This window comes from Aeromonas allosaccharophila, from assembly GCF_000819685.1.
Classification (GTDB): Bacteria; Pseudomonadota; Gammaproteobacteria; order Enterobacterales; family Aeromonadaceae; genus Aeromonas; species Aeromonas allosaccharophila.
The window spans coordinates 1-43,621 of record NZ_CDBR01000002.1 but is presented as its reverse complement, the minus strand read 5'-3'; the positions used below and the strand labels follow the sequence as shown (position 1 = coordinate 43,621).

Here is a 43,621-nt window from a genome sequence, read left to right as displayed (position 1 = left end):
TTGCGGATAAAAGACCCGGCCTATCAGGAGAAAATGGCGGATATCGACGCGGCGCTGGCCCGCTGTGATGCCGATAATCCGGTGTTTTATGAGGATGAAGTCGATATAGACCTCAATCCCAAATTGTTCAGAGCGCAACAAAAGCGGGTTGTCACACCGGGACAGAACGCGAAACATTACCTGGCAGGCGTTCTCCATGCAGGCAACGGCAGAGTGCTTTACGTCAGTGGGATAAAGAAAAACTCATCCCTGTTTATCGCCATGCTGGAAAAGCTGCGTCGCCACTACCGACGAGCCAAAACCATCACGCTGATCCTCGATAACTACATCATTCACAAAAGCAAACAGACCGAGCGATGGTTGAAGAATAACCCCAAGTTCTGCCTGGTATTCCAGCCAGTTTACAGCCCTTGGGTTAATCACATAGAACGGCTGTGGCACAAGTTACATGAAACCATCACGCGAAATCATCAATGTAGAGGAATGGCCAGCCTGCTGGCCCGAGTGAAACACTTCATGGATACCGTGTCTCCTTTCCCGGGGAATGGCTATGGCACAGCGAAGGTGTAGCACTATTGGGATCAGTTATTTAGATGGCCGTTTTGAAGCTTGATGCATGCCAACACATCACATATCACTGCGCTACTTCGGAGCCATAATTTTTGAAAAACTCAAACAAGCTGTAGCCTTTCTGGAATCTTGGCCATGCTCTCGCACCTCAATGACTGTACGTAAGATCTGGATAGTTCGTGGTGACTGCTAATCATGGATAATCAGAAACACTTTAAGGAAGACGCATTTTACTTAAAAATCTTGCGCATTCCCGCGTTGAGCTGGCGATCACCGTCCTCAGCATCACGGTCTTGCATCAATTTGATCGAGACCTCGTTGGTACCGATGGTATAGGTTGCGCTGTAATCACCACACATGCTGTCGGTTACACATTCAAAAAACGGCACCGACTTATCTTTTATTGTGCGGACGATCACCGGTTTGACTTTCAAGATCTTGGTCGCCTGACTGACTAACTCTTCGAAGTCTGCCTTGGCCTGTTTGACAGAAGCAACGGAGTCGTCTTGGTACAATGCCATGGTACCGCCGAAGGAGAGCACTTTATGTTGGTAGACCGCATAGTAATACTCACCCGTAGTTGGTCGTCCTAGGAATCCCTCGCCCGCCTTCGGTTTGCCGCGAAAGTCTTCATCAATGTCACTGCGCCAGTCATAGCGTATCAGACCATCGTTGACCACTTGGAGCGTGGTGATGGGCAGGTCGACTGTCAGGGTTTTGAAGCCCGTATTTGCGGCAATGGCCGGTGAGGCAATGAGACTGACCGCATAGCAGAGTGCAGAGAGCTGCAGGGTTTTATTGGTCAAGGTGACACCTCATGTAGATAATTGGTTTATGTGGAGTGTTGATACTCATCCGCCCACTGGATAGGTTTACTCTGGCTATTGAATATATCTCGTTCAGCCTCGTCCTGTGTAGTTCCCCAACTGGGAGGCGATAATGCCTCATTCGTAATTACACCAGTTAGGCGAACCTTAAAATTGATTTTTGCCACCTGATTAGATGATACTATCAGTTTATATACTAACAAGTTGCATGATTAGGCAAAAAATCTAATCGTTTAATTTAGACTAATTTGTTATGGGTAATAAAAACTACTGGCCCAACATGTTTTTCATCAAGTTAGTAGCCATTTTTTGCTGGGCTGCGATTGCATTTTTACATTCATCTGAATTGGCGTCTTTACCTTGTGCAATTTTCAAGGTGCACTCTTGCAGGGCTTCATTCAGTAATTTCGGATCTTTCATAAAATCCTCAACTGAGGTAGGTCCACAAGCAGTAAGTAACATAGTGAATGGAATAGCTAACAGTAACTTATTCATTTCTATTTTCTCCAAATAAAAAATGCAGATACAAATACTAGGACCTAAAAGATACAGATGGTTTTACAAGAAGTTATAAAATATGTGGTAATGACATTTCAGATTTCTTGATCAGAACTTGAGCATCTTCAATATCGTCAGGGTCTGTTACAAGCTCAAAATCAGACTGACTAAAGAGAAGCCCCATACGAATATAGTGGTAGATATAATATGTTTTGCCTGACTCGGTATTTAGGGACATACTATTGTTTGAAAATTCACTTTCAGTTTCAAAGGTGTAGTTTTTACCTGCATCAAGTTTCAGAAGATAGAAGTGTTTATTTTCTGATTCACCTAGAAATTTTTTATCGATAAAAAGATCCATATTGCTATTGCGAGCAAGCCATCCGTGACGGTAGATATAAACATGAGCCTTGCCCTCGGCGGGAGGTGAGAAGCTTTTGGCCTCATTGACGACAGCCTCATCGGTGACGGTTGGCACTGAAGAACAGCCACCAAGCATCATGGCGCAGAGCGCCAAGAAGATCATTACAAACGTATTACGCATTTTTTTACCCATCGTGCTGAAAGTTTATTGATGCTTGTGATTATTATTTTTTGAACATCTGATACGGATGTTTATTTTGCTACAGGATTGTCTGTGAGTGCGATGACGTTTTCAATAGAGTCTTTGAAAAATTTTTTGTAACTATTCGCCGGTTAATTATTTTGCACCAATTAATGAAAAAATACCAAGCTATATCAATTGCTTATGTATCCGTGTTTTATCGTGGAGGTAATGTGACTTTTGTCACATTACCTGTTTGTCAAGATATGTGGTTAGCGAAAGATGGAGAGAGCTTGATGCTCTCATGCTTTGTCCGATGGGCTTTAAAGCCAGAACTATCAGGCGTAATGCCCCCACAAAATGCGTGAAACCAGGCATTTCATGTAAACTTGAAGCCCTTATAAATCAATCATATAAATTTTCCGTCAACTCACTCTTGGCTTTTAAAATCCCTCTACGTTCGCGTCGTGCCGGTTCGATTCCGGCCTCGGCGCAATTAAACTCAAAGAGTTACGAAAGGCCACTAGCAATAGTGGCCTTTTTTTGTTTTTCCGAAATGTGGTGATTTCAAACGACAACCTTTTTCGCCAGCGTACTGGGCGCTTTGTCGGAAATAGATGCTGTTAAATAGATGTCAGAAAGAGAAAGCCCCGCGAGCGGGGCCTGGTCAGTGACGGGGGGCCCTCACTTCTTGAGGTGTTTTCTGATCGCCTTGCCAGAGGTGCCGACTGCCTTGACCGCTCGTTTCAGCTGGACTTCGGTGCACTCGAACATTTTGATCCACTGCTTCATCTCATAGGGATCGTTGACATTGATCTTCTTGGCATCGAACGGGTGAGCGACCGCATTGCTGTCAGGCATACAAACCTCAACTTGTTGAAATAGCTGGCGAGAAAGACGTTTCTGCCTGAGCGCCATCATCCTCTCAATTGGCAAGGGGCGAGGTGACGGGGTTCACACAACCTTGTGTCCTGATGCCGGCCAGCAGGTTTGCTTTGCTGATCTGTGAGCGACCACCACTTATTCGTTCGCGCCTGATGCGGTGTGAACCGGGTGGCGCGAACGACGGGGGCATGATGATGGGAGGCAGATCGCTTGGTGATACAAGCGAACTGGCGGGCTATCAAGCCTCTGCCAGCGCCCGCATTTCCAGCCGCTGCTCGCCGGGGCGGCAGATCAGCACCGAGCCTTGCTCGAACCAGTCCCCCAGCACGATGCGGCGGGCGGGGTGGCCGTCGAGGGTGAAGTCGTGGATGGCGGGTCTGTGGGTGTGGCCGTGGATCATCATCCGGCAGTCGTGGGCGCGTAGGGTCTCGTCCACCGCCGCAGGCGTCACATCCATGATGATCTGGCTCTTGTGGGCGTTCTCCATCTGGCTTTGGCCGCGCATCTTGCAGGCGATGGCCTGACGGCGGGCCAGTGGCAGCCGCAAAAAGAGCCAGCGCAACCATTTCAGCTGGGTGATGCGGCGAAACTTCTGATACCCCTCATCCAGGGTGCAGAGCAGATCGCCGTGGCTGAGCAGCACCCGCTCCCCATAGAGTTCGATGACGCAGGGGTCCCCCAGCAGGGTCATCCCCGCGCGCTTGGCAAACTGCTGGCCCAGCAGAAAGTCGCGGTTGCCGTGAATAAAGTAGATGGGCACGTTCTGCTGGCTCAGGGCCAAAAAGGCATCGGCCATCTGTTGATGGAGCGGATTGGGGTCATCATCGCCAATCCAGAATTCGAAGAGATCCCCCAGCACATAGAGGGCATCGGCGCCGGGGGCGTCGTGCTCGAGAAAGCGCACCAGTGCCGCGGTCATATCGGGCCGCTGGGCAGAGAGGTGAATGTCACTGATAAAGAGGGTGCTCATGATGTGGGGGTCGGGCTCTCGGTCGAAACAGGGCAAACAGGGGTGGCAGAGGTAGTAGAAACAACAGGAGACGAACAGTGCGCTGCGGGCGCCATCGCCATCGCCGTTGCGTCAGTGGGTGTATGCATACCGTCACGGGATGGCGGCTGCCATGACAGCTCGGCCAGATTGCGCCCCTCCAGCGTCAGCAGGGCGGCGTAAGGATCGCCCGCCAGACCCAGCAACTGGCACATGGCCGCTTCCCCTTTCAATCCCTCTTCAAGGCGCAGGCGCAGCACTTCGCGGTAGAAGGCATCACCAAACCGCTCGAGCAACGCGGCCATCAGGGTGAGGTGGCGCCAGCCGTTGAGCGTCTCGATGGGGGTGGGGGTCACGTACAGCTCCAGCGGCCAGCTGGCGCCAGCGCCATCGCGCTGATCGCAACAGACATCGCTACAGGAAAAGGTGCGCTCCAGCAGCCAGACGTTTTCGCCCTTGGCGCTTGCCTGCCAACCTCTGGTGGACAGGCTTGCAGCAAACGCCGCCGGATCAGGATGTTGGCAGAGGATATCGAGATCGCTGCCTGGCCGATCGAGGCCGATGGCAAGCGTGCTCACCAGCGCCATATCGGCGCACTGCGCTACCAGCTCATCCCACACACCGGCTGTGAGCAGGGCATGGGCCGAACGCTGGCGCGGGTTGCCGTAGGCCAGATAGTCGAGGCGGCGCCAGTTCGCTCTGGCGCTGGCGGACGCAGATGGAAAAACTGCGGCCGGAGCCGCAGTTTCATCCGTGCCGAGTTGGCAAAGATCAGTCAGCAAGGGTCACCTTGGTGATCACCACATCTTCGGTCGGCACGTCTTGATGCATGCGGCCGTAGTTACCGGTTTTGACACCCTTGATCTTGTTGACCACGTCCATCCCGGCAGTCACTTCACCGAATACGCAGTAGCCGAAGCCCTGGGTGGTGGCGGATTTGAAGTCGAGGAAGTCGTTGTTGTTCACGTTGATGAAGAACTGGGCGCTGGCAGAGTGCGGCTCGCTGGTGCGGGCCATGGCGATGGTGCCGACCTTGTTGGACAGACCGTTGGCCGCTTCGTTCTTGATGGGAGCGCGGGTATCTTTCTCTTCAAAGCCCGGAGCATAGCCGCCGCCCTGAATCATGAAGCCGTCGATAACACGGTGGAAAATGGTGTTGTCGTAGTGACCGTCACGGCAGTATTGCAGGAAGTTGGCCACGGTTTCCGGGGCTTTTTCAGCGTTCAGGGTGAGGGTGATGTCGCCGTGATTGGTGTGCAGAGTGACCATGATATGTCCTTTCATACTTTTGAACGAAAAGTGAGCAAGCGACAGGGTGCTTGCGGGGTGTAGCATAAAGTGGTGGCAATTCTAGCCCATCAAGGGGCTGCGGCATAGTGTTGCAGAAAGTGCTGCAAAGGGCGCATCCAGTGCCAGAACATAGGCGGCAGGCGGGATTGGCCACATTTTCCGCCTCGTTTTCTGCCCTTGAACGGGGTATTATGACCAACCATTTTACTCACAGGCAGTGGTTATAAGATGCTGAAGATATACAACACACTCACTCGTCAAAAAGAAGAATTCAAACCTATCCACCCGGGCAAGGTGGGCATGTATGTGTGTGGTGTCACCATCTACGATCACTGTCATATCGGCCACGGCCGCACCTTCGTCGCCTTTGATGTGGTGGCTCGCTACCTGCGTTACGCCGGTTACGACCTGACCTACGTGCGCAACATCACCGACGTGGATGACAAGATCATCAAGCGCGCCGCTGAAACCCGCGTCACCTGTGACGACTTGACCGAGCGTCTGATTGGCGACATGCACGCCGACTTCGACGCCCTCGGCATGGTGCGCCCGGATATCGAACCGCGCGCTACCCAGCACATCAGCGAAATCATCGAGCTGGTGCAATCCCTGCTCGCCAAGGATCACGCCTACGTGGCCGATAACGGCGACGTGATGTTTATCGTCGAATCCTACGCTGACTACGGCAAGCTCTCCGGGCAGGATCTGGAGCAGCTGCAAGCCGGTGCCCGCGTTGACGTGGTCGATGCCAAGCGCAACCCGCTCGACTTCGTGCTGTGGAAGATGTCCAAGCCGGGCGAACCGACCTGGGAAAGCCCCTGGGGCCCGGGCCGTCCTGGCTGGCACATCGAGTGCTCCGCCATGAACTCCAAGCACCTTGGCAACCACTTCGACATCCACGGCGGCGGCTCCGATCTGCAGTTCCCGCACCACGAGAACGAGATCGCCCAGTCCTGCTGCGCCCACGGTGGCGACTACGTCAACACCTGGATGCACAGCGGCATGGTGATGGTGGACAAAGAGAAGATGTCCAAGTCCCTTGGCAACTTCTTCACCATCCGTGACGTGCTGGCCCACTACGACGCCGAAACCGTCCGTTACTTCCTGATGTCTGGCCACTACCGCAGCCAGCTCAACTACTCGGAAGATAACCTGAAGCAAGCCCGCGCCGCGCTGGAGCGCATGTACACCGCCCTGCGCGATCTGCCGGTGGCTGCTGCTGCCGGTGGCGACGAGCAGGTGGCTCGCTTCAAAGAGGCGATGGACGACGACTTCAACACCCCGGAAGCCTACTCCGCCCTGTTCGATCTGGTGCGCGAGATCAATCGCCAGAAAGCGGAAGACATCAATGTTGCCGCTGGCCTCGGTGCCCGTCTGCGCGAACTGGGCGCGGTGCTCGGCATCCTGCAGCAAGACCCCGAGGCTTTCTTGAAGGGTGATGAAGCGGATGAAGAGGTTGCCGAAATCGAACGCCTGATCGCCGAGCGTAATCAGGCCCGTGCCGACAAGAACTGGGCCGCGGCGGATGCCGCCCGCAACCGTCTCACCGAGATGGGTATCGTGCTGGAAGACAGCGCCGGCAAAACCAGCTGGCGCCGTGCCTAAGGCCGGTGGGCCTGTTGCTGCCAACAGGTTGAGCCAATAAAAAACCGCAGCCCTAGGGCTGCGGTTTTTTTGTGGTCTGCCGGAGGGCAGACACCTTCCCTCTCTCCTGATTGGCATGGCTTCGCCATGCAGGGCGCGAGGGCCTTGCCCTCGAAGGTGTTTCGCCCGCCCTTCGGGCTGGGGCGAGTGACTTTTGAAAGACCAAAAGTCACCAAAAGTCTTTTCCCCCGGCAAACCACCCGCTTCGCGGGTTCCCTCGTCTCGTTCAACGGGTCGGACGGAGCGCCGCAGACGGCACATCCATGTGCCGACTGCGGCTGCGCCATCATCCCTGATGGCGCTCCTGACCCGTTGAACTCGACTCGGCGGTTTGCAGGGGGAACCAATACCGTGCCCGTCTGTGGCTGCGGTAGTTGCTATGGATGCCTTGCCTGAGTTGGTTTTATTGGTTAGCTAAATGAAAAACCGCTGCTCAAGAGTTGTGTTTTTTTATTTATGTAGATAAGTATAAATAAACTTCAATATTACAATGGTGACTCTATTTAACTTTGTATTTTGCTAGTTTTTTTTCAGCAATAAAATACAAATTACCTTTGGCCCTAGTGCAAGCAACATAAAGTTTATTTTTTGTCGTAGGGCTAAGATTTTCTAATGTGTTTTCTTCGTAGGATTTTAAGGTTGTTGGGTTTAACACTACACAAACATCCTGGAAGTGATCTAATCCCTTTGTGTTACCCCAATTTGCAGTGTTTCCATGATATGTATTGCTGCCTTTAAAAAATAGTTTAACAATAGATTTATCTTTGAATATATCATCTATTTCATTATCGTCTTCAATGAATTTTACTGCCGTTAAATCTTCCCTGTGGGATTCAATAGCAACCCCTAAATGTTTATGCACGAATAAACACACGCTGGGGCTACAGCGATAACTATTAGATAAAGATGTTAAGTCTATGATGAAACCAGATTTTTCCAACTTATTACAATATTGGGGAAAAGAGTCGTGTAGAGAGTTTTGGGTATTCCCATCTCGGCTTGTATCGAAAGTATGTTGATAGAAATCACCGACTAGACGGATGTTTACGTTAGCTTCTACCAAGGCACATAACAAGTTGAAGTCGTTGGCTGCGAAATCTTGTATCTCATCAATACAAACTAGGTCAAAAAACTTCTCTATTCTTTGAAGGATTTCAGGTATGGCATTAAACTCAATCAGTAACTTTGCAATGCGATTGGAGAATAATCTTTTATTTCTGTCTACGTAATGCGCTAATAGTTTTTTACTTGTGCGCTGTGCATACTGTGGTAATGGGTAATCAAAATTAATTCCTTTGGTTTTTATTTCGTGGCCACAAATCGGTCTAAAGCAAAAGGAATATAAAAAATTGAAATAACTATATATTTTAATGCCATCTGGAATACACCCAAACTTCCGAATAACGCTATGTTTAAGATGATGAGTGTTATTTTCTGTATATGTAATAAGTAAACATCGACTGTCAGCTGCAAGGAGATCAATGATACTTGATGTTTTACCAGAACCAGCGACAGCGAAGACTACTCGTTTATCCATGTTATGGCCCTCTTTATATAATCTGGTACTGTCAATAATTCTGAGTAATTATCTAAAAGTTGGAATGCACTTTCTGCTTTGTGGCTTAACATGAACTCTAAGGGTGTTTTACTTATTCTTCCGCCAGAAAACATTGCATCACAAATAGCTTTGTTATCCTGATATAAGCATACTTCAAATGTATAACGCTCAGTATCTTCATCAGAGAAAACTTTAATTTTATCTGAAACATGCTCGATGTAGTTTTCTACACAATTAACTTGATAGTCTTTATCATTATCACGAATAACAGCTGTTCTAATACCAAGTTCTCTTGCCAGTTCCATATATCTTTTAAAGCTAGTGCCACCAACAGAAATGACATGAACATTTTCATTCTCTAAACTACTCCCTGTTTCTTTTGAGTACATTGCATCGATTAACATATACTCTGCGTCGCCCTCAACCAGTATTACTTTACTTGATAATACAAGCTCAAGAATGTTGTTGTCAGGAGCCTTCATAAAAAACTTTGCTGTGGAATTAGAGAGATTCTTTAGCGTGACAGGTTTTTTGCTGGAACTATTTATGAGTATTGACTTTCGCAAATCCAAGCGAGCACTTATCAGACTGCTGTGTGTTGCAATTATTATTTGATTTTGATGTGTATTTGAAATTTTTGAAACTAGCAGCTTCATATTACTATGGCTCAGATGATTTTCTGGCTCTTCAAGTAGTAGCACATCTATGGTTCTTTTTTCAGAATTTCTAGATAATGCAAATTCTGTTTTTATAAAGCACTGCCTTCCTTTACCTCTCTCATCGATTGGAATGTTATCTTGGGTCAGTGTGATATCGGTTTCTAAATTAAATTTAGAACCTGTTCTGACAGTAAACTCATATTCACCCAATTCATCGTTAATGGTTTTAAAATTTTTTTCCTTGAATTGAAGCTTCTGTTGTCTATATTCATTTTGCAAACCAATTCTGGTCACGAGGTCAACAGTTGAATCATAGATGGTTCTTATATACTCCTTGTTCGCATTCTCACTATTGATTTTTGTACTGTCAATTGTTAGGCACTTTAGAAAACGACGGTATCCTGTGTATGCCTCTCCATTGAAAGTGATGAACTTGACGGTATAAAATTCGAAGGGGAAATTTTCGCTTCCATCAGCCAGTAGTTGGTTTATTTCATTAATAAGATCCTCATTGGGTTGATAAATCATATGCAAGCCACTCGAATTGGTTTTATCAGTATTATGCTTGCCGAAAAGATCTGGATTAGTCTCATCACTAAAATAAGCTTCAATATGTACTTCTGGTAATTTTTCAAAACTCCTATCTGTTTTAAAGAAATCAGATATTGCAGTTTTATTTAGAAGTGACTCCAATCCAACGGATTCGACTTTATGCCTGCTTCCGCTAGAAAGTAATTCTATCGCTTGTAATATTGAGCTTTTCCCTGCTTCATTATCCCCAATAATAATATTCATTTTTGGATCGAATTCAATTTCAAATTCGATGAACCGTTTAAAATTAAGAAGTTTTATTTTCTTTATGCAATTCATAATTATCCCTCTGTTTGATTGATTTGTTGCAGGTATTTGGCTTTGCAAAGAAGAAATTAATTGTGAAAATTAAAGCCAATCCTCATATGACTATCCATGCGGTATACTGAAAAATAGATTTCGGGACAATTACTGCCGCGGATGATGTTTTTTTAATTACCAGCTTTCCGAGCAATATCATATGACAGTTTCAAGGCTGCGGATTGGGTTTTACCCCCTGTTGTTCGCCGAGGTGAGACCGTTTGTCCAGGCCGCGAGGCAGGACGCCGAGCGAGCGGCGCTGGGCCATGGATGGCCCATCGGCGCGTGCCGTCGGACAAACGGGTGAACCGAGGGCACCCGACGAAGGAGGGCGAACAAGCGGGGGTGGCCTTTCTTTTGGTGACTTTTCTTTGGCCACGCAAAGAAAAGTCACTCGCCAAGCCGCGCAGCGGCGGCGAAACCCCGTCGAGGACGGAGTCCTCGTGTCCTGCATGGCGAAGCCATGCCAATACCTTGTTGCAGGGCAAAGACGTTACCGAACCCCTCACCCTAACCCTCTCCCGCAAGGGGAGAGGGGACGGTTACCGTGGACGATTACGCTCCGCTAATCGACCCTACTGGCGAAGCCGTGCCAATACCTTGTTGAAGAGCAAAGACGTTACCTAACCCCTCACCCTAACCCTCTCCCGCAAGGGGAGAGGGGATGGTTACCGTGGACGATTACGCTGCGCTACTCGACCCTACCAATTGATCCCAACGCCTCACTCGCCCGCAAGGGGAGAGGGGATGGTTACCGCGGACGATTACGCTTCGCTAATCGACCCTACTCGACCCGATTCGACTTTACCCATTGCCCCAAGCGTCCACCGTACAAGGGGGCATGGGCACAGCCACAAGGGCTGACGGGCAAGCCGTCGAGGGTGCAACCCTCGGGCCACGGCGCAGGGGCGAGAGCGCGGCTGGATGCCGCCAAAGTCGCTACCGCCCCTGATTGTCGCTACCAGATTGCGCCGTTGACCATTGATCACGAGCAGGGGCCAACAGCCGCCGCTGGATATCTTACGGATTCATTGAGCGCTTAACTATGGCGGCCATCACGCAACTATCAGAAACCAGAAGTTTTTTTTGCGCTGGCGCACACTTTTCGAAATGGGGGTTCAATCAATGGCTGTCGGGGCTGGGTACTGGCAGGGCGATGGGGTAACGCCGCAAGGGGAGGGGCTATCACCTTGATTTAAAACGAGGCTCACAGATTTTTTGCCATCGCCGGGTAGACTGGGGCCACTGCGGCGCTGCGCCGCCTCTGGATCAGCAGACAGGGTATAACTGAGCTGGCTCACCCCTATGTATGACTGATGGAGGCGCCGGTCATGTCCGCTACCCGTATCTGGATTAAAAACCCCCTTGCCACCTTTACCCCCGAGGCCGTCGATGGTCGCGGTGGGCTGGTGATTGAAAATAATCTCATCAGCGAGGTGCTGGCGGCGGGCCAGCAGCCAGCCCGGCCGTGCGATCAGCTGTTCGATGCCCGCGACCATGTGGTGCTGCCGGGCCTTATCAATACCCACCACCACTTCTACCAGACCCTGACCCGCGCCTGGGGGCCGGTGGTCAATCAGCCGCTCTTCCCCTGGCTCAAGACCCTCTATCCGGTGTGGGCCAGATTGACACCGGACGCGTTGGCGCTGGCGAGCAAGGTGGCGATGGCGGAGCTGCTGCTCTCCGGTTGCACCACGGCGGCGGATCACCACTACCTCTTCCCGCGCGGGATGGAGGAGTCCATCGATATTCAGGTCGAGACGGTGCGTGAGTTAGGGATGCGCGCCATGCTGACCCGTGGCTCCATGAGTTTGGGCGAAGATGAGGGGGGCTTGCCGCCGCGCCACACGGTGCAGGGGCAGCAGCAGATCCTCGATGACAGCCTGCGGCTGGTGCGTCAGTACCACCAGCGCGGCGCCGGGGCGCAGATCCAGATTGCGCTGGCCCCTTGCTCCCCCTTCTCGGTGACCGAGGAGATCATGGTCGAGAGCGCCAAGCTCGCGGCCGAGCTCGATGTGCGGCTGCACACCCATCTGGCGGAGACGCTGGATGAGGAGGCGTTCTGCCTTGAACGCTTTGGCCTACGCACCGTCGATTATCTGGAGAAGGTAGGCTGGCTTGGGGATCGCACCTGGCTGGCCCACGGCATCCACTTCAATCCGGACGAGATTGCGCGGCTGGGAGCGGCGGGCACCGGGGTGTGCCACTGTCCGGTCTCCAATATGCGGCTCGCCTCCGGCATCTGCCCAACGCTGGATCTCGAAGCGGCCGGTGCACCGGTGGGGCTCGGGGTGGACGGCTCGGCCTCCAACGATGCCTCGAACCTGATGCAAGAAGCCCGTCAGGCGCTCTATCTGCAGCGGCTGCGCTACGGCGCCGAGCGCATCACCCCGCGCAAGGTGCTGGAGTGGGCGACCCGTGGCTCGGCCAGGCTGCTGGGGCGCGGCGATCTCGGCGAGCTGCTGCCCGGCAAGCAGGCGGATCTGGCGCTGTTCAAGCTCGATGATCTGCGCTTTAGCGGCAGTCACGATCCCGTTGCTGCGCTGATCTTGTGCGGTGCCGAGCGCGCCGATCGGGTGATGGTGGGCGGCAAGTGGCGGGTGGTGGATGGCGTTATCGAGGGGTTGGATATCGAGCAGCTTATCGCCCGCCACAAGGTAGCCGCCGCGGCGCTGGTGCGTGGTTGAATGTAAGGGACTGTGTGAGTCACCAGAAGTGGTCAACCCAAGGTGAATAGCCAAAGGAGAGTGCTCGACAACAACGCACAGGCCGTGCGCGATTGAGTGTGGCGAGCCACAAAACCGGAGGGGCCCATATCGGGCCCCTCTGTATTGGCGGTGTGCGAGCTAGTTGGTTGTCCCGGTTTTGGCCTGTTCAGTGTTGGCGGGTGCCGGTGCCGGGAAATATTTGCTGTGCAGCAGCGGGTATTCACTGCTCGCCAGCACCTGGGTCAAGCCGGTCTGGAACTCTCTGACCAGCGCATCGCTCACCGGATGGCTGAAGGCGAAGCAGAACTGTTCCGAGCTCAGCACCCACTGCTCCTTGAAACGGGCGGGGTCGAGTTTTTGCTCGACGATCAGCTGCTCCATGGTGGTCTTGTTGGTGGAGACCAAATCGACCCGGCCAGAGGTGAGCATCTTCAGCGCCTGTGCCAGCCGGTTGGCGGCCATCAGTTTGGTCTCGTCAAAGCCGTTGTTGAGCAGCAGCTGCTCCCCCACATCGGCCCGCACCGCCCCGATATTGAACGCTTTGGCATCGTCGAGCTTGGTGATGGTGATATTGCGCTCGGCCAGCCCCACCAGCACGATCTCGGCATACCCGATGGGGCAGGCCCACTTGAACAGGGGATCCCGCGCCTGGGTGCGAGCGGTGGAGAAGAGTACCGCATTGGGCTTTTGGGTCAGCAGATAGTAACCGCGCGCCCAGGGCATGATGGTGATGGGCTGCGGCGGGGTGTTGGTCTTTTGCCACACCAGTTGCAGCAGCTCGACCGCGAGGCCGGCAGGGGCGCCGCTGGCGTCGGCGTAGTTGTAGGGTTTGTACTCTTCGGTGAGGTAGTGCAGTTTGCCGAGCTCAGGACTCGCCTGTGCGAGGGTGGCCAGCAGCGCTCCGGCCAATCCAATCCATGCTTTCATTTTTGCCATCCTGATCAAGGGAATATCATGCTCAAGTGTGACCAAGCTGGCCGATTTCGCCAAGGCGACGGGGCATGTTTGGTAATAAAAGTGCCGGCGCTCGCTGCCATCCCGCGCCATCTGTCGGCAGCGATCAGGGCGTTAGCGCAGCGACAGGTATTTGGTTTGCAAGGCCGAGAAATCCGCTGACGCGACGACCCGGGTCAGCGCCTGCTGGAAGAGGGCGACCTCGCTGTCGGGCACCTGACGGCTGAAGGCGTAGCAGAGCGGTGTGGTATCCAGCACGAAGGCAACATGAACGTCATCCGGCTTGAAGCCGAGCTGCTGCAGGGTTTGATAGCCCACCAGTTTGTTGGTCGCAAACAGATCGGCACGGCCGGAGGTGAGCATTTTGGCCGCCTGGGTGAGCCGGTTGGCCTGCATCAGCTGGTGCTCATCGATACCGCGATCGAGCAGCAGTTGCTTGGAGACGGTGGCGCGCACCACCCCGATCTTGTAGTGGTCAAGCTGCGCTGCCGAGTCGAGGGTGATGTTGTCACCCTTGCGCCCCAGCAGCACAAACTCCGAATGGTCGATGGGGCAGGCCCACTTGAATAGGGGCTCCCGCTGCGGGGTGCGGGCGGTGGCAAACAGCACCACATTGGGTTTTTGTTGCAGCAGGTTGTAGCCACGGGCCCAGGGCAGAATGCGGATTGGCTGGGGCGCCATGCCGCGCGCCTGCCAGATCAGTTGCAGCAGCTCGACAGACAGACCGGTGGGCTGGCCCCGTTCGTCACTGAAGTTATAAGGGGAGGAGATTTCGCTGAGGTATTCGAGTTTGGCCGGATCCGCCTGGGCGAAGGTCGTCCACAGGAGCAGCAGGTGAATGAAGTGCCATGTTCGCACGGGAAAATCCTTGCCAATCAAAGATGTTGGTCAGTTTGACTGCTCGCGGCGGGAATAGCTAGCCACCTCTATTGCATCTTTCATCCATAAAATGGGCAGCGCCTTGCTGCCCATCGGGTGAGTGAGTGCTCAGCGCACCGGCAGGTATTTGGCCTGCAATTTGCGAAACTCTTCCGAGGCGAGGGCGCGGGTCAGGGCCTGCTGAAAGAGGGTGATCTCGCTGTCAGGCACCTGACGGCTGAAGGCGTAGCAGAGCTGCTCTGCGCTCAGCACCATGGCCACGTTGAAGTCGTCGCTATTGAGCTTCAGTTCGCGGATGGCGTCATATCCCGCCAGCTTGCTGGTGGCGAGCAGATCGGCGCGACCGGAGAGCAGCATCTTCAACCCCTGCGACAGGCGGTTGGCCGAGATGATGTTGTTGTCATCCATGCCGTTGTTGAGCAGCAGTTGCTCGGCGGCGTCCGAGCGCACCGCGCTGATCTTGTACTGACTCATCTGATCCACCGAGTCGAGCGTGATGTTTTGCACCTTGCGGCCCAGCAGGATGTACTCCGAGTAGCCGATGGGGCACACCCACTTGAAGAGATCCTCCCGCGCCTGGGTGCGGGCGGTGGAGAAGAGCACCACGTTGGGCTTCTGGGTTAGCAAGTAATAACCTCGCGCCCAGGGCAGGATGCGCACCGGCTGGGGCGCCACGCCGCTGTGTTGCCAGATCATCTGCAGCAGATCGACCGCAAGGCCGGTGGGCTGGCCTTGCGGATCGCTGAAGTTGTAGGGGGGATACTCTTCGGTGAGGTACTCGAGCTTGCCCAGATCAGCCCGGGCCGCCGAGGCCCAGCAGAGCAGCAACAGATGACAGATCAGCCATATCCTCATTGGGAACATCCTTAGCGATCAACCTTGTATTGAGTGTGACCATGAACAGCGTAAATAGCCACTCACTGCCATTACCAGCGGGCGCGGGTCTGCCCGATGGGCTGGTAAGCCTCGTCCCGCAGCCCCACCAGCAGGGTCTTGCCATCCGCTTGCAGCCGGAATTCGCCGTAGCGGGCCGCTTGATACTGATCCCCCGTGCCCTCTTCAAAGAAGTAGGCGTCGGGGCCAATCTGCCACTGCCGCTCGCTCTGATGCACCTGCAATAGCCGCTCATCGCTGGCGAGCCGATCCGGCTTGCCAGCGGCCACCAGACTTGCCACCTGATGGGCATCGAGGCGGATCACCAGGGTATCGCGGCCCTTTTCACGGGCATCGCTGCTGGCCAGCTCGCGGGCAATCTCATAGTTCAGCCGCATGTAATCCCCCTGCATCAGGGAGCGGGGATCGACCGGGGCGAGCCGCAGCAGCACCACTTCGCCGCTGCTCATGGCGCGCTCATAGCGCCAGACGGTGGCATTGATGCCCGCCAGGATGGCCAGGCCGCTCAGCAACAGGGCGAGCTGTCGGGTAACGGGTTTCATGAGTCGCTCCTTGCCGCGAAGGTGATGAGCAGCTGGCGGGCACCCAGCAGCAGGAGGCCTGAGCCCAGCAGCAGCCAGGATTTGGTCATCAGGGTGAGCCCCAGATCGTAGTAGTAGAGGGAGCCATAACCGAGCAGCAGCAGGGCTGAAAGGGTCATCAGCCCCAGACTACCGGCATAAAACCCGAGGATCAGCACCAGTGCGCCCGCTCCCATGCCGGGGATGATGGCGCTGATCAGCACCAGCGGCAGGCCAAACAGCAGGGGGAGCCTCAGTTTCACCATCACCGCCAGCAACAGGGCGGCGCAGAGCAGCGGATTGAGCCAGAGCGGCAGGCGCGACAGCCCCAGCTCGTCCAGCATGCTGCCGCCGCTATCCCACAGCGGTTGGTGCAGACGCCCCAGCACCAGCAGCGAGAGGGCCAGCCCCAGGGTGATGGAGTGGTAGAGCTGGTGGCGCTCTGGATCCCTATCTGCCCGCAGCCAGCAGAAGGTAATGGCCGCCATCACCAGCGGCAGTGCCAGCAGTTGCAGCCCGAGGCAGGCGAGGCCAAGGGTGAGCAGCAGGGCTGCCGCCACGCTGTGAAACAGCCGTACCAGCCAGTGATCGAACAGCACGGCGATGGCGAGCGACAGCAGGCACAGACCGAACCAGAGCAGGGCGTGATGGAGATCCAGCTGATCGAGCAGGCCATAGAGCAGCCAGGCATCGGCCGCCAGGGTGAGTGCCAGCACGAACTGATCCCAGAGATCGCCGCGCTGGCTGCGGTTGAGGGCATACGCCCCCCCCAGCAGCACGGCCCCCAGCAGCAGGGCGCTGTTGGCCTCGCGGGTCAGCTGCTCGAAGGTGAGAAACAGGAAAAAGAGCAGGAACAGGGCGGCAATCCAGCCCACCAGCCCCAGCATAAAACGGCTCGACCAGTGGGGCTGGGTGTCACGGGGCATCTCCCCTTCCACCAGATTGGCCTGTTGCAGCGCTTGCCAAAGGGTCAGATCACTCATGAGACCTCCGTTGTTGTTGCAGCCAGCGGGCGGCGGTGACAGAAAGGCCGATGGCAATCAGGCTCAGCAGCAAGAAGCCGTTGATATCGGGTTCCATCCATTTACCAAGGGTGGCGAGGATGACGGCAATCAGACTGAGGCACCCCATGGCGAGTCCGGCGATAAATCTGTGGTGCCACAGGGCATAGGCCGCGGCGAGCCAGCCAAACCAGAGCGGCCACACCAGCGGGGAGGCGGCATCAAACAGCGCCAGCAGGGTGAGCAGGGTAGCCCCCAGACCCGCAGCCAGACCCGCCAGCCAGCTTGGCATCAGGCGCCAGCGGGCCGGTGCCAGCAGAAGCAGACCCCAGAGGGCGGCGTTGAGCAGGGTGAGGCACCAGCCCAGACCCTCTTCATCGAAGGTAAAGAAGAGTGCGAACAGGCCGAGCCGCCAGTAGAGCACCAGCGCCAGCTGGCCGAGCAGCCAGCTTAAGGTCCAGAGCAGAGGGCTTTGGCCAAATAGCGCCAGTGGCACCAGCATCAGCGCCCAGGTAGCGAACAGCTGCCAGGGATCGGCGCCGGTCTGGTAGGTCTGGCCCACCAACGCCAGCAGGGCGCCGATATTGAGGGCGATGGCGAGCAGCAGCGCCTGACGGGAGGTATCCCCCAGCGGTTTGCGCCACAGCAGAAGCAGCATGGCGAGCAGCGGTGCCTCCAGCAGCGCAAGGCGGGAGACCCGGCCCAGCTCTTGCCAGTTGAAGGCGACGAAGAAGATGAGGCCAGCCCCGATACAGAGGGCGCCGAGCCAGAGCAGCAGCCGGTCAAACAGCCACTGCCAGCGCGCCGGATGGGGGGGAAGATCGGCGAGGGTCAGGGCGTCCGCCAGCTTCTCTGGCGCCAGCCGTCCCTGTTTGACCCATTCGAGAAGCGTCTCTCTTGATACGTTGTGCATGGGGGGACTCCGCGAGGTTTGCCCCATTATGGCATGAGGCACCCGCAACCGTGCACTGCCCCTTGGCTCTGCGGCTGGTGGTTGCGACAGCGGATTACGCAATAGACACAGCAGTAAACAAAAAGCCCTCCACAGGGGAGGGCTTGGTCATCGGATACGGGCCATCAGGCAAAGATCAGAGTGCTCACCCCAAGGCCGACGAAGAGGATGGCGCAGGCGATGCGGATCCCCTTGAGCGGCAGCTTGTCTGCCCCCAGCTTGCCGATCAGCACCACCGGCACGTTGGCCAGCATCATGCCGAGGGTGGTACCGGTAATGACCTGCACCAGCGAGTCATACTTGGCGGCCAGCAGCACGGTGGCGATCTGGGTCTTGTCACCAATCTCGGCGATGAAGAAGAGCACGAAGGTGGCCATAAAGGGGCCGTATTTATCCAGCGGGCTCTCCTCGTCATCCATCTTGTCCGGCACCAAAATCCAGATAGCCATGGCAATAAAGGCGATGGCGACCAGCCAGGTCATTATCTTGGGATCGAGCCAGCGGCTGATGAACTCGCCAATCCAGGCGGCGCCCGCATGGTTGAGCAGGGTAGCCGCCAGCATGCCGGCGATGATGGGCCAGGGCTTGCGAAAACGGCAGATGAGCAGCAACGCCAACAGCTGGGTTTTATCGCCGATTTCGGCAATGGCGACGCTGAGGGTTGAGGTTAACAAGGCTTCCATAAAAATGACCGGGGGACGGAATTGTTATAAACCAAAGACAAGCCTGCGCCATCCGTCCCCGGTATTGGCACTGGCCCGTCAAAGGTCTTGTCAAATCCATGACTTGCATGGATCACCCTGACCATGGTGATTTGGCACCAAGTATGTTGATCAGGGTCGCAAACCGGTATTCATGCAATGGATGGCACCGGCGTGCGAGACTACTCCCCCTCGATGGGAGCGGGCATTCTAGGGAAAAACCGCATGAGTGACAAGGGGATCAGCCACCCACCAGCTTGACGCTGAAACCGGCTTTCTCCAGCTCGGTTTTGATCAGGTCCCGTTTATCCCCCTGGATCTCGATCACTCCCTCCTTGATACCGCCTCCGGTGCCGCACTTTTTCTTGAGCAGGGTGGCCAGGGATTTTTGCTGATCGGCGGGTACGCCATGAATGGTGATCACCCCGGCGCCCTTGCGCCCCTTGGTCTCGCGGCGAATGCGCACGGTGCCGTCGGTGGGGAAGGGGGAGGCGGATTGGGGAGCGCTCTGCTCCTTGATCATGTCGCCATCTGTGCTGTAAACGAGGCGGCTGTTGTTGTCGTGACTCATGGCATTACTTTATGGGTTAGCTAAGCGGAGTTTGATTTTACTCAAATAAAAGTTGAAGACACAGCTTATAATGCCCCAAGTAAAAGCGAATTATTATTGTTTAACTTCAGGAGTCAGTCATGGTACTCACGCAGTTGTCACCGGGACAGAGTGCTCGCATCAAGAATATGAATCAGCTCGCCCGGCCGCTGCGCCGCAAACTGATGGTGATGGGCCTGTTGCCCCAGACTGAAGTCATCTATCTGCGCTCCGCCCCCCTGGGGGACCCGCTCCAGATCCAGTGCCAGGGGATCTGTCTCTCCATGCAAAAGAGTCTGGCCCAGCAAATAGAAGTCGAGCCGGTATAACCCCCTGCTCGGCTACCGCTCCGGTCAAGAAAGTCACCGGGAGCGGTTCAGAGACAAGAAGTCGAACCTGCAAAGCGGCTTGCCACACACGCGGCGGGTTCAGAAGAAAATAGAGGTAGAGCTGGTATGAATTATTCCCTGGTAACGGTAGGTAACCCCAATAGCGGCAAGACCTCCCTGTTCAACGCCCTGACCGGCGCCCGCCAGCAGGTAGGCAACTGGAGTGGTGTCACCGTCGACAAGAAGATGGGTGAGTTCAGCGCGGGTGAGCATCACTTCAAGCTGATGGATCTGCCCGGCATCTATAGCCTGGCCAGTCAGGATGGCAGTCTGGACGAGCAGATCGCCAGCCGCTTTGCCCAGGGCCAACAACCCGACCTGCTGCTCAACGTCATCGACGCCGCCAATCTGGAGCGCTCCCTCTACCTCACGCTGCAACTGCGCGAACTGGGCCTGCCCATGGTGGTGGTGCTCAACAAGCTGGATATCCTGCAAAAGCGCCGCATCGTCATCGACGAGAGCAAGCTCGGCAAATCCCTCGGTTGCCCGGTGGTGGCCCTCTCTGCCCACAACAGCAAGCAGGTTGCCGCCTTCAAGCAGCAGATCCGCCAGTTTATCGGTCAGCCGCAAGCCGCCTTGCAGCTCGATTACGGCCACGCGCTTGAAACCGATCTGGCGGAGTTGGAGACCCTGCTCGCCCCGCATCATCTCACTACCCGTGGCCGCGCCCTGCGTCTGCTGGAAGAGGATGCGGTGATGCAGGAGACCCTGCTGCCCGGTCAGCAGGCGGCCGCCGCCAATGTAGTGGCTCGCGCCCATCAGGGACAGGATATCGACCTGCAACTGGCGGATATTCGCTACGGCCATATCCACCAGTGGGTACAACAGGCTCGTCAGCAGAAGGGCAAGCTCACCGAGGCCCAGAGCGAGTGGCTGGATCGGGTGCTGCTCAATCGCTGGATTGGCATCCCCTTCTTCCTGTTTGTCATGTACCTGATGTTCCTGTTTGCCATCAACGTTGGCAGCGCCTTTATCGACTTCTTCGACATCATGGGCGGCGCCCTGTTTGTCGATGGGGTGCACCACCTGCTGGGGCTGGTCAATGCCCCCGAATGGCTGGGCGCCATTCTGGCTGATGGCTTTGGTGTCGGCTTGCAGACCGTGGCCACCTTTATTCCGGTGATTGGCTGTCTCTATCTGTTCCTCGCGGTGCTGGAGAGCTCCGGCTATCTGGCCCGTGCCGCCTTCGTGGTGGATGCCCTGATGCGCCGCCTCGGCCTGCCGGGCAAGGCGTTCGTGCCGATGCTGATGGGCTTTGGCTGTACCGTCCCCTCGGTGATGGCGACCCGTACCCTCAACTCCGAGCGGGAGCGGCTGATGACCTCCGCCATGGCCCCCTTCATGTCGTGCGGTGCCCGTCTGCCGGTTTACGCCCTGTTTGCGGTGGCTTTCTTCCCTGAATCAGGCCAGAACCTGGTGTTCGGTCTCTACCTCATCGGCATTCTGGTGGCGGTCCTCACCGGCCTGTTGCTGCGCAGCACCCTGCTGCCGGGCAAGAGCGACTCCATGCTGATGGAGATGCCGGATTACGAGTGGCCGCGTCCGGTCAACGTTGCCATCAAGACCTGGCAGAAGCTCAAATCCTTCGTCTTTGGCGCCGGTAAAACCATCGTGCTGGTGGTTGCCGTGCTAAGCGTGCTCAACTCGCTTGGCACCGATGGCAGCTTTGGCCATCAGGAGCAGGAGAGCTCGGTCCTGAGCAAGATAAGCCAGGCGGTGACCCCGGTGCTGCACCCCATCGGTGTACGCGATGACAACTGGCAGGCCACGGTCGGTATCGTCACCGGTATCTTCGCCAAAGAGGCGGTGGTCGGGACCCTCAACAGCCTCTACGCCGGTGGTGGTGGTGAAGAGGAGGAGAGCGAGTTCTCGCTGGTGGCCAGTTTCCACGAGGCGATCGATGCCGTGGCGGCCAATCTGGCGGAGATCAACCCGAGCGACCCTATGGGATTGTCTGTCGGTGAGCTGGATGATCAGCAGGCAGCTGCCGAAGCGCAGGAGGTCGATGTCTCCACCTACGGCAACATGCAGACCCACTTCGACGGGGCGGCCGGTGCCTTTGCCTACCTCTTGTTCGTGCTGCTCTACATGCCTTGCGCCGCCGCCATGGGCGCGCTGGTGCGGGAAACCGGTCGTCAGTGGGCGCTGATGACGGCGGTATGGTGCAACTATATGGCCTTTATGTGCGCGACCCTCTTCTATCAGGTCGCGACCTTCGCCGCTCATCCGGAGCAGAGCCTGTTCTGGATCGTCAGCTACGGCCTCTCTCTGGTACTGCTCTGGTGGGCCGGTCGCCGTCACGGTGACATCGTCGCCCGCAAGGTGGTGACCTTATGATCCTGCGCGAGCTGGGGGATTACCTCGCCGCGCAGCAGAAGGTGAGCCGGCGTGATCTGGCTCGCCACTTCCACACCTCGGAAGATGCGGTGGAGGCCATGCTCGGCGTCTGGATGCGCAAGGGGCGGGTCATCAAGCGCGAGAGTCGGGTCTGTGGTGGCAGTTGCTGCGGCAAGAGCGAGGAGGTGATGTTCGAGTGGTGTGACGCGGGCCAGATTGGCATCAAGATCCGCTAAACGACTACCCAACCTCATCACCAAACATCGAACAATAAAAAACGGCAGATCCTGCGCAAGGGTCTGCCGTTTTTATTGTTGAAAACAGGCGGGATCAGGCGCTCTGGCGAGCCTCGCTCAGCAGTGCCAGCGCCGGTTGGGCGTTGTCTGGCATCAGCCGGTAGGCTTTGTGGTGTTTGACCAGGGTGGTTTTCTTGTTGCCCTGGCTCAGCAGCAGGCCGTGCTTGAAGGCCGCCTCGGCCAGCACCTTCTCGTCACCGCGCACATAGAGGGTGAGGGGTTTGACAAGCTCACCTTCCTCGATATGGCCTGCATATTCGCTATGGCTTACCACCAGACTCGCCTGACCGCCCGATTGCAGGCGCAGCTTGGTGTTCACCTCGCTCTCGGTCAGCACCAGCCAGCCTGCCGTTGCCAGCTCCTCCAGCAGGGCCGCCAGCTTGGCCCCCAGTTGTTGCGGGTTGGTCATGGCGCACTGGTATTGGAAGGCGATGCGCTCCAGTAGCCCCTTGAGATCGGCACCCGCGCCGAGGGTGCGGCCAAGCTGCACCCAAGCTTTCAAATCTTCCATCACCAGACGGGAGAAGCGCTTCTCCTTGAGGGAGTCGGCCATCCAGGTGCAGAGAAAGTGGCTCTCTTGCGCCGGAGTGCGCTTGCCCGCCTTTTGCTCGGCGGTGCGGGCCAGTTCGGCCAGGCTTTGAGTGGCCATCTCGAGCAGGGCCTGATTGTAGGTCGGAGAGGTCATAAGCAATCCTTGAGTTGACCACCAGGGGTCAACACCGATGACAGAGATGGCAAAGGCGCCAGTGGCGCCTTTGCGGTTCAATAGAGCAACTGCCCGCCTTATTTCGGCTGACGGGGCTTCTTGGCTGCAGCCAGACGCTTGAGGCGCTGACCCTGCAGCTTGGCTTCGGCCATCACCTGGGCCACGGCGTTATCTTCACGCTGCGGACGCTTGCCGAAGCGGCGACGCTCCTGCAGCTGTTTGATCAGCTCGTCACGGCTGCTCACCTCATAGCCCGGCACCATGATGCGACGGATCTTCTGGCCGATCAGGGCCTCGATCTCCAGCAGGGTGCGCTCCTCTTCACGGCTGACGAAGGAGATGGCCATGCCGCGCTTGCCGGCACGACCGGTACGACCGATGCGGTGCACGTAATCTTCCGCCAGGAACGGCAGATCATAGTTGACCACGTATTCCAGGTCCGGGATGTCCAGACCACGGGCGGCCACTTCGGTGGCGACCAGTACCCGTACCTTGCCTTCCATGAATTCGCGCAGGGCGCGGCGACGGTTGCCCTGAGCCTTCTCGCCATGGACCACGGCGGACTTGATGCCGTCGAGGTTCAGCTCCTCGACCAGCACATCACAGCTCTCGCGGGTACTGGCGAACACCAGCACCTGCTGCCAGTTCTGCTTGCCAATCAGCTCTGAGAGCAGCTCGCGCTTGCGCTTCTGCTCGACCGGATAGACGGTGTGGCTGACGGTGTCGGCGGTGGAGTTCTGCTTGTTGACGCTGACGATCTGCGGGCGATCCAGCATCAGGTTGGCCAGCTTCTTCACCGCATCGGAGAAGGTGGCGGAGAAGAGCAGGTTCTGACGGGTCTTGTTGACCGCTTGCAGGATCTTCTGCACATCGGCGCTGAAGCCCATGTCGAGGATGCGATCCGCTTCATCCATCACCAGACACTCGACGCCGGAGAGGCTGAGGTTGCAGGCTGTGAGGTGCTCCAGCAGACGGCCCGGGGTGGCCACAATGATGTGAGCGCCCGCTTTGAGCTTCTTGGCCTGCACGTCCTGCTTGCCACCGCCGACGATGGTGATGGTGGTGATATCGAGATACTTGGCGAAGTCATTGATGTTGCTCGCCACCTGAGCCGCCAGCTCGCGGGTCGGGGTCAGGATCAGCACACGGGCGTTGGAAGGCTGGACCGGCGCCGGATTGTCTACCAGACGTTGCAAAATGGGCAGGGCGAAGGCGGCGGTCTTGCCGGTACCGGTCTGGGCGCTGGCCAGCACATCGCGGCCACGGCGAATGGCCGGGATCGCCTGTTGCTGCACAGGGGTCATCTCCTGATAACCGCAATCTGAGACAGCACGCAAAATCTCGGGGGCAAAATCGAACGATTCAAATCTCATAATGGGTTCCTGTGTTCCAGCTGGGCTGTGTTTGGCTTGGTTAGCTCGGCATGAGCGAGACGGAGGTTGTAACCACCGACGGCTGCGCCTGACATCAAGTCAGAGAGTGAGCCGGAAAATGGCGGGCGCGAAGTGTAACAGATAGACGTCACAAATTCTGCCTCAAATGGTTGGAGTTTTTCCCGTGGCAGTTGCCCAGTGCAGGAGCCATCGCAAGACACTGCATCTAGTTATCTTCACGGCTGCCAGGAGCGTATGAGCGGTTGGTGAGCGCGCATAGAAAATCAGCCCCGCATTGGCGGGGCTGACTGTTAGGGAACATCAGAGCTGTGGCCGGTCAGATCAGACTGCCAGATAGTCCATGATCCCTTCGGCGGCTTTGCGCCCTTCGTAGATGGCGGTCACCACCAGGTCGGAGCCCCGCACGGCATCGCCACCGGCAAACACCTTGGGATTGCTGGTCTGGAAGGCGTATTCGGCCTGCTCGCGGGCCTTGATGCGATCCCGGTTGTCGAGCTCGATGCCAAACTCCGCCATCCAGGGTTGGGGGTTGGGCTGGAAGCCAAACGCCATCACCACCGCATCGGCAGCCAGCACTTGCTCGGAGCCCTCGATGACCACCGGGTTGCGGCGGCCATTGGCGTCGGGTTCACCCAGCTCGGTGCTCACCACCTTGATGCCGACGGTGAGACCGCGGGCATCCAGCTCGACCGCTACCGGTTGCAGGTTGAACATGAACTCAACCCCCTCCTCGCGGGCATTTTTCACCTCCCGCTTGGAGCCCGGCATGTTCTCCTCGTCGCGGCGATAGGCGCAGATCACCTTGTCAGCCCCCTGACGGATGGCGGTCCGCACGCAGTCCATGGCGGTATCGCCACCGCCCAGCACCACCACCTGTTTGCCAGCGAAGTCGATGTAGTCGGCTTGCGCCTTCTCGAAGCCCAGCAAGCGGTTGGCGTTAGCGATGAGGTAGGGCAGGGCGTCATAGACTCCCGGCGCCTCTTCGTTGGCAAAGCCACCCTTCATGTACTTGTAGGTACCGACCCCGAGGAAGACCGCATCGAACTCGCCGAGCAGATCGGCGAAGGTGATGTCCTTGCCCACTTCGGTCTCGAGACGAAACTCCACGCCCATCCCTTGGAAGATCTCGCGGCGACGCTGCATCACCTCTTTTTCCAGCTTGAAGGAGGGGATACCGAAGGTGAGCAGGCCACCGATCTCCGGATACTTGTCAAACACCACCGGGGTGACACCGTTGCGCGCCAGCACGTCGGCACAGGCGAGACCAGCAGGGCCGGCACCGATGACGGCGACCCGCTTGCCGGTCTTGACCACGTTCGAGAGGTCGGGCTTCCAGCCCATCTCGAACGCCTTGTCGGTGATGTACTTTTCGATATTGCCGATGGTCACCGCACCGAAGCGATCGTTGAGGGTGCAGGAGCCCTCGCACAGGCGATCCTGCGGGCAGACCCGACCGCACACTTCCGGCAGGCTGTTGGTCTGGTGGGAGAGCTCCACCGCCTCCAGAATGCGCCCCTCTTTGGCCAGTTTCAGCCAGTTGGGGATGTAGTTGTGGACCGGACACTTCCACTCGCAATAGGGGTTGCCGCACTCGAGGCAGCGATCCGCCTGCATCTGTACCTGCGGCTGATTGAAGGACTCGTAGATCTCCACAAACTGGATTTTGCGGATCTTGAGCGGCTTCTTGGGCGGGTCGACCCGCTGGACATCGATAAACTGAAATACGTTCTGGCTCATAGGGTTCCCTCCTTATTGCGCCTGGATTCTGAGTTCTGCACTGGAACGGCTGGTGTGACCCAGCAGCGATTTCACGTCGCTGGACTTGGGTTTGATCAGCCTGAACTTGGGCACATAGGAGTCGAAGTTGGCCAGGATCTCCTCGGCACGCGAGCTGCCGGTCTCATTGAGGTGCGCCGTGATGATGCCGCGCAGGTGCTCCTGATGGATGGCGAGATCCGCCACGTCCAGCAGTTCCACCAGCTCGGGGTTAGTGCGCTTGGCGAAGTTGCCGCACTCGTCGAGCACGTAGGCAAAGCCGCCGGTCATGCCCGCCGCGAAGTTGACGCCGGTCTGACCCAGCACGGTGACGATGCCGCCGGTCATATATTCACAACCGTTGTCGCCAATCCCCTCGACTACCGCCAGGGCACCGGAGTTGCGCACCGCGAAACGCTCGCCGGCAGTGCCTGCGGCGTAGAGTTTGCCGCCGGTGGCGCCGTAGAGGCAGGTGTTGCCGATGATGGCTGCTTCGTGGGATTTGAACGCCACGCCGACATGGGGCTTGATCACCAGCTTGCCGCCGGTCATCCCCTTGCCCACATAGTCGTTGGCGTCACCGGTGAGGATCATCTCAAGGCCACCCGCGTTCCAGACGCCGAAGCTCTGGCCTGCGGTGCCGTTGAAGTGCACCTTGACCGGATCGGCCGCCATCCCCTGGTTGCCGTGCCGTTTGACGATTTCGCCCGAGAGGCGCGCACCCACCGAACGGTCGGTATTGCGAATGTCGTAGCGGAACTCGCCGCCGCTTGAGGTTTCCACCGCCTCCAGCAGATCTTCCACCATTTTCAGGTTGAGCGGCCCCTTGTCGAAAGTGGGGTTGTGCTGCTGGCTGAACAGGCTGGAGCCTGCCGGTGCCACAGGACGGGTCAGAATGCCGGAGAGATCCAGCTTGGCCTGACGGGCTGTGAGGCCGGGCAGGGCCTCCAGCAGATCGGTACGGCCAATCAGGTCGGTCAGCTGGGTGACCCCCAGTTGGGCCATCAGCTCGCGGGTCTCCTCGGCGATGAACTTGAAGTAGTTCATCACCATCTCCGGCAGGCCGGTGAAGTGCTCGCGCCGCAGCTTCTCATCCTGAGTGGCAACGCCGGTGGCGCAGTTGTTCAGGTGGCAAATACGCAGGTATTTGCAGCCGAGCGCCACCATGGGGCCGGTGCCAAAACCGAAGCTCTCGGCGCCGAGGATGGCCGCCTTGATGATGTCGAGACCTGTCTTGAGGCCGCCATCCACCTGCAGCCGCACCTTGTGGCGCAGGCCGTTGGCGACCAGCGCCTGTTGGGTTTCGGCCAGACCCAGCTCCCATGGGGAACCGGCGTATTTGACCGAGGTGAGCGGGCTGGCGCCGGTGCCGCCGTCATAACCGGAGATGGTGATGAAGTCGGCATAGGCCTTGGCCACGCCGCAGGCGATGGTGCCCACGCCTGGCTCGGAGACCAGCTTCACCGATACCAGACAGCTTGGGTTGATCTGCTTGATGTCGAAGATGAGCTGGGCCAGATCCTCGATGGAGTAGATGTCGTGGTGCGGCGGCGGTGAGATCAGGGTCACGCCGGGCACGGAATAGCGCAGCTTGGCGATCTGGGCGGTGACCTTGTCACCGGGCAGCTGGCCACCTTCGCCGGGCTTGGCGCCCTGAGCCACCTTAATCTGCACCACATCGGCGTTCATCAGGTAGTGGGGGGTGACACCAAAGCGACCGGAAGCCACCTGCTTGATGCGGGAGTTCTTCTCGGTACCGAAACGCTTGGGATCTTCGCCACCTTCGCCGGAGTTGCTCTGACCGCCGAGGCGGTTCATGGCGACAGCCAGTGCCTCGTGGGCTTCAGGGCCGAGGGCGCCGATGGACATGGCGGCGGAGTCGAAGCGGGGGAACAGCTTGTCGGCTGGCTCAACCTGATCCAGCGCGACCGGATTGTCGACCTTCTTCAGTGCCAGCAGATCGCGCAAGGTGGCGACCGGGCGCTCGTTCACCAGACGCGCGTACTCTTTGTAGTCGGCATAGTTGCCGGAGCGCACCGCTGTTTGCAGGGTCTGCACCACATCCGGGTTGTAGGTGTGGTACTCGCCGCCGTGGACGAACTTGAGCAGGCCGCCGTGGGCGAGGGGCTTGCGCACCAGCCAGGCCTGACGGGCCAGATTGTGCTGATCCTGCTGGATGTCGGCAAAGTCGGCGCCTTGAATACGGCTCGACACACCGCGGAAGCAGGTATCGACCACCGACTTGGCCAGGCCCACCGCTTCAAACAGCTGGGAGCAGCGATAGCTGGCGACCGTGCTGATGCCCATCTTGGACATCACTTTGTAGAGCCCTTTGTTGATGCCGTTGCGGTAGTTGACCATGGCCTGGCGCAGGGACATGGTGAGCACGCCCTCTTCAACCTGTTTGGCCAGGGTTTCGTAGGCCAGATAGGGGTAGATGGCGGTCGCGCCAAAGCCCAGCAGCACCGAGAAGTGATGTGGATCGCGGCAGCTTGCGGTCTCCACCAGAATGTTGGCGTCGCAGCGCAGGTTGTTGTCCACCAGAGTGCGCTGCACCGCGCCCACCGCCATGGCGGCCGGGATCGGCAGGGTGTCGGCGCTGATATCGCGATCCGACAGCACCAGCAGCACGGTGCCACTCTTGGCAGCAGTTTTGGCCTCGTCGCAGATGCGCACGATGGCCGCTTCCAGTCCCTCTTCGGGCTTGAAGTTAAGGCTGATCACCTGATGACGGTAGTACTCCCCTTCCAGTGCCAGCAGCTGGTGGAAGTCGGAGTAGAGCAGGATCGGCGACTGGAACAGCACCCGATGGGCGTGGCCGAAGGTCTCGTTGAAGACGTTCTGCTCGCGACCGATACAGGTGGCCAGCGACATCACGTGGTTCTCACGCAGCGGGTCGATGGGCGGGTTGGTCACCTGGGCAAACATCTGGCGGAAGTAGTCATAGAGGGTACGCGGGCCGGAGGAGAGCACCGCCATCGGGGTATCATCCCCCATGGAGCCCACCGCTTCCTGACCGTTTTCCCCCAGTACCCGGATGATCTGATCCAGCTCCTCGAAGGAGTAGCCAAACAGCTTCTGATAGGTTTTCAGCTGGTCGTCGGCAAATTCGCGGCAGCCGGTCTGGCTGTCGTCCATCTGCTCGAAGGGCACCAGTCGGGTGCAGTGCTTGTCCATCCACTGCTTGTAGGTGTGGCGGTTCTTGAGATCGTCATCGATCTCGAAGCTGGTCCACACCTTGCCGTTGCTGGTATCGACCACGAACAGCTCGCCCGGGCCGACCCGGCCCTTCTCCAGCACTTCGTCCGGGGTGTAGTCCCAGGTGCCCACTTCGGAGGCGAGGGTGATGAACTTGTCCTTGGTGATGACGTAGCGGGCCGGACGCAGGCCGTTTCTGTCAAGGGCACAGGTGGCGTAGCGACCGTCGGTCATGACGATACCGGCGGGGCCATCCCACGGCTCCATGTGCATGGAGTTGAAGTCATAGAAGGCGCGCAGGTCGTCATCCATGTTCGGGTGCTTTTGCCATGCAGGCGGGATCAACAGGCGCATGGCGCGGAACAGGTCCATACCACCGGCGAGGAAGAGATCCAGCATGTTGTCGAGGCTGGAGGAGTCAGAGCCGGTGGTATTGACGAAGGGGGCTGCTTCCTGCAAATCGGGAATGAGCGGGGTGGCAAACTTGTAGCTGCGCGCCTTGGCCCACTGACGGTTGCCGGCGATGGTGTTGATCTCGCCGTTATGGGCCAGATAGCGGAACGGCTGGGCCAGCGGCCAGCGCGGGCTGGTGTTGGTGGAGAAGCGCTGGTGGAACACGCAGATGGCCGCTTGCATGCGGATGTCGGCGAGATCCAGATAAAAGCGCGGCAAGTCCACCGGCATGCACAGCCCTTTATAGACGGTGACCAAGTTGGAGAGGCTGACGATATAGAAGTAGTCGTCGTTGATGCGCTTCTCGATACGGCGGCGCACGATATAGAGGCGACGCTCCAGATCCTGTTCAACCCAGCCGGGAGGCGCGTTGACAAAGACCTGTTCAATACTGGGCAGGGAGGCTTTGGCGATGGGGCCGAGCACATTGGTATCGACCGGCACTTTGCGCCAGCCGACCAGACTCAGGGTCTCTTTTTCCAGCTCTTCGTCGATGATGTCGCGAGTCTGCTGGGCCAATACGGGGTCGGGGTTGAGAAACAGCATGCCGACCGCGTACTTGCGGCCAAGGTGCCATCCCTTCTCTTCGGCGACCGCGCGATAGAAGCTGTCGGGTTTTTGCAGCAGCAGGCCGCAGCCATCGCCTGTCTTGCCATCGGCGGAGATCCCGCCGCGGTGCTGCATGCGAGCCAATGCTGACATCGCGAGACGAACAAGCTTGTGGCTGGCTTCCCCTTCCATGTGGGCCAACAGGCCGAAGCCACAGTTATCCCTCTCCAGCTTTGGATCATATAGTGACATTGCATTTCTCCCTTGCTCGGCCTTGCATCGCACAGTCATCACCTGACTGCATAAATTGCGATTGGCTCTTGTGGTTCCGTCTGCCTGACGTGGCGAATCTCCAAACTAATGGGATTTTCTGGCGAGGTCAATCGCAGGTCAGGTTTGTCTTTGTGGTTACATTCGCATAACAAAATGTCGGATTGGAGGGATTAATTGGCTTAGATGCTGTGGTTGTTCTGTATAAGTTGATTTTGTTGGTTAAATATATCGCCATTGAAAGGTTCAATGGTGCGCTCAGCGACTGTGGGTGAATGTAGTAATTTTACCAACCCGACGTTGCTGACAGCGGAAGGGATCACATTTTCAATATCCCATGCTTGCAATTGTGTGCTGTCGGGTCTCTTTGAAATTTTCATTGTTCAACAGTGAGTTATCGGGTCTCATTTTCATATGAACGTTTACTGTTGGAATGGTCAACGATCTGCCCGACTCCATTTTTTGCGCTTTTTCTCTATATTTATTCAAATTTGACCGGATATTTATATGTTTTGCCCCCTTCGCTAGCTTGATCCAGCTCAGCCCCTGTTTTGCGCAAGCTCGTACAATGACGCTCCTTTAGCGGAGGTGTCATGCAGTTACACGAACTCGTCAATACATTCGGTCAGGATCTCAAGCAGCGTCACGGTCAGAAGATCCACAAACTCTCCATCCACGGTGCCTTCACCTGCCCGAACCGGGACGGCACCCTGGGCCGCGGTGGCTGCACCTTCTGCAATGTCTCCTCTTTTGCGGACGAGTCGGCCCAGCAGCTCTCCGTGGTGCAACAACTGCTGGCACGCCGCGACGAAGTGACCCGTGCCAAGCGTTATCTCGCCTACTTTCAGGCCTATACCAGCACCTATGCCGAGGTCGAGTATCTGCAGCGCATGTATGAAGAGGCGCTATCGGTGAGCGATATGGTGGGACTCTGTGTGGGCACTCGCCCCGATTGCGTGCCGGATGCGGTGCTGGATCTGCTGGCGGGCTATCAGGCTCGGGGCTATGAGGTGTGGCTGGAGCTCGGGCTGCAAAGCGCCAACGACAAGACCCTGCAACGGATCAATCGCGGCCACGGCTATGCTGCCTATGAGGATGCGGTAAGACGTGCCCATCAGCGTGGTATCAAGGTATGTGCTCATCTGATCGTCGGCCTGCCGGGCGAAGTGCCGATGGACAGCCTCGATACCCTGCATCGCATCGTGGCGACCGGCGTTGAGGGGATCAAGCTGCACCCGCTTCATGTGGTAGAGGGCAGTATTCTTGGCAAGGCTTGGCAAGCGGGGCGGCTTGAGGTATTGACGCTGGAGCAGTATGTGGAAGCAGCTGTCGCCATGATCCAGCACACGCCGCCCGAGGTGGTGTATCACCGGATCTCGGCATCGGCGCGCCGTCCGACCCTGCTGGCGCCGGTCTGGTGTGAAAATCGCTGGACGGCCATGGCGGACATTGCCAAAGCCCTCTCATTGAGCGGCCCGCAAGGTCACTCGCTGGGAAGACCCTTCATACTTCCTGACCTATAATTGAGTGCGTAGTTATTATTTTTACAAAAAACATAGGGTTATATAAAAAAGTTCATACCGTAAACTATAGTTTTGGTACGTTTCGGTTGATATAGTGATGCGCCATAAAAAATGTCGTTATCAATTAACATCGGCATTCACTCTGGTTAGCGTGTTAGCATGACATCGATGAAATCATGCTTTACCAATAATGAATCATGCTGCAATTGTTTCCTGACTGGTAAATATGGGGAAGGTTGCGCTTTATCCAGACCGGTTTATCTACTGAACAGGCACCTCAGTGGGAGTGTGACTCGGTGTTGAGAGTCGCTATTGCAGGATAATATGAGTGGTTATTCCTCGTGTCGGCCTCATTTATGCAGTGACAGGATGCTATGCAAGCAGAAACAAGTCGTATTGATGAGTTATTGGAGTGTCTGGTCTTCTTGACCCGTTTTTATGGTGTGCCCAACAGTCAGGATGCCCTGACGACAGGGTTGCCACTGGTCTCCGGACGCCTGACTACCGCACTATTTTGCCGCGCTGCCGAACGGGGCGGGTTATCCGCCCGTGAAGTGATCCAGCCATTGGCCGATATCTCTCCCTTGCTGCTGCCTTGCGTATTGCAGATGCGCAGTGGTGGCGCCTGTATTTTGCTGGAATGGAACGAAGATCGCAGCCAGGGGAAGGTGATTTTCCCGCAAGCTGGAGATGCCGCGCAATGGCTGACGGCGGCCCAATTGGGTGATGAGTATCTGGGTCGCCTCTTCTATGTGAAGAAGCAGTTCAAGTTTGACGAACGCTCGCCCAAGGTGCTGGAAACCCGTGATGGTCACTGGTTCTGGAGCACCTTGTTCGAATCCCGCGGCATCTATCGTGATGTGTTGATCGCCTCCATTCTGATCAACCTGTTTGCCATCGCCAGCCCGCTGTTCACCATGAACGTCTATGACAAGATTGTGCCCAATCTGGCGTTTGATTCGCTCTGGGTACTGGCGGTCGGGGCCATGGTGGTTTTTACCTTCGATTTTGTGATGCGACAGTTGCGCAGCTACTTTATCGATATCGCCGGTAAAAAGTCAGATGTGCTGTTGTCGGCCAAGATTTTCGCCAAGGTAATGGGCATGCGGATGGAGTCTCGTCCCGCCTCTACCGGTGCTTTCGCCAAACATCTGCAGGAGTTTGAATCGGTGCGGGAGTTTTTTACCTCCGCGACCGTCTCGACGCTTATCGATCTTCCCTTTGCCGTCTTCTTCCTCTTTATCATCTGGATGTTTGCCGGCGTGATGGTGGTGGTGCCCATCGTGGCCATGCTGATCCTGGTCGCCTACAGCTTCTATATACAAGAGCCGCTCAAGCAGTCCATCGAAGAGGGCTCGCGTCTGGCCTCCCAGAAAAACGCCAACCTGATTGAAAGTATTTCCGGGCTGGAAACCGTCAAGATCTTCGGTGCCGAGAGTATGTTCCAGCATCGCTGGGAACAGGCCGTCTCTCATATTTCCACCTGGGGCGTGCAGACCCGCCGCATTACCAACTCCATGTCATCGCTGGCCAGTTACATCCAGCAAGTGGTGACCGTCGGACTGGTGATCGTCGGTGTTTACCAGATATCCGAAGGCTTGGTCACCATGGGGGGGATGATTGCTGCCGTGATGCTCTCCAGCCGTGCCATTGCGCCTATGGTGCAGCTCTCCGTGTTATCGACCCGCTATAACCAGGCAAAGTCTGCGCTGGATATTCTGGAAAAAATCATGCAAACCCCGGGGGAGCAGGAGGAGGGCAAGCAATATATTCATCATCCGGTGATTGCCGGTCGCATTGAATTTGAAAATGTCTCCTTCAAATATCCGGGAATGGAAACCAGTACCCTGCACAATATCAATTTGCGTATTCAGCCGGGTGAAAAGGTGGCGATTATCGGCCGGATTGGTGCAGGCAAAACGACCCTTGAGAAATTGCTGATGGGTCTGTATCGGCCGACCGATGGCTCGGTGCGCATCGATGGATTTGAACTGGATCAACTGCCCTCGGCAGTGATCCGTCGCAATATCGGCTGTGTCCCGCAGGATGTCATCCTGTTCTTTGGTTCGGTGCGAGACAACATCATGCTGGGCAATCCCCTGGTGGATGATGTGCGGGTTTTGCGTGCCGCCAAGCGGGCGGGCGTCACCAACTTTACCAACCGGGATCCCAACGGGCTTGACCGCCAGATCGGCGAGGGGGGCCGCCAGCTCTCCGGTGGCCAGCGTCAGGCAATCTTGCTGGCGCGCGCCCTGCTCAATGATCCCCCCATTCTGGTGATGGATGAGCCGACCTCCAACATGGATAACCAGTCAGAGATGCAGGTGAAACAGGAGCTGGCTCGACTCGGCCCGGAAACCACCTTGATCCTCATCACTCACAAGACCTCGATGCTGGATGTGGCGTCACGGGTGATCGTCATCGAACAGGGGCAAATTGTTGCTGATGGCCCCAAAGAGGCGGTGTTGCAGCAGTTGAAGGAAGGCAAGGTGCGTGTGCAGGAGGTGTCTCATGGTTAAGGGGATCATGAGCTGGTTCAAGCGCAGCAAAAAGGCGCCTTCCGGCGATGTATTGCCGGCACCCGAGCATCTGGAGTTTGTCGATGATGGTGCTGCGGCTGTACTGCTGACAACACCGACCGGTGCTCGCATCCTGCTATGGTGCTGTTTCCTCTTTTTCATGAGCGCCATCGTCTGGGCGGCTTGGGCTGAGCTTGATGAAGTCACCGTGGGTCAGGGCAAGGTGATCCCATCCCGCCAACTGCAGGTGATCCAAAACCTGGAAGGGGGGATCGTCAAAGAGATCTTCGTCAAGGAGGGCGACATCGTCGAAAAGGGGCAGCCACTGCTGCGCATCGATGACACCCGTTTCCGCTCCGATTTTCGCGAGCGTGAGCAGGAGGTGGTCACCCTGAAAGGGGATGTGGCTCGTCTGCGCGCCGAGATGGCCAGTGTCGAGGTGAAAAATGAGCCTGCGCTGGGATGGCGTGAACAAGTAGTAGTGGGAGAGGCACCTATCCAGTTCCCCGATGGTTATGAAACCGTATTTGCCGAATATGCCAACCGTGAGCGTTCTGTACAGCGGGATCGTCTGAATAACCTGAAGAACCAGCTCTATATTCTTGGTCAGCAGATCGAGCAGAAAGAGCAGGAATTGATCGAGCTGAATGCCAAAATCCGCACCGTGAACCGCAGTGTGGATTTGGCCAAACAAGAGTTGAATATCAGCCGTCCGCTGGCGAAAGAAGGTATAGTGCCTCAAGTGGAGCTAATCAAGCTGGAGCGTCAGGTTAACGAGATGCAGGGGGAGCTGGAGAGCAACCGCCTGCTTATTCCAAAACTCAATTCGGTGTTGCGTGAGACCATCTCCAAGCGCAACGATATTGCGCTGAAGTTCAGGGCAGACTCTCAGACCGAACTGAATGAGAAGCAGGGGCGGCTTGGCCAGTTGTCAGAGGGGCAGGTCGGCTTGCGAGACAGGGTGGATCGCACCAGTGTGATCGCACCGCTTAAAGGCACCATCAAAAAGCTCAAGATCAACACCTTGGGCGGCGTGGTTCAGCCCGGCATGGATTTGATGGAGATCGTGCCGCTGGAGGATACCTTGCTGGTGGAGGCCAAAGTATCACCGAAAGATATTGCCTTCCTGCGTCCAGGGCTGGAGGCCATCGTCAAAATTACTGCCTATGACTTTACAATCTATGGAGGATTGCATGGCAAGGTTGAACAGATAAGTGCGGACTCGATCCAGGATGAGGAGGGGAACTCCTTTTATCTGGTTCGGGTGCGTACCGAGAAGAGTTACTTGGGCGATGAGCTTAACGCACTTCCCATCATCCCCGGTATGTTAGCCAGTGCTGATATCATTACTGGTAAAAAAAGTGTCCTAGACTATTTGCTGAAACCCATATTAAGGGCAAGGCAGTCGGCACTGAGAGAACGATAAGCCAACAATCTAAAAAACAAAACATGACTGGAGATAACATGAAAAAAACGATTGTTGCCATGCTGGTCAGTGGCATCACCCTGATCCCCGGCCTGGGTCAGGCTCAGACTCTGGAAGAGTCGGTGGCACAGACACTCGCAACGCATCCCAAGATCAAGGAAGCGTTTGATCTTTATCAGGCACGCCTCTATCAGCATGATGGAGCAAAGGGTGGCTATTATCCTACGATCGATCTGCGTGGTGGCGTAGGCTATGAAAAAACGGACAGCCCTACAACTCGTTCTCCTGTGTTCAGTGGCGATGATTCACTGACGCGTAAAGAGGCAGGACTGAGTTTACGGCAAATGTTGTTTGATGGCTTTGATGTCAGCAACAACGTGTCCCGAACAGAAGCTGAAGCCAATGCCCAGCGTCTGGCGATGATCTCCGAGGCAGAGAACACTGCGCTGAGGGTGGCGGAGGTGTATCTCAATATGCTGCGCCAGCAGGAGATCCTGGAGCTCTCCAAACAGAACCTGGAAACCCACGAACAGATCCGCAGCGACATCAGCAAGAGGACTGATTCGGGGCTGGGTTCTACCGCAGACCAGACCCAGATCGATGGTCGTGTTGCCCGAGCCTATTCAAATCAGGCCGCTGCCGAGAACAACTATCGCGACGCAGAGAGTGAATTTATTCGTGTCGTCAACGAGGTTCCCAAAGATCTGGTACAGCCGGTTCCCAATACCGAGCGTATTCCGACCAGCCTCGATACTGCCCTGAAAACGGCGACCGAAGTCCACCCGACCCTGCTCTCCTCACTGCAGGATATCGAAGCGGCCAAGTATCAGCATGAAGGCGCCAAGTCCGGTTTCTACCCCAATGTGACATTTGAGGTCGATCAGAACTGGAATGAGGATATCGATGCGGTCAAAGGCCGTAACGATGACCTGACCGCCATGGTGCGGATGCGTTACAACCTGTTCCGTGGCGGTTCTGATGTGGCAGAGAGCAATGCAACATCGGCTCTCTACTCTCAGGCGAAAGACATTCATCTGAATGCGTTCCGCCAGGTGGAGGAAGGTACTCGTCTGGCCTGGAACGCGAAAGAGTCGCTGGCCAAGCAAAAAACCTTCCTGAAAGAGCATGTTGACGCCAGCTACGATACCGTACAGGCATACAAGAAGCAGTTTGGCTTGGGTCAACGGACTTTGCTGGACGTATTGAACACCGAGAACGAATTGTTCGAGGCGCGTCGCAGCTACATCACTGCCGAGTATGATGCACTGCTGGCGGACTATCGCATTCTTAACGCGACAGGCAGCCTGCTCAATGCATTTAGCGTCAAACAACCCGCTGAATGGCAGGCCAAGCAATAACCGTTTGCCCATGATCCCGCCGGGATGATGGACGCCATCATGGTGACTGCTGCTGGCAGTCACCATGTTTGGCTAAAGCAGGTGGTTGCACGGGGTTTGAGGAGTGCAGCAGCAATAATGCAGCAGGAATATGATGTGACACTCCAGCGCGGGATCGGTGGCAGATGGTGTTATCTCCTCAATGAATGGAGATACCTAGCCCTACGTGCTCTGCGCCACTCCCTATGGATCCTGCTGTTACCCTTCTCACTGTTGCTCTGTGCCAGTCAGCCTTTGCCACAAGAAGATCTCAACTTGATCAAGCGGGCGGAGCAGACTTACGGCGCCAGAGCCGGCAAGCGTGTCACCAGTTGGCGTATGCTGGTCATGGAGACGAAGGGCAGAGCACTGAGCGAAGAAAAAAAGCTCGAACGGGTAAATAATTTTTTCAATCGGATGCGTTTTATTGACGATATCAAGTTGTGGCGCAAGAAAGATTATTGGGCAACCCCGTTGGAGTTTTTGGGGGCCGCCGGGGGAGACTGTGAAGACTTCAGTATTGCCAAATATTCAACTTTGCTTGAATTGGGTATCCCGGACGAAAAAATGAGGATGGTCTACGTCAAGGCGCTCGATTATAACCAGTTTCATATGGTTGTTGCCTATTACGAGACGCCATCATCGGTCCCGGTGATCTTGGACAATCTTATCGGTTCTATCCGTCCTGCAAGTCAACGTCGGGATCTGGTACCTATTTATAGTTTTAACGGTAGTCACTTGTGGTTGATGAAGGCGCGTGGCCAAGGGGAACTGGCTGGTCAATCATCTCGCTTGGGATTATGGAATGATTTACGCAATCGCATGACATCGGGGCGATTGGCTCGGCCTGTGGTGAATTTGGATGATTAACCTATGACGCTCTATCGACAGTTATTAGCCACCATGCTGCTGCTGTTTGGATTGTTATTTGCGGCCACATACTGGGTGCAATTCAATTCAACCCGCACTTATCTGGCGCAGCAACAGGAAACAACGGTCATCAATACGGCAACCTCACTGGGGCTTGCGCTCACCCCCTATCTGGAGAATGGTGACAAGGTCGGTGCCGAGTCGGTGATCCAGGCCATCTTTGATGGCGGCTATTATCGACTGGTTCGCCTCGATCTGCTGGCATCAAAGGATGTTATCGAGCAGGAAAATACCAACACCATTCAGGGTGTGCCGCAGTGGTTTATCAATTTGGGGCTGTTTCCCGAGGTATCCAACGAGTCAATTCTGACGTCTGGCTGGCTGCAGCTTGGAAAATTAAAAGTGGTTGGCCATCCGGGCCAGGCTTATTACGAGTTGTGGCGCGGAATGAGCGAACTGGCGAGCTGGTTTCTGGTCGGTTTCTTGATCACCACGATTTTGTTGATGAGAGCACTTAATTACTTGCTCAAGCCACTCAAACAGATCTGTGAACAGGCAGTCGAGATTGAGCTGCACCATTTTGGTCATACGATACCGGAGCCTAACACCCATGAATTGAAACAGGTTGTTCAGGCGATCAATACCCTCTCAGGCAAGTTGGCGTTGCAGTTCAAAGAGCAAGCCGATGAGGCCGAGAAATTGCGTGAGCGGGTTTATGTCGACGCTGTGTCTGGCCTTGGCAACCGTGCCTATTTTGTAGGGCAGGTTAACGCATGGATAGCGGAGGCTGGTCAAGGTGGTGTCATGCTGGTTGCGGTCGATATGCTGGACGATATCTATCGTGATGAAGGCTTTGCGGCCAGAGACAACATGGTCAAATCGATCGCACAGGCCTTGAAAGAGCAATTAAAAGGGTGGGATGGCGCAGCCTTGGCTCGGATCTCCGCGACGGAATATGCGCTGCTCTGTCCAACTGATGATCTCAATCAACTAAAAGAATTGGCTGAAGTGATTAATAGCCGCATCGCCGATCTGGTGGTGAATCCAATGGGCGAAGGCGATGCGCTCTCCGTCATCGGTATTGCCGGTCGTGATGGTAATGATGATCTCTCTGCCTTGTTGACCAAGGCCGATAATGCGCTTGGCAAGGCGCGCAATGAACGCCGTGGTGCTGTCGTGATGGAAGGGGGCACCGAACAAGGTTTGATGGGGCGTTTGGCTTGGCGAGATTTGGTCCAAGATGCCATCTCACGGCAACTCTGGCGTTTCAAAGCCCAACCAGCTTGCCGATTCGATAATGGCGCCAGGTTGCATGCCGAGCTGTTTGCCTCTATCTCCCGTGATGGCACAGACTATTTTGCTGGCCAGTTCTTGCCCGCAATTGAACAGTTCAAACTGGGTGGCGAGTTTGACCAGGCGGTTCTCGATGCCTGCGTTCCTTTATTGCAAAAGCAGTCTGATCTGGTGCTTGCGATCAACATCACTGCTGGCTCGCTCTGCTCGGATGAGTTTTTAACCTGGTTGACGCGCTATCTTACCGATCATGTCGAGTTGAAAGAGCGGCTGCTATTCGAAATACCTGAAGTCGCCATCATGAAGCATAAAGATAACGTCGCTGCGTTGGTGGGTACTTTGCAGGCACATGGCTTCCAGTGGGGGGTTGACCACTATGGTCGTCACTTCCAGTCTCTGGGTTATCTGGAGGAGTTGTCGCCAGCTTATGTCAAGGTCGACCATGGTTATACCAGCCAGGTTATGGAGCCAGGAGCTGACACCTCATTCTTGGCCGCAGTGTGCCGGGCTGCACACAATGCGGGTGTGACCACCATTGCGACCCGTGTCGAAGATCAACATCAAGTCGAGTTGCTCTCCAAGTTGCATATCGATGGTTATCAGGGATTTGTTCACCCCGCCTTCCCATTGTCTTGAATAAGACTCCATAAAATGGCCCCGAATGGGGTCATTTTTATATCTATCTATTCTCTTTTCTCCATCTTTATATAATCAAAGTACACGTAGTGCTGAATGGGGCTGCCTATAGAGCTCTGATTTATATTGAAAAAACTGAACTCTTCGATTTTTTTCCGTGTACCTGTTCGATGCAGATCGAAATGCATACATTTTTGCAACGGAACAGAACGCTATCTCCTTCTACGGTATAGACATCAAGATCTGTCACGTTGGAGCAATGGATATGCGTACCCAAATTATCGACAAGTCCGTGGTTGTCTCAGCCATCGAAGGGAATGTGGAGATTGTGTTGGCTGATGGAAGCAGCCGCCCTCTGCAAAAAGGTGAAATCCTCCAACCCGGAGCCAAGTTGACCATAGCGGATGATGCCAAGCTGGCACTTTCCCCTTATGACGACACACCTGCACAGAATTCACCTACGGGTTCCGAGTCGGTTGAGCCAGGTCAACCGCAAGGAGCTTCGCCCACCGAAGGCGCCCCTTCCGATATTGCCGCATTGCAGCAATCGATTCTGCAAGGTGTGGACCCTACTCAGAATTTTGAGGCTTCTGCAGCTGGTGGTGCTCCTGCTGCCGGTGGTGGTGGCGGTATTGGAGGCGTCGCCGGAGCGAGTGGTAATGGTGGCTTTGTCACTATCGATCGAACTGGTGATGCGACCATTGCCGAGGCCGGTTTTGATACTACTTACGATACAGGTGTCGTTATCAATGAAAATCAGGCAGAAGATTTAATTCTTGAGAATCAACTTGATGATTTGAGTGAAGCCGTCGTGACCCTCGAAGACTCTCAGGTCAGCGGTAATCTGCTCGAAAATAGCACCAATCCTGATGGACCAGCTGATGCCTCTATCGTTTCATATGACTGGGGTATCAACATCGGTGTGCCTGCTGGAGTTGATGCCACTATTACTGGTGTGGGCACGCTGAGCATCAATCCGGATGGGAGTTATACCTTCACGCCAGCGCCTAACTATGATGGCGCCGTTCCCCCAATAAATTATCAGGTGACTGATGGCCAGGACACAGTGACATCAACACTCGTTATCTCCATCACTCCGGTTGATGAAGAAGTAGATCTGGCTGGGCTGGATCGGGAAGGGGGTGAGGTACAAGTCAGCGATACCAATTTAGCGGATGGCTCGGCTCCCAACGCTGCAGCCTTGACTCAAAGTGGGGTGTTTACCTTCAATGCTCCTGACGGCGTCCAGAGCTTGACTCTGGGGGGCGTTACATTGATCACCGATGGCCAGTTAGGCGCGTCGTTTCCACAGTCCATTATCAGCCCATTAGGAAATGTACTGACCATCACAGCGGTGACCTACAACCCCGCGACCGGTGAAGGGCAAGTCAGTTACAGCTATACCCTTGGCGATAATGAAAACCATACAAGACCCGTCAATGACAACTCCCTGAGCGAAAGCTTCAGCGTTGTACTGATCGATAGTGATGGTGATACGGCCAGCGATACCCTTGATGTCACCATTTTGGATGACATACCAACTCTGGCTGATGGGGAAGAACAATCTGTGCGCAGTTTGGTCCATGAAGATGTGCTGACCAGCGGCAACAGCGAAGGGTCTGGCCAGAGTGTGAGCGCAACAGGGCTGGCTGGTACCCTCAATGCGCTGGTCAACTTTGGTGCCGATGGGGCAGGTAGCTTTGGCCTTGGCAGTGATGTCAGTAGCCTGGAAGGGCAGGCCTTGACCAGTGGCGGGGTGGCGCTGAACTACAGTGTGGCGGGCAATGTGCTGACAGCCAGTGCGGGTGGCGTGCCGGTCTTTACCCTGACCGTGGGGGCAGATGGCAGCTACGGCTTTACACTGAGTGGTCCACTGGACCATCCGGTTGCAGATGGTAACGACAGTGAGCAGCTGTCAACCATGGGCATCGACTTCTCTGGCGTACTGACAGCCACTGATGGTGACGGAGACACGCTGACAGGTGGCTTCCCTGCGGGGAGTTTTGCCATCAACGTGGAAGATGATGTGCCGGTACTGGCTGGTGGTGAAGAGGCGCCGGTTCGGGTTGCCGGTCAGGTGCACGAAGATGCGCTGACCAGCGGCAACAGCGAAGGGTCTGACCAGAGTGTGAGCACAACCGGTCTGGCTGGCACCCTCAATGGGCTGGTCAACTTTGGTGCCGATGGGGCCGGTAGCTTTGGTCTTGGTAGTGATGTCAGCAGCCTGGAAGGGCAGGCCCTGACCAGTGGCGGGGTGGCGCTGAGCTACAGTGTGACGGGCAATGTGCTGACAGCCAGTGCGGGTGGTGTGCCGGTCTTTACCCTGACCGTGGGGGCAGATGGCAGCTACGGCTTTACCTTGAGTGGCCCACTGGACCATCCGGTTGCAGATGGTAACGACAGTGAGCAGCTGTCGGCCATGGGCATCGACTTTTCTGGCGTACTGACGGCCACCGATGGTGATGGCGACCCGGTCGGCACCTTCAATGGCGGCAGCTTTGTCATCGATGTGGAAGACGATGTGCCGGAGCTGGTTGAGCGCGATGAAGCGTTCGAGCCAGTAGGCGGACTGGTTAATGAAGATGCCCTGACCGGCGGCAATGCCGACAGTGGCCAGACTCTGGTGGCCACTGGTCTGGAGGGCAGCCTGTTCGCGCTGGTCAGCTTCGGTGCCGATGGCGCGGGCGGCGTTATCCTCGGCACTGACTTCAGCACCCTGCTGAGCCAGAACCTCATGTCAAATGGCAAGGGGCTGGTCTACAGCTTGGTCAACGGTGTCCTGACCGCCACCGCAGGGGACGGAGGTCTAACCGTGTTCACCCTGACGGTGGGGACGGATGGCAGTTATAGCTTCGCGCTCAAGGCCCCGCTCGACCATCCGCTAGCGGATGGCGATGATAGCGAAACCCTGCCGGGGCTGGGCATTGACTTCTCCGGGGTGCTCAATGCCACCGACGGTGACGGTGACCCGCTGACAGGCGGCTTCCCGGCGGGCAGCTTTGTGATCGACGTGCAGGACGACGTGCCGACGGCGCGTGC

At 56.1% G+C, this 43,621-nt stretch carries 34 protein-coding genes; 13 read left to right on the top strand and 21 right to left on the bottom strand.

The features are described from left to right. Positions 1–570 (top strand): IS630 family transposase (locus tag BN1115_RS00315; RefSeq protein ID WP_042655578.1); only part of this gene is annotated, 570 nt, incomplete at its 5' end. Between the two features lie 230 nt (positions 571–800). On the opposite strand, the gene BN1115_RS00310 is transcribed toward BN1115_RS00315, so the two are convergent. From BN1115_RS00310 to BN1115_RS00285, 7 genes are all read right to left on the bottom strand, one after another. Continuing rightward, entirely contained in the window at positions 801–1,376 is a 576-nt protein-coding gene (locus BN1115_RS00310; protein ID WP_042655577.1) for a hypothetical protein, read from the bottom strand. A gap of 288 nt (positions 1,377–1,664) precedes the next feature. After that, positions 1,665–1,892, bottom strand: a complete 228-nt coding sequence (locus tag BN1115_RS00305) for an EexN family lipoprotein (RefSeq protein WP_042655576.1) — start codon at positions 1,890–1,892, stop codon at positions 1,665–1,667. A gap of 73 nt (positions 1,893–1,965) precedes the next feature. Then, positions 1,966–2,439, bottom strand: a complete 474-nt coding sequence (locus BN1115_RS00300; protein ID WP_050070471.1) for a DUF2846 domain-containing protein — start codon at positions 2,437–2,439, stop codon at positions 1,966–1,968. 684 nt (positions 2,440–3,123) lie between these two features. Further along, on the bottom strand, positions 3,124–3,300 hold the full coding sequence (locus BN1115_RS21345; protein WP_019445078.1) for a DUF3606 domain-containing protein: 177 nt from the start codon (positions 3,298–3,300) through the stop codon (positions 3,124–3,126). A 262-nt stretch (positions 3,301–3,562) separates the two neighbouring features. Continuing rightward, positions 3,563–4,294 carry a UDP-2,3-diacylglucosamine diphosphatase gene (gene lpxH / locus BN1115_RS00295; protein ID WP_042655575.1) on the bottom strand — a complete coding sequence of 244 codons (732 nt, stop codon included), beginning with the start codon at positions 4,292–4,294 and terminating at the stop codon, positions 3,563–3,565. After that, entirely contained in the window at positions 4,291–5,094 is an 804-nt protein-coding gene (locus BN1115_RS00290) for a DUF4269 domain-containing protein (RefSeq protein WP_042655574.1), read from the bottom strand. Before BN1115_RS00290 ends, lpxH begins: the two co-directional genes overlap by 4 nt. Further along, positions 5,084–5,581 (bottom strand): peptidylprolyl isomerase, encoded by a 498-nt coding sequence (locus BN1115_RS00285; RefSeq protein WP_042655573.1) that lies wholly within the window; start codon positions 5,579–5,581, stop codon positions 5,084–5,086. The genes BN1115_RS00290 and BN1115_RS00285 overlap by 11 nt, the downstream gene beginning before the upstream one ends. 249 nt (positions 5,582–5,830) lie before the next feature. Between BN1115_RS00285 and cysS the strand changes: the two genes are divergently transcribed. Next, positions 5,831–7,207, top strand: coding sequence for a cysteine--tRNA ligase (cysS, locus tag BN1115_RS00280; RefSeq protein WP_042655572.1), 1,377 nt, complete (start codon positions 5,831–5,833; stop codon positions 7,205–7,207). Between the two features lie 538 nt (positions 7,208–7,745). On the opposite strand, the gene BN1115_RS21340 is transcribed toward cysS, so the two are convergent. Then, positions 7,746–8,783, bottom strand: coding sequence for a UvrD-helicase domain-containing protein (locus tag BN1115_RS21340; RefSeq protein ID WP_082034761.1), 1,038 nt, complete (start codon positions 8,781–8,783; stop codon positions 7,746–7,748). After that, positions 8,768–10,333 carry an ATP-dependent nuclease gene (locus BN1115_RS00275; protein ID WP_042655571.1) on the bottom strand — a complete coding sequence of 522 codons (1,566 nt, stop codon included), beginning with the start codon at positions 10,331–10,333 and terminating at the stop codon, positions 8,768–8,770. The genes BN1115_RS21340 and BN1115_RS00275 overlap by 16 nt, the downstream gene beginning before the upstream one ends. 1,352 nt (positions 10,334–11,685) lie before the next feature. Between BN1115_RS00275 and BN1115_RS00270 the strand changes: the two genes are divergently transcribed. Then, the gene (locus tag BN1115_RS00270) at positions 11,686–13,041 is read left to right on the top strand and encodes an 8-oxoguanine deaminase (protein ID WP_042655570.1); all 1,356 of its coding nucleotides are present in this window, start codon (positions 11,686–11,688) and stop codon (positions 13,039–13,041) included. A gap of 159 nt (positions 13,042–13,200) precedes the next feature. On the opposite strand, the gene BN1115_RS00265 is transcribed toward BN1115_RS00270, so the two are convergent. From BN1115_RS00265 to BN1115_RS00230, 8 genes are all read right to left on the bottom strand, one after another. Next, a complete protein-coding gene (locus BN1115_RS00265; protein ID WP_042655569.1) occupies positions 13,201–13,989 on the bottom strand; it encodes a substrate-binding periplasmic protein in 789 nt (262 codons plus the stop codon). A gap of 141 nt (positions 13,990–14,130) precedes the next feature. Continuing rightward, on the bottom strand, positions 14,131–14,874 hold the full coding sequence (locus tag BN1115_RS00260; protein WP_042655568.1) for a substrate-binding periplasmic protein: 744 nt from the start codon (positions 14,872–14,874) through the stop codon (positions 14,131–14,133). A 129-nt stretch (positions 14,875–15,003) separates the two neighbouring features. After that, positions 15,004–15,750, bottom strand: a complete 747-nt coding sequence (locus BN1115_RS00255) for a substrate-binding periplasmic protein (protein ID WP_042655567.1) — start codon at positions 15,748–15,750, stop codon at positions 15,004–15,006. Between the two features lie 71 nt (positions 15,751–15,821). Next, entirely contained in the window at positions 15,822–16,331 is a 510-nt protein-coding gene (locus BN1115_RS00250; protein WP_042655566.1) for a GDYXXLXY domain-containing protein, read from the bottom strand. Then, a complete protein-coding gene (locus BN1115_RS00245; protein ID WP_042655565.1) occupies positions 16,328–17,332 on the bottom strand; it encodes a DUF4401 domain-containing protein in 1,005 nt (334 codons plus the stop codon). The genes BN1115_RS00250 and BN1115_RS00245 overlap by 4 nt, the downstream gene beginning before the upstream one ends. Beyond that, the gene (locus tag BN1115_RS00240) at positions 17,325–18,263 is read right to left on the bottom strand and encodes a DUF2157 domain-containing protein (protein WP_042655564.1); all 939 of its coding nucleotides are present in this window, start codon (positions 18,261–18,263) and stop codon (positions 17,325–17,327) included. The genes BN1115_RS00245 and BN1115_RS00240 overlap by 8 nt, the downstream gene beginning before the upstream one ends. A 164-nt stretch (positions 18,264–18,427) precedes the next feature. Continuing rightward, positions 18,428–18,985, bottom strand: coding sequence for a TMEM165/GDT1 family protein (locus BN1115_RS00235; protein ID WP_005346773.1), 558 nt, complete (start codon positions 18,983–18,985; stop codon positions 18,428–18,430). 259 nt (positions 18,986–19,244) lie between these two features. Continuing rightward, complete coding sequence (locus tag BN1115_RS00230) at positions 19,245–19,574, bottom strand: translation initiation factor (protein ID WP_042655563.1); 330 nt, start codon at positions 19,572–19,574, stop codon at positions 19,245–19,247. 119 nt (positions 19,575–19,693) lie between these two features. Here BN1115_RS00230 and BN1115_RS00225 point away from each other — a divergent pair, with 119 nt between their 5' ends. The 3 genes from BN1115_RS00225 to BN1115_RS00215 all read left to right on the top strand — a co-directional run bounded on the left by BN1115_RS00225 (position 19,694) and on the right by BN1115_RS00215 (position 22,554). Continuing rightward, entirely contained in the window at positions 19,694–19,921 is a 228-nt protein-coding gene (locus BN1115_RS00225; protein ID WP_005337384.1) for a FeoA family protein, read from the top strand. Between the two features lie 126 nt (positions 19,922–20,047). Next, positions 20,048–22,318, top strand: a complete 2,271-nt coding sequence (gene feoB, locus BN1115_RS00220; RefSeq protein WP_042655562.1) for a Fe(2+) transporter permease subunit FeoB — start codon at positions 20,048–20,050, stop codon at positions 22,316–22,318. After that, positions 22,315–22,554, top strand: coding sequence for a FeoC-like transcriptional regulator (locus BN1115_RS00215; protein WP_005350974.1), 240 nt, complete (start codon positions 22,315–22,317; stop codon positions 22,552–22,554). Before feoB ends, BN1115_RS00215 begins: the two co-directional genes overlap by 4 nt. 94 nt (positions 22,555–22,648) lie before the next feature. Here BN1115_RS00215 and BN1115_RS00210 read toward each other — a convergent pair whose 3' ends face one another. The 4 genes from BN1115_RS00210 to gltB form a co-directional block, all read right to left on the bottom strand. After that, positions 22,649–23,299, bottom strand: coding sequence for a DUF2913 family protein (locus BN1115_RS00210; protein WP_042655561.1), 651 nt, complete (start codon positions 23,297–23,299; stop codon positions 22,649–22,651). A 98-nt stretch (positions 23,300–23,397) separates the two neighbouring features. Further along, positions 23,398–24,693: a DEAD/DEAH box helicase gene (locus BN1115_RS00205; RefSeq protein WP_005337380.1), complete on the bottom strand. Its 1,296-nt coding sequence runs from the start codon at positions 24,691–24,693 to the stop codon at positions 23,398–23,400. A gap of 342 nt (positions 24,694–25,035) precedes the next feature. After that, on the bottom strand, positions 25,036–26,451 hold the full coding sequence (locus BN1115_RS00200; protein WP_042655560.1) for an FAD-dependent oxidoreductase: 1,416 nt from the start codon (positions 26,449–26,451) through the stop codon (positions 25,036–25,038). 12 nt (positions 26,452–26,463) lie between these two features. Continuing rightward, on the bottom strand, positions 26,464–30,921 hold the full coding sequence (gene gltB, locus BN1115_RS00195; protein ID WP_042655559.1) for a glutamate synthase large subunit: 4,458 nt from the start codon (positions 30,919–30,921) through the stop codon (positions 26,464–26,466). 611 nt (positions 30,922–31,532) lie between these two features. Here gltB and mnmL point away from each other — a divergent pair. From mnmL to BN1115_RS22050, 7 genes are all read left to right on the top strand, one after another. Further along, complete coding sequence (mnmL, locus tag BN1115_RS00190) at positions 31,533–32,462, top strand: tRNA modification radical SAM protein MnmL/YtqA (protein ID WP_042655558.1); 930 nt, start codon at positions 31,533–31,535, stop codon at positions 32,460–32,462. 374 nt (positions 32,463–32,836) lie between these two features. Next, complete coding sequence (locus BN1115_RS00185) at positions 32,837–34,981, top strand: type I secretion system permease/ATPase (protein ID WP_042057686.1); 2,145 nt, start codon at positions 32,837–32,839, stop codon at positions 34,979–34,981. Next, positions 34,974–36,407, top strand: a complete 1,434-nt coding sequence (locus tag BN1115_RS00180) for an HlyD family type I secretion periplasmic adaptor subunit (RefSeq protein ID WP_175566106.1) — start codon at positions 34,974–34,976, stop codon at positions 36,405–36,407. Before BN1115_RS00185 ends, BN1115_RS00180 begins: the two co-directional genes overlap by 8 nt. Positions 36,408–36,445: 38 nt before the next feature. Further along, on the top strand, positions 36,446–37,765 hold the full coding sequence (locus tag BN1115_RS00175) for a TolC family outer membrane protein (RefSeq protein ID WP_042655557.1): 1,320 nt from the start codon (positions 36,446–36,448) through the stop codon (positions 37,763–37,765). A gap of 135 nt (positions 37,766–37,900) precedes the next feature. Then, positions 37,901–38,653, top strand: coding sequence for a transglutaminase-like cysteine peptidase (locus tag BN1115_RS00170; protein WP_234606357.1), 753 nt, complete (start codon positions 37,901–37,903; stop codon positions 38,651–38,653). Between the two features lie 3 nt (positions 38,654–38,656). After that, positions 38,657–40,582 (top strand): EAL domain-containing protein, encoded by a 1,926-nt coding sequence (locus tag BN1115_RS00165; protein WP_042655556.1) that lies wholly within the window; start codon positions 38,657–38,659, stop codon positions 40,580–40,582. Between the two features lie 265 nt (positions 40,583–40,847). Then, positions 40,848–43,621 (top strand): retention module-containing protein (locus BN1115_RS22050; RefSeq protein WP_244152176.1); only part of this gene is annotated, 2,774 nt, incomplete at its 3' end.

Coding starts and splice junctions, on each gene's coding strand:
- BN1115_RS00305 (WP_042655576.1), bottom strand. CDS start 1,892: ATGAATAAGTTACTGTTAGCTATTCCATTCACTATGTTACTTACTGCT.
- BN1115_RS00300 (WP_050070471.1), bottom strand. CDS start 2,439: ATGCGTAATACGTTTGTAATGATCTTCTTGGCGCTCTGCGCCATGATG.
- BN1115_RS21345 (WP_019445078.1), bottom strand. CDS start 3,300: ATGCCTGACAGCAATGCGGTCGCTCACCCGTTCGATGCCAAGAAGATC.
- lpxH (WP_042655575.1), bottom strand. CDS start 4,294: ATGAGCACCCTCTTTATCAGTGACATTCACCTCTCTGCCCAGCGGCCC.
- BN1115_RS00285 (WP_042655573.1), bottom strand. CDS start 5,581: ATGGTCACTCTGCACACCAATCACGGCGACATCACCCTCACCCTGAAC.
- cysS (WP_042655572.1), top strand. CDS start 5,831: ATGCTGAAGATATACAACACACTCACTCGTCAAAAAGAAGAATTCAAA.
- BN1115_RS21340 (WP_082034761.1), bottom strand. CDS start 8,783: ATGGATAAACGAGTAGTCTTCGCTGTCGCTGGTTCTGGTAAAACATCA.
- BN1115_RS00275 (WP_042655571.1), bottom strand. CDS start 10,333: ATGAATTGCATAAAGAAAATAAAACTTCTTAATTTTAAACGGTTCATC.
- BN1115_RS00270 (WP_042655570.1), top strand. CDS start 11,686: ATGTCCGCTACCCGTATCTGGATTAAAAACCCCCTTGCCACCTTTACC.
- BN1115_RS00265 (WP_042655569.1), bottom strand. CDS start 13,989: ATGAAAGCATGGATTGGATTGGCCGGAGCGCTGCTGGCCACCCTCGCA.
- BN1115_RS00255 (WP_042655567.1), bottom strand. CDS start 15,750: ATGAGGATATGGCTGATCTGTCATCTGTTGCTGCTCTGCTGGGCCTCG.
- BN1115_RS00250 (WP_042655566.1), bottom strand. CDS start 16,331: ATGAAACCCGTTACCCGACAGCTCGCCCTGTTGCTGAGCGGCCTGGCC.
- BN1115_RS00245 (WP_042655565.1), bottom strand. CDS start 17,332: ATGAGTGATCTGACCCTTTGGCAAGCGCTGCAACAGGCCAATCTGGTG.
- BN1115_RS00240 (WP_042655564.1), bottom strand. CDS start 18,263: ATGCACAACGTATCAAGAGAGACGCTTCTCGAATGGGTCAAACAGGGA.
- BN1115_RS00235 (WP_005346773.1), bottom strand. CDS start 18,985: ATGGAAGCCTTGTTAACCTCAACCCTCAGCGTCGCCATTGCCGAAATC.
- BN1115_RS00230 (WP_042655563.1), bottom strand. CDS start 19,574: ATGAGTCACGACAACAACAGCCGCCTCGTTTACAGCACAGATGGCGAC.
- BN1115_RS00225 (WP_005337384.1), top strand. CDS start 19,694: ATGGTACTCACGCAGTTGTCACCGGGACAGAGTGCTCGCATCAAGAAT.
- feoB (WP_042655562.1), top strand. CDS start 20,048: ATGAATTATTCCCTGGTAACGGTAGGTAACCCCAATAGCGGCAAGACC.
- BN1115_RS00215 (WP_005350974.1), top strand. CDS start 22,315: ATGATCCTGCGCGAGCTGGGGGATTACCTCGCCGCGCAGCAGAAGGTG.
- BN1115_RS00210 (WP_042655561.1), bottom strand. CDS start 23,299: ATGACCTCTCCGACCTACAATCAGGCCCTGCTCGAGATGGCCACTCAA.
- BN1115_RS00205 (WP_005337380.1), bottom strand. CDS start 24,693: ATGAGATTTGAATCGTTCGATTTTGCCCCCGAGATTTTGCGTGCTGTC.
- BN1115_RS00200 (WP_042655560.1), bottom strand. CDS start 26,451: ATGAGCCAGAACGTATTTCAGTTTATCGATGTCCAGCGGGTCGACCCG.
- gltB (WP_042655559.1), bottom strand. CDS start 30,921: ATGTCACTATATGATCCAAAGCTGGAGAGGGATAACTGTGGCTTCGGC.
- mnmL (WP_042655558.1), top strand. CDS start 31,533: ATGCAGTTACACGAACTCGTCAATACATTCGGTCAGGATCTCAAGCAG.
- BN1115_RS00185 (WP_042057686.1), top strand. CDS start 32,837: ATGCAAGCAGAAACAAGTCGTATTGATGAGTTATTGGAGTGTCTGGTC.
- BN1115_RS00180 (WP_175566106.1), top strand. CDS start 34,974: ATGGTTAAGGGGATCATGAGCTGGTTCAAGCGCAGCAAAAAGGCGCCT.
- BN1115_RS00175 (WP_042655557.1), top strand. CDS start 36,446: ATGAAAAAAACGATTGTTGCCATGCTGGTCAGTGGCATCACCCTGATC.
- BN1115_RS00165 (WP_042655556.1), top strand. CDS start 38,657: ATGACGCTCTATCGACAGTTATTAGCCACCATGCTGCTGCTGTTTGGA.